The following is a 54,779-nucleotide window of genomic DNA, read 5'->3' as shown; positions in this document are numbered from 1 at the left end:
CGACCGTGCCGGGAATGCCCGCCGACAGGCCGCTGGTGACGCCCTCCTCGAACGGGATGCCTTCTAACGTGGTCGAGGTCATGGCCTGCGGGGCGGTCTCACGGCCGTCGATCGTGAAGACCTTGCGCTGCCTGGCGTCGTAGTACACCATGAAGCCGCCGCCGGCCAGGCCCGCGGAGTACGGCTCCGTGACGCCCAGCACCGCGCCCGCGGCGACGGCGGCGTCGACGGCGTTGCCTCCCCTCCTGAGCACGGCGATGGCGGCCTTGCTCGCGTCGAGGTCGACGGTGGCGACGGCGCCGCCGTACCCCTCCGCGACCGGGACCTTCTGCTGTGGCCCGGCCAGCGCGGGCGGGGCCGACACGAGCGTGATGAGGACTGCTGCTGCGGGGACGATCACTCGGCGCATGGTCCCTACGATGGCCCACGTACGCCCGTCGCGGTAGGGCCCCCTCACACGCTGGGATGATGCGCAGGTCAGAGCGCTGATCTAGCGTAGGGGTCGTGCGAGGAAAGTTCGGATTCGATCCTTATCTCGCCCTCATCGTGGCGGCCGCCCAGTTCGTCATCGCCAAGGGGGCGTCCTGGGGGCAGCGGTTTCTCAGGGAGCCGCTCGACCCTTACGCGTACGGGCTGCTGCTGATCGGGCCGCTGGCGATCCTGCTGCACCGCCGTTTCCCGCTGCTCACCACCGCCGCCGCGCTCGGCGCGTGCGATCTCTACCTGGCCGGCGGGTACGCCTACGGCCCCAGCTTCATCAGCCCCGCGATCCTGCTGTTCCTGCTGGTCACGCGGGGCAAGCGGGCGATGGCCTGGTTCATGGCGGGGATGACGGTGCTGTCGTTCCTCACCTACGCCTGGCTGATCGGCAACCGCGACCTCTTCCACAGCGTGTGGATCCTCACGTTCATCATGCTGCTCATGGTCGTGGCCGAGCTGGTCAGGATCGTCAGGGAGCGCCGGGCCGAGCGTGAGCGCGTCGCCGAGGAGGAGGCCAGGCGGCAGGCCAGCGAGGAGCGGCTGACCATGGCGCAGGAGCTGCACGACGTGCTCGCGCACAACATCTCGCTCATCCACGTGCAGGCGTCCACCGCGCTGCACCTCATCGACGACAACCCCGACCACGCCAAGACCGCTCTGGCCACCATCAAGACGGCGTCCAAGGAGGTTCTGGGCGAGATGCGCTCGGTCCTGAACGTCCTTCGCGAAGGGGCGCCCCGTTCCCCCACGGCCGGGCTCGACCGCCTCGACGACCTGATCGAGCGCTCGGGCATGGACGTGACGCTCAAACGCGCCGGCTCGCGGCCGTTGCCGCCGCAGGTGGAGCGGGCCGCGTACCGGATCGTGCAGGAGTCGCTGACCAACGCCGCCAGGTACGCGCCCGGCTCGTCGGTGAGCGTGCGCCTGGAGTACGGCGAGCACGAGCTGGCCATCCACGTCACGGACTCCGGCGCGACGACCGCCCCCGTGCTGTCCGAGGCGGGCAGCGGCAACGGCATCCCCGGCATGCGCGAGCGGGCCTCCGCGCTGGGCGGCACGCTGGTCGCCGGGCCGTCCGGCACGGGGTTCCAGGTCGAGGCCCGGCTGCCACTACCCGAGGAGACCTCATGATCAAGGTGCTGCTGGCCGACGACCAGGCGCTGGTCCGGGCGGGCTTCAAGGCGCTGCTCGACGCCCAGCCGGACATGACCGTGGTGGCCGAGGCCTCCGACGGCGCCGAAGCGGTCCGGCTGGCGGGCGAGCACCAGCCGGACGTGGTGCTGATGGACATCCGCATGCCCGGCATGGACGGCCTGACCGCCACCCGGCAGATGCCGCAGGGGCCGCACATCATCATCCTGACGACGTTCGAGCTGGACGAGTACGTCTTCGAGGCGCTGCGCGGCGGGGCCAGCGGCTTCCTGGTCAAGGACACCGAGCCGGCCGAGCTGATCCAGGCCGTCCGGGTGGTGGCGGCGGGGGAGGCGCTGCTGTCGCCGAGCGTGACGCGCCGGCTGATCGCCGAGTACGCCTCCCGGGCCAAGGAGCCCGTCGCCGCCGACGGCCTCGACCAGCTCACCGAGCGCGAACGCGAGGTGCTCGGCCTGGTCGGGACCGGCATGACGAACGACGAGATCGCGGCCAAGCTGTTCATGTCACCGGCGACGGCCAAGACGCACGTGAGCCGCGCCATGATGAAGCTGCACGCCCGCGACCGCGCCCAGCTCGTGGTGATCGCCTACGAATCGGGCCTGGTCAAGCCGGGGTGGCTGTGAGCCCGAACCACTCCTGGGCCGCTTCGGCGAGCCCGTCGGTGCCCGCCCAGGCGACGTAGCCGTCGGGGCGGATCAGCAGCGCGTCGGCGGGCGGGTCGTCGGCGCGGGCCCTGACCACGTCGATCCAGTCGTCGTCCAGCGTCGCGCCGCCGCCCAGGTCGAGCAGCACGGGCCGGCCCTCGCGCATGAGCTCGGCCACCCGCCGCCCGCCGGACAGCGCCAGATCCGGGACGAACCGGCCCACCAGCGGGTGCGCCGCCGGGCCGTACCGGACGCCGGAGTCGTGCAGCAGCCCGGCCACGTGCCGCAGCGGCTCCTCGAAGGCGAACACCTCGGTGAGCAGCTCCCGCAGCGCCGCCCCGTCCTCACCCTCCAGCCGGTCGAGCACCGCCTGTGCCCGCGTCTGCATGAGGGCGCGCTCGGCGACCGGCCGCCGCTCGGACTCGTACGTGTCCAGGAGCCCGTCGGAGGCCCGCCCCAGGAGCGCGGCGGCCAGCTTCCAGCCGAGGTTGGCCGCGTCCGTCATGCCGACGTTGAGCGCCGAGCCGCCCGCGGGGAACAGGTGCGCGGCGTCCCCGGCCAGGAACACCCGCCCCGCCCGGTACCGCTCGGCCAGCCGCGCCTGCGCGACCGTGCTGGACAGCCAGATCGGCTCGCCCAACGGCAGGTCCCGGCCCAGCACGCGGCGCACGGCCGCCCGGAAGTCCTCCGGTGTCACGGGGCCGTCGCCGGGAGCCCCCTTCTCGCGCACGCCGGCGATCAGCACGCCGTGCTGGAGCGAGGTGAGCAGCAGGCGGCCGTTCGGGGTGCGGTTCCAGCCGGGCGCCAGGCCGTCGGTCTCCAGTGCCTCGAAGACGCCCGTGTCCGCGCCGGTCGCGAAGTGCCCGAGGCGCAGCACCTCGTCGTCGGTCGTGCCGGGGAAGCCGATCCCGGCCTCCCGCCGTACGCTGCTGCGCCCGCCGTCGCAGCCCACGACGTAGCGGGCCCGCATCCGCGTGCCGTCCGTGCGCTCCAGTGTCACCCCCTCCTCGTCCTGGGCCAGGGAGAGCACCTCGCACCCCCGCCTGATCTCGGCTCCGAGCTCCTTGGCGCGCTCGGCGAGCAGTTGCTCCATCCGCGGCTGCTGGATCATCAGCAGCCGTAACGGCAGGTCGGCCGCCCCCACGAAGCGCAGCGGCACCGAGCCGAACGGGAACCCGGGCGGCCGCCCGGCGAACGGGCTGCCCGCGCTGAAGCGCTCCAGCAGGCCGCGGTGGTCGAGCAGGTCGACGATCTGCCCGCCCAGACCGTTGGCCCTGGGCAGCTCGCTCGGTTCCGGCCTCTTGTCCAGCACGATCGGGCGGACTCCCGCCAGGCCCAGCTCGCACGCGAGCATGAGCCCCACGGGTCCCGCCCCCACGATCAACACGTCATCCATGCCTGTCAGGCTAGATTGACAAATCGACGGCTGTCAATCTAGCCTGACAGGGTGGACGTAACAGAGCTCTCCGAACGGATCAGGTCGAACGACCCGGCCTTGGGCCTGCGGGCGGTGGGCGCGCTGCACCGGCTGGCCGAGCAGGTCGAGGCGGTGTCGGTGGCGCTGGCCAGGGAGCAGGGCTGGACCTGGGAGCAGATCGGCGACGCGCTCGGCATGTCACGGCAGTCGGTGCACGCCAAATACGGGAAGTGAGGGGTTCGCGATGTTCGGCTTTGAGAAGAGCCGGTTCGGCGTGATCGTCAAGGCCGCGTTCGACGAGGCCAGGCAGCGGGGCGACCGGCGGCTGGGCACCGAGCACCTGCTGCTCGGCGTCCTGCACGACGCGGACCTCGCCCGCGCTCTCGGCGTGGACGTGGCGGGCGCGCGGGCTGCGCTCGACGAGCTCGACCGGGCGGCGCTGCGGATGCTCGGCCTGGAGGTCGGGGACCTGCTGCCGCGGACGCCGCGCAAGCACCCGCAGGTGCCCGGCACCGCGCTGACGTCGAGCGCCCGCGCCACCATCAACCAGGCCATCAAGGCCACGACGATGAAGACCAGGGCGGTCGAGGCGCCCCGGCAGTTGGTGTTCGCCCTGCTGGCGCAGGGGCGGCCCGACCCGGTCGCGGGGCTGATCGACCACCTCGGCATCGACCGCGCGGCGGTACGCGGCCGCTGCGCATGATGCGGAGCGTATGACGAAATTTGGTTGAACGTCCGGCGGGGCCGCTGACAAGGTCGAAGAATGAGCCGTACGTACGACGACCTCGTCCAGGAGGCCGCCACGGTCTCCGTGGACGGCTGGGACTTCTCCTGGCTCGACGGCCGGGCCAGCGAGGAGCGGCCCTCCTGGGGGTACGCCAGGCTGCTCGGCGAGCGGATGGCCGGGGCCGAGGCCGCGCTCGACGTTCAGACCGGCGGGGGCGAGATCCTGGCCGGCGTGCCCACGCTGCCGGCGGTGACCGTGGCCACCGAGTCCTGGCCGCCCAACCTCAAGCTGGCCGCCTCGCGGCTGCGCCCGCGCGGGGCGTGGGTGGTGGCCGACGACGACGATCCGCGCCTGCCGTTCCGGGACGGCGTCTTCGACCTGGTCACCAGCCGCCATCCGGTGGAGACCTGGTGGGAGGAGATCGCCCGCGTGCTGCGCCCCGGCGGCGCCTACTTCTCGCAGCAGGTCGGGCCGTGGAGCGTCGCGGAGCTGACGCACTACTTCATGGGCCCCCACGACGGCTCCTCCCGCGACCCCGACCAGGCCAGGGCCGCGTCCGAGTCGGCCGGGCTCGAGGTCGTGGACCTGCGGTTCGAGCGGCTGCGGATGGAGTTCTGCGACGTGGGGGCGGTGATCTACTTCCTGCGGAAGGTCATCTGGATCGTGCCGGGCTTCTCGGTCGAGCGGTACGCGGACCGGCTGCGCGAGCTGCACGACCGGATCGAGGCGGAGGGTCCGTTCGTGGCGCATTCCTCCAGGTTCCTCATCGAGGCGAGGAAGCCCGGTGGCCCGGCTGCGTGACGTGGTGGTCGACTGTCGCCACCCGGCGTCGCTGGCCAGGTTCTGGGCGGCGGCGCTCGACGGTTACGCCGTGGCGCCGTACGACGAGGCCGAGTTGGCGCGGCTGCGCGGCGAGGGCATCGAGGACCCCGAGGACGACCCCACGGTGCTGGTCGAGGGCGGGCCGCCACGACTGTGGTTCCAGCACGTGCCCGAACGCAAGGTCGTCAAGAACCGGCTCCACCTCGACCTGAGCGCCGACGACCTCGACGCCGAGATCGACCGGCTGCGCGGGCTGGGCGCCACGCTGCTGGCCACGTACGACGACTGGGTGACGCTGGCCGACCCGGAGGGCAACGAGTTCTGCGTGTTTCCTCAGTAGATGAGCTCGTACGCGCTGGGTTTGACCCTTCTGGTGCGCGCCCAGTACTCGAAGGTGAAGCCCGGCCAGATCGTCCGGTTCACTCCGTGCTCGTCCAGATACCAGGAGTCGCAGCCGCCCGCGTTCCAGACGAGGGGGTCGAGCCGTTCGCGCAGGCGGCGGGCGAACGCCCGCTGCGCGCCCGGCTTGACGTCCACGGCCCTGGCCTGCGTCCTCGACAGCAGGCGCAGGCAGTCGATGATGTAGCGAACCTGCGACTCGATCATGAACACGACCGAGTTGTGCCCGAGGCCCGTGTTGGGGCCGAGCAGGAAGAACAGGTTCGGGAAGCCGGACGTGGCGATGCCGTAGTAGGTCTCGATGCCGTCCTGCCAGGCGTCCTGGAGCTTGCGGCCGCCCTTGCCGACGATGTGCTGCTCCTGCAGCGCGTCCACGACCTTGAAGCCGGTGCCGTAGACGATCGCGTCGACCTCGTGCTCGGCGCCGGAGGAGTCCACGATCGAGCGCGGCCTGATCTCGGTGACGCCGTCGGTCACCAGCTCGACGTTGTCCCTGGTGAGGGCGGGATAGTAGTCGCTGGAGATGAGGATGCGCTTGCAGCCGATCAGGTAGCCGGGGGTGAGCCTGCGGCGCAGGTCCGGGTCGGGGACCTGGGCTTCGAGATGCCTGAGGGCCAGCTTCTCGTGGGCCTTCATCAGGCGCGGGTCGACGGTGAAGCCGAGCGCCCGCGTCTCCAGGGCCCAGTAGATGGCGTTGCGCATGGTCCTGGCCAGGCCGGGCAGGCCGAGGATCCGGCGGGTGGCGGGGGTGATGGCGAAGTCCGGCTTGGGGTGGATCCATGGGGGAGTGCGCTGGAAGACCGTCAGGTGGCTCGCGGCAGGCGCGATCTGGGGGACGAACTGGATGGCGGAGGCGCCGGTGCCGATGACGGCCACGCGCTTGCCGGTCAGGTCGATCGAGTGGTCCCACTCGGCGGAGTGGAAGGCGGGGCCGGCGAAGGACTCACGCCCCGAAATTTCGGGAAATTTCGGTATATGCAGGGCGCCGATGGCCGACACGACCGCGTTCACCCGCAACGTCGCCCCGTCGTCCGTGGTGACCGACCAATCGCGCCGGCCGTCGTCGTACTCGAGCGCGACGACGCGCTTGCCGTACCGGATGTGCGGGGTCACGCCGTACTTGTCGGCGCACGAGCGCATGTAGTCCCAGATCTCCTCCTGCGGGGAGAACATGCGGGACCAGCCCGGGTTCAGCTCGTACGAGTAGGAGTACATGTGCGAGGGGACGTCGCACGCGCAGCCGGGGTAGGTGTTGTCCCGCCAGGTGCCGCCCAGGTCGGCGGCCTTCTCCAGGATGACGAAGTCGTGATACCCCGCCTCTTTGAGCTTGATGGCCATGCCGATCCCGGCGAACCCGGACCCGATGATCGCTAACCCTGGCATCTGACCTCCCGGGGTGGCGCTTATTGGACGCTCAATCCAATGTAATAACCCGCCTCACCGAGGTCCAGAGTGACCCCCCTCACCCCCTCCGCCCCTCACCCCGCTATCCGGCCCCGCCCCGGCCCCGCGCACTCCCGGCCCCCGCGCCCGCTCGGCTCCGCTCGCGTGCCCCACCGCTCGTGCGCCCGCTCTGACCCTTGCCGCTATCCCGCCCCCTGGGCGTCTCCAGCCTCACCGCCCTCAAGCGGCCGTTCGCTTGTTCGGTGGCCGTGGCGCGTTCCTGCGCGGGCGGGGCACGTGGCGTGGCAGCTCTTGCCTGTGGGGTGCCGCGCCTCGGCAGAGGTCCTTGGGAGGCATTCGCCTCGCGGGCCGGAGCGGCGTCGGCAGGGGAGGCAGGGTGGCCGAGGGCCCGCGCGTCGTTGGGCGGGCCGAAGGGATGATTGCGTGAACGGCGAGAAACCGCCACGGCCCCCGCGGCGGTTCGATCAGATCTGGGGTTACTTCAGCAGGAGGAAGGCGGCAACGCCGACGATCACGATCGCGACGACGACCGCGATGATCGGTACGACGGGGGACTTCTTGGGGGTGGCGGCGGCTTCCTGCTCGCGGCGCTGAGCGAAAGCCTTGAACTGCTGAGTGCTGCCCGAAGGGTCGATATGCTGGTCAGACATGGCCAGCAGCCTAGCGTGAGCGCCTGTGTCGTTTGCACTGTTTGTTGGTATCGGTAGGCATGGGCTGATTAGGGGACCACCCCACCCGGCGGATAGCTTTGAAACATGCTGCGGACCCTGTTCTCCCCCCGTCTCATGGGGTTGCACCTGCTCACGATCGGGGTCCTCGTCGCGTTCATCCTGCTCGGGCGCTGGCAGCTCGGCGTTTTCCAGGATTCGGGAAAGCCGCACGCCTCCACCGATCCCGGGCCCGTCGCGGTCGGCACGCTCGCCCAGGTGGGCCCGCAGCTGAGCGGTGAGCTCGTGGGCCGCAAGGTCACGGCGGAGGGGGTCTACGAGGCCGGCCGCCAGCTCCTGGTCGCCGACCGGCGGGCCGACGTCGACGCCCCCGGCGGCAACGTCTCGCGTGACCGCGGCTACTGGGTGCTCACGCCGCTCCGGCTCGACGACGGCACGCTGATGCCGGTGGTACGGGGCTGGACGGCCAAGGCGGACGACCCGGCGGTCTTCGCGGTGCCGCAGGGCAAGGTCACGGTGGCCGGGCGGCTGCGGCCGCAGCAGGGCACCGACAGCGTGCAGCGGCGCGCGGAGGGTCTGCCCGCCGGTCAGGTGCAGACGGTGTCCACGGGCGAGCTGGTCAACCTGTGGAGCGGTCAGCAGGTACGCGCCGGCTTCGTCGTCGCGCAGCCGCCGTCCGGCTCGCTGGCGCAGGTCGAGATCCAGCCGCCGGTGGTGGGTGGCACGCTGACCTGGCGTAACCTGGCATATGCCGCCAACTGGTGGATCTTCGCAGGATTCGCCGTATTCATGTGGTTCCACTTCGTACGCGATGCCGTACGAACCGATCGGGACCGTGCCAAGTCCCCTGAAATGGCTCTGGAAGGTTAATCGTGGAATCGGCTCTGAAGCCCTTCCGGGTGCTCGCGTACGTGGTCGGCTGCATGCTGCTCGTGCTCTGCGTGGCCATGGTGGTGCGTTACGGCTTCGGCGACCCGACGCTGTCGAAGGTCATCGCGCCCATCCACGGCGGGCTCTACATGCTCTACCTGGTCGCGGTCATGAACCTGGGCATGAAGGCGCGCTGGACGTGGCAGTACATGCTCGGCGTCATGGTCGGGGGCACGGTGCCGTTCCTGTCGTTCTACATCGAGCGCCGGGTGACCCAGCGCGTGCAGACGGAGCAGGCGGCGGCGACGGCGGAGGCCTGAGCGCGCGGCGGGGGCCGTGTCACGGCCCCCGCCGCGCGGAGTTCAGTGGCCGATGCCGCGCCTGCGGGCCCTCTTGAGCCGCTCGCGCTGCGAAGGGTCGAGCATCAGGTAACCGACCACGGGAGCGGCGATCACGCCGAGGACGACCAGCAGGGTGATCCATCCGGTCCCGAAGATGATCAGCGAGAGCAGAACCGCGGCGCCTGCGCCAATGGCGTACTTCTGGATTGGCGACATACTCAACTTCCTCCGAGCTGCTTCGGAACACGGAGCGCGTGCCCCGCCTCTCCTACATTCTGCGTCGCCTGTCCAACGAGTGAGCCCATCGCTTGGTTCCAATCGCGATGTATCTCAACGGGTGCGTCGTACCAACCGGAGGTCGCGGCGGAGTTCGTCCGGAGTGGGACGTTCCAACGGATTACCTGACAAAAGACGGAACAACACCTGAGCCAGCGCCCCCGCTCTGGTCAGCGGCGCGCCGGGCGAGGGCGGCACGCCCTCGACGGCGGTGAAGAGCGTGGCGCCCAGGGACCACAGGTCGGCGGCCAGGGTGGCGGAGGCCTCCGGGGCCGTGTAGGCCGGGAGCGTTCCCGACCTCAGCAGCGGGGTCAGGTGGGCCCGGCCCCGGTCGTCGATGAGGACGTTGCCGGGCTGGATCCCGCCGTGGAACGCCTCCCCGGCCTGGAGCTGCTCGATCAGCGCGAGCCCCATCGCGGCCACCACGGGGATCGGCAGCGGCCCGAACAGCCCGATGATCACGTCCAGCGGGCGGCTCACGGCCAGGAGCTCCAGGGTCTCGCGGATCACGTCCGTCGCCGGCGCCCCCGCCGGGTGGAGCATGGCTCTGATCAGCGTCCTGAGCGGGTCCGCGCCCTCCGCGGGCACCTGCCCCGGCGGGCGGCCCTCCACCGCGAAGTGCAGCGTGGCGGCCAGGGCCCACAGGTCCGCGGAGGGCAGCATGCTGAGGCTGGGGAAGCCGAAGCCGGTGAGCACCGCCCGGCCCGTCGGGGTGAGCAGGACGTTGCCGGGCTCAACGCGCCCGTGCACGATCCCCGCCTCGTGCGCCGTCGTCAGGGCGGACAGGACGCAGACGCCGACCCTGGCCGCCTGCGCGACCGGCAGCGGGCGGCGGGCGCGTACGGTCTGCTCCAGCGACGCCCCCGACACGAACTCCATGACCAGCCACGGCGTCTGGTCCTCGATCACCACGTCGAGCACCCGCACGATCGAGGCGTGCCGGAGCCCGGACGCCCGGCGGGCCTCCTCCAGGGCGGCGTCGCGCAGCTCGGCCGGGACCCGCAGCTCCCTGACCGTGACATCGCGGTGCTCCGACTCGTCGAAGGCCAGCCGGACAGAGCCCGCGGCCAGGGGATTCAGCAGCCGGTAGCGACCGGCCAGCTTCCGGGTCTCACCCATGTCGAGGTGCACGATAGCGCAAGGCTGTCACGTCGCGTCACTGGCCAGCCAGGCCTCATGCGCCTCGTACAGTCTGCGCCAGAGCTTCTCCTTCTCCGGCCCGCTCACGTCCGTGAGCGGGAGCAGGAAGATGTCCGCCAGCGCCGCGTAGTAGTCGCGGGCGTTGTCCAAGGTCACCGAGAGCGTCCGGCCGCCGATGCGCTTCAGCTGGAGCCCGCGCAGGCTGTCCACGCCGTACGCGTCCCGTCGCTGGACGGTCGCGATGCGCACGAACCCGGACGTCGGCGACGTCGTCAAATGCCGGTGCATATCGACGAACGCCGACATGTCCGTCGGGGCCGGGCCGAAGTCCATGCCCTCGAACGAGCCGCTCGGATCGTGCTCGAACCGCCAGCCGCCCGGCGCGACCTCCGACGGGCGCAGGACGTACGTGAACGGCCCCTGCTCGTACGTGCCCTCGACCAGCGGCAGCGGCTCGTGGAACCCGTCCCCGAGCCCGAGGTCGGTCAGCCACTCACCGCCCGGATTGTCCTGCGACGGCAGGCCGCGCACGGTGAGCACCAGGTGGTTGGCGGTGATGCCGGGTTCGTCGCCGCGGTTCTGGACCCCGCCGACGTGCCTGGTCACGTCGTACCCCAGCGACCTGATCAGCTCGGAGAACGCGCCGTTGAGGTGGTAGCAGTAGCCGCCGCGCCCTCCGATGATGCGCTCGGCGGACTCGACGGGATCGACGGTGGTGGGGCGATCGAGCCAGATCTCCAGCGCCTCGTACGGCACCTTCTCGAGGTGCGCGGCGTGGAGCGCCCGCAGGTTGTCTGCGCTGGTGGGGGCGTTGAGGAGGCTGGGCAGGCCGATGCGGCGGAGGTATCCGGCTGTGTTCACCAGCCAAGTCTGCACTGTATGTGCACAAATTTAGGAGTGTCGTCTGCACAGGCCGCTTCTAGGCTTTCGTACGTGGCAGAGCAGCGACGCATCCTCGTGGTCGAGGACGATCAGACGATCGCGCTGGCCGTACGGAACCGGCTGGCCGCCGAGGGCTTCGACGTCAGGGTGGCCGGCGACGGGCAGGATGCCCTGATCCAGTACGGCAAGGCGGAACCGGACCTGGTGATCCTCGACCGGCTGTTGCCGGGGCTCGACGGGCTGGAGGTGTGCCGCCGGATGCAGGCGGCCAGGCCGGTGCCGGTGCTCATGCTGACCGCGCTCGGCGAGGAGACCGACGTCCTGGTCGGGCTCGGCGTGGGGGCGGACGACTACCTGGCCAAGCCGTTCAGCATGCGCGAGCTCGTGGCCAGGATCCACGCGCTGCTGCGCAGGGTCGAGCGGGCGGCCCAGCTCGCGGCCGAGGACACGGTGATCAGGGTCGGCGAGGTCGAGATCGACACCGCGGCCCGCCGGGTGTTCGTCGGGGGCGCGGAGGCGCAGCTCACCAGGACGGAGTTCGACCTGCTGCGCCGGTTGGCGGAGCGCCCCGGGCAGGTGTTCGAGCGGGACCGGCTGCTGTCGGACGTGTGGGGCTTCTCGGAGGCGGCGGCGACCAGGACCGTGGACAGCCACGTCCGGGCGCTGCGCCGCAAGCTGGGCTCCGACGTGGTGCGCACGGTGCACGGCGTCGGCTACGCCCTGGTGCGGCGATGAGGCCGCTCGACTTCCTCGGCCGCATCAAGGTCAAGCTCGGCATCGTGATCGTGCTGGCCGTGGGGACCGCGTTCGTGGTGAACGAGGTCGGGCTCAACTCGGGCCTGTCCCGCGAGTTACGCATCGCGGTCGCCGTGGTCCTGGCGCTGATCATGGTGCAGCTGCTGGCCACGGGGATGACCAAGCCGCTGCGCCAGATGGCCAGCGCCGCACAGACGATCGCCAAGGGCCTGTACGGGCTGCGCGTGACCGCCACGTCGCGTGACGAGGTCGGGGAGCTGGCCAGGGCGTTCAACGCGATGGCCGCCGACCTCGGCGAGGTGGACCGGCAGCGGCGCGAGCTCATCGCGAACGTCAGCCACGAGCTCCGCACCCCCATCACTGGCCTGCGCGCGGTCCTGGAGAACGTCGTGGACGGCGTCTCCGCCCCCGACCCCGTCACCATGCGGACCGCGCTCGCCCAGACCGAACGCCTCGGCCGCCTCGTGGCCCAGCTCCTGGACCTGTCGCGGCTGGACTCCGGCGTACGCCTGATCGAGCCCGAGGCCGTCGAACTGGCGCCGCTGGTCGAGCAGGCGGTGCGCGAGGGGGCGCTGGCCCGCGACGACGTCGCGATCCGGGCGTCGGTCCCCGCCGACCTGGTGGTGCGCGCCGACCCCGACCTGCTCGCGCAGGTCCTGGCGAACCTCCTCGACAACGCGGTACGGCACAGCCCCTCGGACGGGGTGGTGACCGTGACCGTCGCGGCGAAGGGGGCCGGGGTGCTGCTGGCCGTCGCCGACCAGGGGCCGGGGATCCCGGTCGCGGCCAGGGGACGCGTGTTCGAGCGCTTCTCCCGGCTCGACGCCGGGCGGGCGGCCGACTCCGGGGGCGCCGGGCTGGGGCTGGCCATCGTGAAGGAGATCGTCGAGCTGCACGGGGGCTCCATTTGCATCGACGACTGTGCGGGATGCCGCATGGTGGTCGATTTACCAGGGAGGACGACGATGGCGGATGTGCCGCTGGAGGGCGGTGAGCGGGGCACGGGGACCGAGCAGTTGCCGGAGGCTCTGGACGCCGCTGCCCCGACGACGACGGGTCCCGAGACCCGCGATTGCGCCAAGGAGTTGGTGGTCACCGCCTCGGCTGGGGACGGCGCCGAGGTGGTGGGCCCGGCGGCTGACGCAGTCGAGGGCGGTGCGGCTTCGGGTGAAGGGTCCCGTGACGCCGCCGGAGTCGCGGCTCTCGTAGCCCTGGCCACGGTCGGTACGCCCGGCCGCCCCGCCGCCGAGAGCGAGACGGACGCCGTCGTCACGCCTGGGCCGGCGGCAGGGGTGGGAGGGCCCTCAGGGCTCGCAACCGGGGCGGGCGTGTCCGCGGGGGGCACTGGGCGTGGTGCCGGGGTGCCGGCGGGCAGCGCGTTCGTCAGGATGATCGGGGGTGCGGTCATCGGTGTGCTGGTCGGGTTCCTGACCGGCCTGTTCGCCGCCGTGCTCGTCAGTGTGACCGTCAGCGACGGGATGGCCCTCGTCACGCTCGTCATGTGCACCGCGCTCATGGGCGCGGTCGGCGCGGGGATGGGGGCCGGGTCCGGACGCCGGGCGGCCGTGGCGGCCTACCAGTCGGCGCAGGTCGCGGCGTACCAGTCGGCGGCCCAAGCGGCGGCGGGCCAGGGGAGCCCGCAGGTTGCGGCGCCGCACCGGAATCAGGGAGGGCCGCCGCCGCCCTACGTGCCGCCGCCCCTCTTCCCCAGGCCCGAGCTGCCCGACTCGCCCCGCTGGCTGCTGCCCGCGGGCGCCGGGGCCGGGGTGTTCGCGGCGGTGGCGTTGCCCGAGGCGCAGGTCGGGCTGGGGATCGTGCTGGTCGCCATGGTTCTGGGCGCGGCCGCGCTGCCTGCCGTGTTGCGGCGGATGACGCCGTGGACGGTGGCGTTCGGGCTGACGGCGTACTTCCTGATCTCGATGGCGGCGGTGCGCGACGCCGACTGGCTGGTCGCGATCCTGCTCGTGGCGGGGGCCGGTCTGGGCGCGCTGGCCGTGTCGGGAGCCGGGGCCGGGTGGCTCGGCGTGATCCGGGGCGGCGTGTCCGTGATGCTGGCGCTCGGCCCGGTGCCGTGGTTCCTGGCCCAGCCACTGAAGAAGCTGACCGCCAGGCGGCGCTTCATGCCGATGCTGGCCGCCCTGGGCATCACGGCGGTGCTGCTCCTGGTGTTCGGGCTGCTGTTCGCCTCGGCGGACGCGGTGTTCGCCTCCTTCCTGGAACGGCTGACGACCGCGCCGGACTGGGCGGATTCGGCGCCGGTGCGGATCTTCCTGTTCGGGCTGTTCGCCGTGCTGCTGGCCGCCGTGGTGCTGGTCGCGCTCAGGCCGGTGGTGGACCCCGTGGGGCCGGAGCCGAAGTTCACGGTGAGCAGGAGCGTCTGGATCGTGCCTCTCACGGCGGTGAACCTGCTGTTCGCCTCGTTCGTGGCGGTGCAGATCACGGCGCTGTTCGGCGGCAACACCTGGGTGCTGAAGACGGCCGGGCTCACCTATGCCGAGTACGCCAGGCAGGGGTTCTTCCAGCTCGTGGTGGTCAGCGTGTTCGTGCTGGGCATCGTGGCGGTCGCCAGCGGGATGCTCAAGGTCGAGCGGCGCGAACGCTGGCTGCTGGCCGTGCTGCTCGGCGTGCTGTGCGGGCTGACCATGGTGGTGCTGGCCTCCGCCCTGCACCGCATGAGCCTCTACACCGAGGCGTACGGCCTGTCCAGGTTGCGCCTGTCCGTGCAGGCCACGGTGTGGTGGCTGGGAACGCTGTTCGCGCTGGTGCTGCTGGCGGGGGCGGCTCGGCTCCTGGGCCGCGGCTCCGGCTGGCTGCCGCGTACGGTCGTGCTGGTCACCGGGCTGGGCCTGGGCGCGTTCGCCATCGTGAACCCCGATCTCCAGGTCGCCCACACGCAGGTCGAGGTGCGCGGCGTGACCAAGCTGGACTCCGACTACCTGGGCGACCTCGGCGCGGAGGCCGTACCGGCGCTGGACAAGCTGCCGGAGCCGCAGCGCAGCTGCGTGCTGGCCGACGTGGTCGCGGCCAACGGCCTGTCCCGCCCCGACCCCTGGAACGGCTGGAACCTCGACCGGGCCCGGGCTCGCGCCGTGCTGGCCGCCCGGCCGATCGTCAAGTCCGTGGAATGCCCTCCGGCGTATTCGCGCGGCTCTGATTGAATCTTGGTGTGAGGTTCGACGTAGTCATCAACGGCGGCCGGGTGCTCGACGGGACGGGCGCTCCGCCGTACCGGGCGGACGTCGCGGTCGCGGACGGCAAGATCGCGGCGATCGGGAGGCTGGGCGGCGCCGGGGCGGAGACCGTGATCGACGCGACGGGGCGCTTCGTCGCGCCCGGCTTCGTCGACTGTCACGCCCACGGCGACGCGGCCGTGTTCGACCCGGCGGTCCAGCGGGCGGCGCTGCGGCAGGGGGTGACCACGTTCGTGCTGGGGCAGGACGGCCTGTCCTTCGCCCCGGGCTCGGCCGCCACCGTCGCCTACGCCTCCCGCTACTTCGCCGCCGTCAACGGGCCGCTCGACGGCCCGCTCGCCGCCGATGGGCCGCTGACCGTCGGTGAGCTGCTCGGCGGCTACGACCGCGCCGTGGCGCTGAACACCGCGTACCTCCTCCCGCACGGCACCATCCGCTACGACGTCATGGGGCCCTCGCCCGAGCCGCCCTCCCGCGACCACCTGGCGGCCATGCTGCGGCACGTCGAGCGGGGCCTGTCGGAGGGGGCGGTGGGCCTGTCGACCGGCCTCGAATACCTCCCCGGCCGCTACGCCACCGCCGAGGAGCTGGCCGCCCTGTGCGCCCCGCTCGGCGGCCTCCCGTACGTCACCCACATGCGCGCGTACGGCCCTCAGGCCGGCGTGGGCATGACCGAGGTCATCGACATCGCCGAGCGCTCCGGCGCCGCCGTGCACGTCTCCCACCTGCACGGCCCCGCGGACGTGCTGCTGCCGCTGGTCGAGGAGGCGCTCGGCAAGGGCGTGGACCTCACCTTCGACACCTACCCCTACCTGCGCGGCAACACGATCCTGGCCATGGTCGTGCTGCCCGGCTCCGTGCCGGGCGCCGAGACCGACCGGGCGCTGGAGATGATCGCGTCCGACGAGCTGGACGGCTGGTGGCCGACGCTCGACGCCGTCTGGCCACGGCTGACCGTCTCGCACGCCCCGGGGATGGAGTGGGCCGAGGGCCTGACCATCGTGGCGGCGGCCGAACGGGACGGGTCGGCGCCCGCCGAGTTCTGCCGCCGTCTCCTGACGGAGACGCGGCTGGAGGCGGGTGTCGTGTCCGCCCGCCCCGACGAGGGCCCGGAAGGGGAGGAGTCGGTACGCAGGATGCTCCGGCACCCCTCGCACACCGGCGGCTCCGACGGCATCTATGTGGGCGGTCATCCGCATCCGCGGGGTTTCGGGGCGTTCGCCCGGTTTCTCGGCCGGCACGTGCGGGAGCTGGCCGACTGGACCTGGGAGCAGGCCGTGGTGCACCTGGCCTCCCACCCGGCCAGGCGCTTCGGGCTGACGGACCGGGGGCTGGTGCGGAGCGGGTTCGCCGCCGACGTGGTGGTGTTCGACCCGGCGGCGGTGGGCGACCGGGCGACCTACGAGGCGCCGCGCACGCTCGCGGCCGGGGTCGACGACGTGCTCGTGTCGGGGGTACGCGTACTGGCGGGGGGAGAGCTGACCGGCGCCACTCCGGGGCGTGCGCTCCGTCCATGATTGCAGCGAAGGTCTGAGATAGGGTCGGACGCGGACGAAAGGGGCATTGTGCTCGGGCAGCAGGTCTTCGCGGGTGGACTCGAACTCCCCCTCATGGTCGTGCACCGGGACGCGCTGGAGCACAACATCGAGACGATGGCGGCCTTCGTCCGCGATCACGGCATGGAGCTGGCGCCGCACGCCAAGACGCACATGTCCGCTGAGATCGCCGCGCTTCAGCTCGAAGCGGGCGCCTGGGGGCTCACCGTCGCGACGCCGCGCCAGGCGCGGGTGGTCCGCGGGTTCGGGGTGGGCCGGATCCTGGTGGCCAACCAGCTCGTGGACCCGGCGGGGCTCGACTGGGCCGCGGGCGAGCTGGAGCGGGATCCCGCGTTCGAGCTCCTGAGCTTCGTGGACTCCGAGGCCGGGGTGGACATTCTCGCCCGGCATGCCGCGTCCCGGCCGTTCCGGGTGCTGGTGGAGCTGGGGCACGAAGGCGGACGAGCCGGGTGCCGGTCCCTGGAGCAGCTGCTGAGCCTGGTGTCGTACGTGCAGGGGGTCCCAGGCGTCGAGCTGGCCGGGGTCGCCGGGTACGAGGGCGCGCTGAAGACCGCCGACGATGTCCGGAAATATCTTTACTTGCTGCAGGACGCCGTCGAGTACGTCCGCCTCAAGAACCCGATCCTGACCGTGGGCGGCAGCCAATGGTTCGACGTGATCGGCCGCGAGCTCGTCACCACCCAGGCCAGGATCCTGCTGCGCAGCGGCGCGTACGTCACCCACGACGACGGCTACTACCGCGAGCGCACCCCGTTCAACCGCATCGAAGGGGAGCTGCGCCCGGCGCTGGAGGTCTGGGCGCACGTGCTGTCCACGCCCGAGCCCGGGCTGGCGATCGTGGGCATGGGCAAGCGCGACGCGCCCTACGACGAGGGGCTGCCCATCCCGCGCCGCGACGGCGTCACGATCGTGAAGATGCAGGACCAGCAGACGGTCGTGCGCGCCGACGGGCTCAAGCCCGGTGACCTGCTGGCCTTCGGCATCTCCCATCCCTGCACCGCGTTCGACAAGTGGCGCGTGCTGCCCCTGGTGGACCAGGACTACCGTGTCGTTGGCCAGATAACCACCAATTTCTAGGGAGACACGGTGAAAAAGGAGCTCAGGACCACCGAAGGCGCCGCCCCGATCGGCGCCTACTCGCAGGGTCTCGTGGTGGGGGACTTCGTCTACACCTCCGGCATGGGCCCGCTCGACCCGCAGACCGGTGAGATCGTCGGCGACGACGTGGCCACCCAGACGCACCAGGTCATGCGCAACCTCGGCGCCATCCTGGCCGCCCACGGCCTCGGCTTCGACGACGTGATCAAGTCCACGGTCCACCTGCAGCACCTCGAGCGCGACTTCGCCGCCTACAACGAGGTTTACAAGTCCTATTTCAGCCAGCCGTTCCCCGTGCGCACCACCGTAGGATCCCAGCTGTTGGGCATCCTGGTGGAGATCGACTTCGTCGCTCACAAGAGCGCTTAAGGTCTGCTTGTGGACAGTTCGGTGTACGTCTTCGTCGAGGACCTGCGCGGCGAGGGCGTCGAGCGGGTGCTCGACAGGATCAGCGCGTACGGCGTGAGCGGCATCACCGTCGGCGCCGTCCACCACGCCTCCCGCGACGTCACCCCGCACGGACTGTCCCGGCTGACCATCCGCCACGACGGGGCGCACTTCCCCCCGCCGTCCGATCTGTTCGCCGGGCTCCGCCTGTCTCCCGTGCCCGGCTACCTGAACGCCCTCGACGGTCTTCGCGAGGCTTGTGCGAAGCGGTCCATGAAGCTCCACGGATGGACGGTCTTCCTGCGCAACGCCACGCTCGGCACGAAGCATCCGGACGTGACCGTACGCGACTGCTTCGGCGACCGCGGCTCGCTCACCGACCTGTGCCCCGCCCACCCCGACGTGCGCGAATACGCGGTCGCGCTGGCCCGGGCGGTGGCCAGGCTCGGGGTCGACAGCGTGGTGGCGGAGTCGCTGCACTTCAGGCCGCTCAAGCCGCAGCGCTCGTTCGTGCCGCTGGGGCCGATGGACGCGTACCTGTTCGCGCTCTGCTTCTGCGACTACTGCATGCGCCGCGCCACCGACCTGGGCGTGAACGCCGAGGTGGCGCGCGACGAGTGCGCCAGGATCGTGGGCGGCGTGTTCGACGGCGACCCGCCCGCGCAGGGGGAGGTGACCCGGGCCGCGCTCACCGCGTACGCGGGGCCCGACGTCGTGGCCTACGCGCGGGCCCGGTCCGAGACCGTCACCACACTGGTGTCCGAGGTGGCCTCGGCGGTGGCCGACGAGGGCTCCAAGCTGGTGTTCATCGACTCGACCGGCGCGGTCAAGGGCTACACGGACGGGCTGCCCACACCCGGGCTCGCGGCGCACGACGCCTGGCAGCTCGGGGTCGACCTGGTGGCGCTGGGTGACCTCGTCCCGGCCTTCGGGGTGCTGGCGTACGCGCGGGACGCGGCTCGGGTGGCCGACGACGTGGGCGCCTACCTGCGGTCGGTGGGCAAGGACCGGGAGGTGCGGGCGGTGCTGCGGCCCGGCTACCCGGACAGCGACTCGACGGACCGGCTGGTGGCCAAGGCCCGGGGCGCGAAGGCGGCGGGCGCGCTCGCCGTGGACTTCTACGCGTACGGGCTGGTGCCCCACCCCGTGCTGGACCGCATCCCGGCCGCGCTCTCAGAAGCGTTGTAGCCCGTCCAGGAGGGCCGAGACGGTCGCCGTGGGGAAGTCCTCGGCGACCGGCAGGCCCCGGAAGACCGCCCGCATCCACACGGCCCCGGCCAGCAGGTCGACGATCAGCATCGGGTCCACCGTCCCCTTCAGCTCGCCCCGCCGTACCGCACGCTCGAAGATCTCCCGCTCCCGCGCGAAGCGGTCGGCGAAGAAGCGGCGCGCGTCCAGCTCGGGATGGCGGACGGCGGCGGCCAGCGCGGCTACGGCGATGTCGCTGGACGGCGGCTCGGTGAGCAGCCGCCGCACCCCCTCGACCAGCGCGACCAGGTCACCGCGCAGGCTCCCCGTGTCCGGCGCCTCGAACCCCAGCACGTCGGCCTCCACCAGCGCCGCCCCCAGCAGCGCGGCCTTGGACGGCCACCAGCGGTAGATCGTCGTCTTGTTGACGCCCGAGTGCTCGGCGACCCCCTCGACGGTCAGCCCGTCGTAGCCCTTCTCCGCCACCAGCCGCAACGTCGCATCGAAGATCTCCTGCTGTTTCCTCGGCGCCATAGGGTCATTTTCTCCCGGCGAAGGCCGTGGCCACTCCCAGTCCCAGGTAGACGAAGCCGCTGACGTACCGGAGGGTCCTGGCCCGGGTGGTGAGCCGGGTGCCGAGGGCGCCGGCGGTGCAGGCGTACACGACGTCGGAGATCAGCCCCAGGAGCAGCAGCGTCAGGCCGAACAGCACCACCTGGAGCGCGGGCGAGCCCGCCTCCGGGCGCACGAACTGCGGCAGGAACGCCAGGAAGAACAGCGCCACCTTGGGGTTCAGCACGTTGACCAGCACGCCTTCGAGGAAGACCTTGCGCAGCGGCTGGGGCGGCGGCGCCACGCCCTCCGTCTCCTTGCCGGTGAACGCGCGGATGCCGAGATAGACGAGGTACGCGACGCCGGCCCACTTGACGACCGCGAACAGCGTCGCCGACTGCGAGATCACGTACGACAGGCCCGCGGCGGCGGCCGCGATGTGCACGAGCGTGCCGGTCTCCACGCCGAACGCGCTGGCCAGGCCCGCCGCCCTGCCCTGGGCGAGGCCCCTGGCGGTGATGTAGAGGTGGTTCGGGCCGGGGATGAGCACCAGGGCGAGCGAGGCCGTGATGAAGAGGGCGAAAGTCGTTGGCTGAATCACGAAACAGCAGCGTAAAATGCCTTTGGTATGCAGATGAGGGCCAATCTTGCTTGGGTTTCCTGGACCAATAAGTTGTCGGCACGGCGTGGCATAGTTTCTGGCGTGAACGGTCTTCTCGTCGGGCGCTCTACAGAGTTGTCCGGACTTGTGCGGGTGCTGCAGTCGGCAGCCGAGGGCACGGCCGGGGTGGCGCTCGTCGGCGGAGACGCGGGCATCGGCAAGACCCGGCTGATCTCGGAGCTGGTGTCCGAGGCCCGCGAGCGCGGTTTCCACGTGCTGGTCGGCCAGTGCGCCGAGCTGGGCGACGCGCTGCCCTACCTGCCGCTGGCCGACGCGCTGCGCGGCGCTGAGCCGGCCGTGCGCGAGGCCGCCGCCGCCCATCCCATGCTGGGCCAGCTGCTGCCGGGTGTGGAGAGCGCCCCTTCGGCGGGGCTCACGCAGCAGCGGCTGTTCGGCTCGCTGCTGGGGCTGCTGGCCGACGTGCAGCCGGTGCTGTTCGTGATCGAGGACCTGCACTGGGCCGACCGGTCCACCCGTGACCTGCTGGTCTTCCTCAGCCGCATGGTGCAGAGCGAGCGGGTCTGCGTGGTCGGCACCTACCGCACCGACGACCTCCACCGCCGCCACCCGCTCCGGTCCGTACTGGCCGAGCTGCGGCGGCTGCCCACGGTGATGGGCGTCGAGCTGGGGCCGCTGGGCTCCGGTGACATGTCCGACTATGTCACCACTATGGGTGAGGTGGGCGCTCAGGAGCTCGGCCTCATCGTGGCCCGCGCCGACGGCAACCCGTTCTACGCCGAGGAGCTGTTCGCGGCGATGGCCGAGGGCGACAGCCTGCCCGACGGGCTGGCCAGCCTGCTGATGTCCAGGGTCGAGCTGCTGTCGGAGGCCGGGCAGCGGGTGCTGCGGGCCGCCGCCGTGGCGGGCCGTCGGGTGGAGGACGAGCTGCTGCGGGAGGTTTCGGGGCTGCCGCTGGCGGAGTTCGAGGAGGCGGTCAGGGAGATCGTCTCGCGCGGGCTGCTCAGGGTCGACGGCTACGGCTACACCTTCCGCCACGCCCTGCTGCAGGAGGTGGTCTACACCGATCTGCTGCCCGGCGAGCGCACGCGGCTGCACGCCGCCTTCGCCAAGCTGCTGACCTCACCCGCCGAGCTGGCCCACCACTACCTCGCCGGTCATGACCTGGCAGGGGCGCTGGCGGCATCCGCCGAGGCGGGGCGCCTGGCCGAGCGGCTCGGGGCTCCGGCCGAGGCGCACAGCCACTACGACCAGGTGCTCGGCCTGTGGGAACGGGTCGAGGGCGCGGCGGAGCTGGCCGGGGAGGGCCGGTTCGCGCTGGCGCTGCGCAGCGCCGTGTCGGCGGCCGACAGCGGCGACAAGCATCGTGCGATCACCCAGCTCAAGGCCCTGCCGCAGACGTCCGAGGTCAGCGAACGCCTGGCCTACTACCTCTACGAAGCCGACGACCAGCCGGGCGCCATCGCGACGGCGGAGCGCGCGGTGGAGAGCGCCGAGGATCAGCCCGCGCTCGCCCGCGCCCTGGCCACCTATGCCCGCACCCTGCTGTGGAGCACCCGCCACCGCGAGGTCGAGGCCCTGACCGCGCGGGCGCTGGAGACCGCGCGCGCGTCCGGTGCCAGGGACGCCGAGGTGGGCGCCCTCCTCACGCTGGCCGCCTACGTGGAGCACCAGGGCGACGTGGCCAGGGCTCACGAGCTGGTCGAGAGCGCCTCCGCCGAGGGCTCCGGCGACCTGGCGATGGACCTGCGCGCCCATTTCCAGCACGCCCGCATCCACTACGAGCAGGGACTGCTGGCCAAGGCCGCCGAGGTGGCCGACGCCGGCGTCCGCGTGGCGACCGAGACCGGGCTCAGGTGGAGCACCTACGGCACCGACCTGCGCTTCCTGCGGTTCCTGATCCACTACGTGGCCGGTGAGTGGGACCAGGCCGAGGCGGTCGCGTCCGGCTTCGGCACCCGGGTGGGCACGCTGCCGGAGGCGACGCTGTCGTCGTTCGCGCTGTTCATCGAGGTGGCGCGGGATCTGCCCGCGGTCGAGGCGCGGCTGAGCTGGGTGCGGCCGTTCTGGTACGACGAGCTGGCCGGATACATCTCCCGTGGCCTGGCCGCCGAGCACGCGCTCTGGCACGGCGACCCCGCGGCGGCGCTCGACCACGTGCGGGCGGTCCTGGCGCCGATGGTCGACGGCTACGCGTGGATCCTGCGGCTGGCCGCCATCGGGCTGTGGGCGCTGGCCGAGCTCGGCACCACCGAGGGCGCCGACGAGCTGCGCGCCCGCGCCCGCCTCGTCGTCGAGTCCGGGCCCACCGGCGAGCCCGGCCACCTGGGGCCCGAGGGGCTGGCCTGGGCGGTGCGGGTGGAGGCCGAGTGGCATCGCGTGCACGGGCGGCTCGACGTGGAGCTGTGGCGCCGGGTCGTGGAGGCGTTCGACTTCGGGTTCGTCTACGAGGTGGCGCGGGCCCGCTGGCGGCTGGCCGAGGCGCTGCTGGCGGCCGGCGACCGGGAGGCGGCGCAGGCGGAGTGGGCCCTGGCGCGGGAGACGGCGGAGCGGCTGCGGGCCACGCCGCTGGCCAACGCGCTGCAGGAGTTCGGGCGGCGGGCCCGGTTCGTGCCCGCCGGCGGGCACGGCGGCGGCCAGGGCGACGGCGGGCTGACGGCCCGGGAGACGGAGGTGCTGCGGCTGGTCGCCGAGGGCCTGACCAACCGGGAGATCGGGGAACGGCTGTTCATCGCGCAGAAGACGGTCAGCGTGCACGTGTCCAACATCCTGGGGAAGCTGGAGGTCTCCACCCGCACGCAGGCGGCCGCGGCCGGACGGCGGCTGGGGCTGCTGGCTTAGCGCGGGGTCAGGCGGGCCGGGTGAGGTGCTCGATGAGCAGGTCGATCCTGGCTTCCTGATGCTCGGCCGGGATCCGCCGGTCGTGGGCCAGGGTGGCCAGGCCGTGCAGGGAGGCCCACACCACCTCGGCGAAGACGCCGGGATGGTGCTCACCGGCCACCGGCTCCAGTGCGAGCACGAACTCCCCGAACGCCGCCCGCAGCTCCTCCGGCGTCTCGTCGGTGGCGAAGGGGATGGCGACGGGCATGACGAACATGGCCTCGTACAGGGCGCTGTGGGTGCGGGCGAAGCCGAGGTAGGCCGTCGCCACCCGGCGCAGCACCGCCTGGGGGTCGCCGCCCGCCGTTCGCGCCGCCCGGAGCTTGTTCGCCAGCTCCACGAACCCCTCGATCGCCACCTCCCGCACGATGGCGTCCTTGCCCTTGAAGTGGCTGTAGAGCACCGGCTGGCTGTATTCGACGCGCTCCGACAGGCGCCGGGTCGTCACGGCGTCCCATCCCTCGGACTCGGCCAGTTCGCGGGCGGCGGTGATGATCAGCTGGTGGCGCTGCGCGCGTTCGCGTGCTCGGCGGGCGGCTATCGACATACCTCGCACGCTAGCATGACTAGCAGTCCTAGCGTTGCTCCAGTCAGCTGGTGATGGTCAGGTCGCGGAAGAGGAAGTAGCTCGCGATGTCGCTCTGCAGGTACTGGTGGTAGTACGTGGCCATGGGCTTGGCGGCCTTGTCCGCGGTGAGGACCGTGATGACCACGTACTTCTTGGACGCGCCCGAGCGCATCTTGCCGTAGGCGTAGCTCTTGAGCGTCCTGTCCGTGCGCCACTTGACCGCGTCCGAGGTGAGCGACGCCAGGCGCGTGGCCATGGTCTTGGCGGCACCCTCGCTGGGGAAGGACAGCAGGAGCTGGACCGCCTTGATGTGCCCGCCGTTCGCCGAGTACGCGAGCTGGACGGCGCGCTGACAGTTGTTCTTGGCCAGCACGCCCTGGCCGTCCACCGGGTCGCAGCTGTCGTACGTCCAGCCGGCGACCTTCTTGGCCTGGAGCTTCACGTCTCCCAGCTTGAAGTCCCAGTCCTCGAACTCGTCGTCGGTGAGCGGCGAGCCGGGATCCACCCGCTTCGAGGTGCTGGAGCTGGTGTCGCTGGGGGCCGGGGTGGGCTCGGCGGGCTCGGAGGTGGGCGGGTCCGACGGGGCGGCCGACGGCGGGTCGGACTGCGGTGCCGTCGTGGTCGTGGGGACCGGGTCGGCGGTCGGCAGCGCGACGGGCGATTTCTGGCCGGAGTCGCGCATGTAGAGGAACGCGACGACCCCGCCGCCGAGCAGGAGGACCGAGACCAGGCCCACGACCAGGCCGATGACCAGGGCGTTGGTGCCCTTCTGCGGCGGAGCCGGGGGCAGTGGCGGGCCCGGGACGGGGCCTGGGGCCGGGAGCAGCAGCGTGCCTTGGGGCCCGGTCGGGTTGCCGTACGGCGGCCCGCCCGATCCCGGCGGCTGCCCCTGCCCGGCCCCGTAGCCACCTTGCCCACTCGGCGGCCCGTACCCGGGCGGCGGGACCCCCTGCCCACTCGGCGGCCCGTACCCGGGCGGCGGGACCCCCTGCCCACTCGGCGGGCCGTACCCGGGCTGCGAGGCCCCCTGCCCAGGAGTGGGCCCGTATCCGGGTGGCGGGGCGCCCTGCCCGGGTGGGGCCGGGTAGCCGGGTTGGCCGTATCCCGGTTGGCTCTGGCCGTAGCCGGGCTGCGGAGGGCCGCCTTGGCCGGGTGGCGGGCCGTACCCCTGCGGCGCTCCTTGCGCGCCCCACGGGCCTTCCGGCTGGGGCTGGGGCGGGGGAGGCTGCGGAGGGTATGCCATTGCTCCATTGTGGGGTAGCTGATCCCCATCTGCCCCAGCCACCCCCCAAATCTCAGGAGGCCGTACGCGCCTCTTCGCCCACCTGGCGGCGGTATTTCCCGGGCGCCAGCCCGTGCTGCCGCTTGAACGCGTTCCCGAACGCGAACTCCGACCCGTACCCGACCCGCTGCGCCACCTCCGCCACCGAGACGTCGGACTCGCGCAGGATGCGGGCCGCCGTGGCCAGGCGCCACCACGTGAGGTATGCCAGCGGCGGCTGCCCGACGAGGGAGGTGAAGCGGCGGGCGAAGCCGGCGCGCGAGAGCCCGGCGTGGGCGCCGAGCGACTCGACCGTCCAGTGGTGGGCGGGGGCGCGGTGGATGGCGTCCAGCGCGCGGCCGATGGCCGGGTCGGCCAGCGCGGCGGCCCAGCCCGACTCCCTGCACGCGTCGGATTCCAGGTCGAACCAGGCGCGCAGGATGTAGAGCTGGAGGACGTCGAGCAGGGATGTGACGACGGTGTCGGCGCCCGGCCGGGGGTTGTCGATCTCGCCGGCGAGCAGTTCGACGGCGGCCCGGAGCTCGGGGTGGTGGCCGAGCGTGGTCGGCAGGTGGATCACGTCGGGCAGCGCGTTCAGGATCGGGTGGGTCCTGGTGGGGTCGAGCTGGTAGCCGCAGCAGAGGGTGACCGTCTCGGCCCCGTCGCCGCCCTCGATGGTCGAGGCGAACAGCTCGGCCTCCAGGTACGGGTCGCAGACCGGCGCGGCGAGCGGCGTACCGGGAGTGTCGGCCAGGCCGTACCCGTCGCCGTGCGGGAAGAAGACCACGTCGCCCACGCTCAGCGGCATGGGCTCGCCGCCGGGCGGGATGAGCCAGCAGGACCCGCGCAGCACTATCTGGAAGCCGGCGGACCCCGGCACCTTCGGGAACTCCTTGCCCCAGGGGGCCCGCCAGGAGATGCGCACGGAGGTCGGGCGGCCGGTACGCATGAGGGCGACGACGTCGCTCAGCACATCCATGTCACTAGTCTAAGGCCGGAGACTCTCGCGTATAAAAAGTAGTGTTTGAAGCATTGGATATCTCAATCTCGGCTCCTACTGTTGGTCAGGCATTTCCTGACTCGCTGAGAGGACCGATTGACATGATCAAGGTTGGCATCATCATGGGGAGCACCCGCCCCGGCCGCAACGCCGAGGCGGTGGCGCAGTGGGTCCACGAGCTGGCGGCCAAGCGCGGCGACGCCGAGTACGAGCTGGTGGACCTGAAGGACTACGCCCTGGGCAACCTGGACGAGCCGCAGCACCCCGCCGCGGGGAACTACGCGCACGAGCACACCAAGCAGTGGGCGGCGAAGATCGCATCCTTCGACCCGTTCGTCTTCGTGACGCCCGAGTACAACCACTCGATCCCGGGCTCGCTGAAGAACGCCATCGACTTCCTGTATGCGGAGTGGACCAACAAGGCGGCCGGTTTCGTGGGTTGCGGGGTGGGCGGCGCGGTCCAGGCCGTCGGGCACCTGCGCGACGTCCTCTCCAATGTCGGCGTGGCCACTGTGCAGCAGCAGGTCGCGCTCTCGATCTTCACGGACTTCGAGAACATGACCGCGTTCAAGCCCGCCGCCGTGCACGAGGACAAGCTCGGCGTCATGCTCGACCAGGTCCTCGCCTGGGGCGGCGCCCTCCGCCCGCTGCGGGCGGCCTGACCACGCATCCGCGATCGCGCCCGGCTCTCGGTGGTACGGCTACGGCCCGGCGAACTCGCCGACCACCGACGAGCCACCGCACCCCGGCACTCGCGGTTCGAGAGGGCTGGGGTGGCGGGGTGGGCCAAGTGCCGGGAGCCGCCCCCGGCGCTACGCCGGAAGCCGACTCGGGGGATGGCGGCGTAGGGGCGGCGCCATGGGGATGGCTGCGCCGGGGGCGATGGCGGTGTCGGGGTGATGGTGCGGATGGCGGCGCGGGAGTGACGGTGTCGCGGAGTGGTAGCGGGGATGGCGGCGGCGCCGGGGCATGGTATGGCTGGGCGCCTGGCTTCGCGGTCCCCGAGGGGGCGGGGAGGCGCTGGTCGCCGCGCTCGGGGAGGGCCACGGCACGGTGCGGCGGGCTGCGGCGACCGGGCTAAGGGAGCTGGCGGAGGTGCTGCGCCAACCCTCGCTGGGCGTGGCCCTGACGGGGTGCCTGACCGGCGCGGACGCGGTCGTCCGGGCCGCCGCGCTCGACGTGCTGCGGCTCGGCGGCCAGGCGGCGTTTGGGCCATCGCGCTCGACGTGCTGCGCGCGCTGCCGCTCGGCGACCGGGAGGCGTTCGGGCTATTGCGCTTGACGTGCTGTGCGCGCCGCGGCTCGGCGGCCGGGAGGCGTTCGCGGCGGGGATCGGCGACCCCGACCGCCGGGTGCGCATCGAGGCGATCCGCGGGCTGGTCTCGCTCGACGAGGCCGCCTTGGTGGCCACGGCCGTCGCCGACCCGTCGCGCGAGGTGCGCGTATGGGTGGCGAAGGGCCTCGGCCTCATCGGCAGATCGACAGGGTCGCTGGCGGTGCTCGCGGACGATGCCGACCCGCTGGTCAGGGCCGCCGCGCTGGAGGCGTCCGGCGCCGCGGGCGCCCCGCTGGAGTCACGGGCCGTCAAGGGGCTGGAGGACCCCGACTGGCAGGTACGCGTGGGCGCGGCCCGCTGCCTGGCCGCCGCCGACCCGGCCACGGCGATCGAAGCGCTGGTCGCGGCCCTCTCCGACGCCAACCAGGACGTACGCAAGGCCTCCGTGCTCGCCCTCACCCCCTGGGCGACCACCTCCGAAGCGGCCGCCGGACTGCGCACCGTCATTGACGATCCGGACGCCGACGTACGGGCTTACACACGAAGAGCGCTCCATGACTTGACTCGATCTTGAAACTCATAAATCCTTAACCCTACTTGGATAGTAGGAAAGATAGGGAAAGGGGCGGTTGTGCGAGCGCTCATCCTGCTCGGGCTGGTCGGTTTCGCGGCCCAGCTCGTCGACGGAAGCCTGGGCATGGCCTACGGCGTCACGTCGACCACGCTTCTGCTGGCCATCGGCACCAATGCGGCGGCCGCCTCGGCGACCGTCCACCTCGCGGAAATCGGCACCACGCTCGCCTCGGGCATCTCCCACTGGCGCTTCGGCAACGTCGACTGGAAGGTCGTCGCCAAGATCGGCATCCCGGGAGCGATCGGCGCCTTCGCCGGCGCGACGTTCCTGTCCAGTCTCTCGACCGAGGTAGCCGCCCCGGTCATGTCGCTCATCCTGCTCACGCTGGGCGTCTACATCCTCATCCGCTTCACCGCCTTCGGGCTGCCGCGCGGCAACCTGGGCAAGCCGCTGCGCAGGCGCTTCCTCGCCCCCCTCGGCCTGGTGGCCGGCTTCGTGGACGCCACCGGCGGTGGCGGCTGGGGCCCCGTCGGCACCCCCGCCATCCTGGCCAGCGGCCGCCTGGCCCCGCGCAAGGTGGTCGGCTCGGTCGACGCGAGCGAGTTCCTCGTCGCCATCGCCGCCAGCCTCGGCTTCTTCGTCGGCATCGGCTCCGAGAACATCGACTTCGCCTGGGTGGCCGTGCTGCTGCTCGGCGGCGTCATCGCCGCGCCGATCGCCGCCTGGCTCGTCCGGCACATCCCGCCGCGCATCCTCGGCTCGGCCGTGGGCGGCGTCATCGTGCTGACCAACGTCCGCAGCCTGCTGCGCAGTGACTGGATCAAGGCCTCCGGCGGCGTCCAGGCGGTCGCGTACATCGTCATCGCCGTCATCTGGGTGGCCGCCATCGCCTGGTCGGTCCGCGAGTACCGCCGCGACAAGGCCAACGAGTCGGTCGAGGCGGTCGAGTCCGAGCTGCAGGCCCGTGCGACGGCAGAGGAGGAGACGGCCTCCGCCTGAGGCCCGCGCGCGCAGGCTCGGCTTCCCGTGGGGGAGCCGAGCCCGACGCATTGATGCCTATGAGAATCTCTGCCCGTACCCAGTACGCGCTCGGCGCCATGCTCGCCCTGGCCGTGGCGGACGGCCCGGTGCACGCGGAATGGATCGCCGCCAGCCAGGAAATCCCGCGCCGCTTCTGCGACAACATCCTGCTCCAGCTCCGCAGGGCCGGCCTCATCAACAGCCAGCGCGGCCCCGACGGGGGCTACTGGCTCGCCCGCCCGGCCAAGGAGATCGCCCTGGCCGACATCATCCGCGTCACCGAAGGGGTGGAGCAGGCGACCCGTCCCTTCCCGAAGGCCGCCGCGCCGCTGGCCGCGATCTGGGCCCAGCTGCGCAGCCACGAGGACGCGCTGCTGGGCGAGATCACCCTCGCCGACGTCGTGGACCCCGCCGAGCCCGCATAGCACTCCTGAGGCGGGCATGCCCGGGTGCGTTATCTCTATTTCCTGCTTTATAGGTAGGTTATAGTGGTTTACGCCGATGGCTCCCGTACAACGAAGGGCAGATCTCCCATGTCATCCTCCAGACTGCGCACCACAGCCGTGGCGAGCACCGCGATGCTCGCCGTCGTGGGGCTTCTCGGCGCCTGTGGCGGTGGCGGAGCTGCCCAGACGGCGAAGAGCGGCGGGCAGCCCGTCTTCGGCGGCACGCTCACCTACCTCGAGCACCAGCCCCCGACCTGCCTCTACCTGCCGGCGGCCGGGTTCTATCCCAACGGCGGCATCCTCAACCAGATCACCGACAAGCTCACCTGGCAGAACCCGAAGACGCTCGAGATCGAGCCGTGGATCGCCAGCAAGTGGGAGGTCGACAAGGACGCCACCGAATACACGTTCCACCTGCGCGACGGCGTGACGTTCAGCGACGGCAGCCCGCTGGACGCCTCCGCCGTGGCGGCCAACTTCGACGTGTACGGCCTGGGCGACGAGAAGCTCAAGCTGCCCGTCGCCGAGTTCGTCAACAACTACCAGCGCAGCGAGGTCGTCGACCCGCTGACCGTGCGCTTCCACTTCGACAAGCCGTCGCCCGGCTTCCTCCAGGGCACCTCGGTCATCGGCGCCGGGCTGGTGTCCAAGAAGACGATCTCGCTGCCGTACGAGCAGCAGTGCCAGCTCAAGAACATCGTCGGCTCCGGCCCCTTCACGCTGAAGAACCAGGTCGTCGACAAGGAGGTGGACCTGGTCGCGCGCAAGGACTACAACTGGGCGCCGCCGTCGTCGAAGCACCAGGGCCGCGCGTACCTGGACGAAATCAAGATCATCGTGACGCCCGAGGACAACGTGCGCGTCGGCGCCCTCACCTCCGGCCAGGCCGACTTCGTCAGGTACGTCCAGGCGTACGACGAGAAGACCGTCAAGGACGCGGGCTTCCAGATCTACGCCGAGCCCACGCGAGGCGTCAACAACGGCCTCTACCTGCGGCCGCGCAACAGCATCCTGAAAGACGTCAAGGTCCGCAAGGCGCTCCAGGCCGGCACGAACGCCAAGGAGGTCGTCGACACCCTCTTCACCGCGAGCTACCCGCCGGCCACCTCGGTGCTCAGCCACCTGGCGCAGGGCTACGTGGACCTGTCGAAGGACCTCGCCTACGACCCCGACAAGGCCAACCGGCTCCTCGACGAGGCGGGCTGGGCCAGAGGCGCCGACGGCACCCGGGCGAAGGACGGAGTGCCGCTGCAACTCGGCGTGTTCGTCTCCGGCCCGCAGCCGCTGTCGAAGCAGACGCTCGAACTCGTCGGCCAGCAGTGGGCCAAGCTCGGCGTGAAGCTGGAGATCCGCCCCGCCGACGCGGGCACCCAGGCCGTGGACATCAAGAACGCCGAGAAGACCGCCGTCCAGCACGGCATGGTCGGGCGCGCCGACCAGGACGTGATCAAGAGCCACTTCCACAGCAAGAACCGCGACGTCATCCTGTCCGACGACGCCAAGCTGGACAAGCTGCTGGAGGAGGAGTCGGCCGAGCCCGACGTCGCCAAGCGCAACGCCAAGGTCGCCGAGATCCAGCGATACGTGCTCGACCAGGGCTACGCGATCCCGCTCTTCGAGGAGCCGCAGGTCTACGGCGGGGCGCCGTACGTCCAGGGGGTGGCCTTCGAGGCGGTCGCCAGGCCGTGGTTCTACTCGGTGTGGAAGTCGCAGCAGTGACCAGGTACCTGCTCGGCCGGGTCGGGCAGGCGGCGCTCGTGCTCTGGATCGCCTTCACGGCGAGCTACGTGCTGCTGCAGCTGCTGCCCGGCGACTCGATCCTGATCAAGTTCCAGAACCCCGAGCTGGGCCTGTCACCGCAGCAGATCGCCGAGATCCGGGCCTATTACGGCGCCGGCGACCCGCCGCTCCTCGACTACCTGAACACCCTGCTCGGCTTCCTGCGCGGCTCGTTCGGCTACTCGATCGACACCGGCACGCCGGTCGTCGAGCGGCTGGGGGAGGCGCTGCCGGAGACGGCGAAGCTGGCCTCGGCCGCGTTCGCGCTGGCGGTGCTGATCGCCGTGCTGATCGCGTTCGCGGCCGGCTACAGCAGGACCTCCTGGATCAGGAACGCGCTGCTGTCGGTGCCGTCGGTGTTCGTGTCCGTCCCGGCGTTCTGGCTGGGCATCCTGCTCATCCAGGTGTTCTCGTTCCGGCTCAGGCTGGTGCCGGTCATCGGCGGCGGGCCGGTGCAGCAACTCATCTTGCCGGTGCTCACGCTGGCCGTGCCCATCTCCGCGCCGATCGCCCAGGTGCTGGCGCGCAGCATGGACCAGGTCTCCACGCAGGCGTTCGTGCCCGTGGTGGCGGCCAAGGGCGCCTCGCGGTGGTGGATCCTGTGGCGGCACGTGGCCCGCAACGCCGTGCTGCCGACCCTGACCGTGGCGGGGCTGACGCTGGGCGAGCTGATCGCCGGGTCGGTCGTGACCGAGACGGTCTTCGGGCGCGGCGGCATCGGACGGCTCACCGAGCAGGCCGTCAACGCGCAGGACACGCCGGTGATGCTGGCCGTCGTGGTGCTCGCGGCGGCCGTGTTCGTGCTGGTCAACCTGGTGGTGGACGTGCTGTTCCCGGTGCTGGACCCGCGGCTCAAGGCGGCCTCGTGAAGCGCAGGGGCGGGCCGGCGCTGGCGTGGGCGGTGATCGGCCTGGCCCTGTTCTGGGCCGTGGTGCCGGGCCTGTTCACCGGGTACGACCCGATCGCGGGCGTCCCGGCCGAGAAGCTGCAGGCGCCGAGCGCGTACCACCTGTTCGGCACCGACGCGGTCGGACGCGACCTGTTCGCGCGGGTGGTGCACGGGTCCGTGCACTCGCTGTCGGGCGCGTTCGTGGCCGTGGCGGTGGGCCTGGTGCTGGGCACGCTGCTCGGGCTGCTGGCCGGGTCCGTCGGCGGGGTGCCGGACGAGGCCGTCATGCGGATCGTGGACGTGCTGCTGTCGGTGCCCGGCCTGCTCCTGGCCCTGACCGTGATCATCCTGCTCGGGCCCGGCACCGTGAACGTGGCCATCGCGGTCGGCGTCGGCTCGGTCGCGGCCTTCGCCAGGCTGTCGCGCTCGGAGGTGGTCCGGGTGCGGCGCACCGACTACGTGGAGGCCGCGTTCGGCAGCGGCGGCCGGTTCCCGGCCGTGCTGTGGCGGCACGTGCTGCCCAACTCGCTCGGCCCGGTCATCGCGCTCGCGGCGCTGCAGTTCGGGATGGCCATCCTGGCCATCTCGACGCTCGGCTTCCTCGGGTACGGCGCCGAGCCGCCCACTCCCGAGTGGGGCCTGCTCATCTCCGAGGGACGCAACTACCTGGCGACGTCATGGTGGCTGACCACGCTGCCGGGCGCCGTCGTGGTCGCGGTGGTGCTCGCCGCCGGCCGCATCAGCCGTTCGATCGGGAGGCACGAGTGAGCCTGCTGGAGGTCCGCGACCTGGCCGTCTCCTACGACGGCAGGCGCGCGGTCGAGGGCGTCTCCTTCACCGTGGAGCCCGGCGAGGTCGTCGCCGTCGTCGGCGAGTCGGGATCGGGCAAGTCCACCACCGCGCACGCCGTCATCGGCCTGCTCCCCTCGAACGGCGCCGTGGACGCGGGCCGGATCCTGCTGGGCGACGCCGACCTGGCGTCCTGGTCGTCGAAGCGCATGGAGTCGGTACGCGGCGCGCAGATCGGCCTGATCCCCCAGGACCCGTCCAGCTCGCTGGACCCGGTCAAGACCGTCGGGGCGCAGATCGCCGAGGTGCTGCGCATCCACAGGCGCGGCGACCGGCGGGCGATCCGGAGCCGGGTCGTCGACCTGCTGGCCCGCGTGGGCCTGCCGGACCCCGAGGCGCGGGCCCGCCAGTACCCGCACGAGCTGTCCGGCGGCATGCGCCAGCGCGTGCTCATCGCCATCGCGATCGCGCTCGAACCCCGCCTGATCATCGCCGACGAGCCCACCAGCGCCCTGGACGTCACCGTGCAGCGGCGCATCCTGGACCTCATCGACGACCTGCGCGCGGAGTCCGGCACCGCGCTGCTGCTGGTGACCCACGACCTGGGCGTGGCCGCCGCCCGCTCCGACCGGCTGGTCGTCATGAAGGGCGGCCGGATCGAGGAGCAGGGCCGGACGCCGGAGGTGCTGGCCTCCCCGGCGGCCGACTACACGAAACGCCTGCTGAACGACGCTCCGTCGCTGTCGGCGTCCCCGTTCCGCGACCCCCCTCCCGGGAGCGAGCCCGCGATCGTGGTGCGCGACCTGGTCAAGGAGTTCAAGGGGTTCAGGGCGGTGGACGGGGTCTCGTTCGAGGTGGCCCGCGGCACCACGCACGCGCTCGTGGGCGAGTCCGGCTCGGGCAAGACGACCACGGCCCGGATGGTGGTGCGGTTCGCCGAGCCCACCTCGGGAACGGTCACCATCGCCGGGGCGGGGGAGGGCCGCGGGTTCCGCCGGCACGTGCAACTCGTCCACCAGAACCCGTACGGGTCGCTCGACCCCCGGCAGCCGATCGGCGACATCGTGGAGGAGCCGTTGCGCAACTTCCGGCTGGGGGACCGGGCCGAGCGGCGCGCCCGCGTGCTCGACCTGCTCGACCGGGTCGCGCTGCCGCGGGACGTGCTCACCCGCAGGCCGCGCGAGCTGTCCGGCGGGCAGCGGCAGCGGGTGGCCGTCGCCCGCGCGCTGGCGGCCGGGCCCGAGGTCGTCGTGCTCGACGAGGCCGTCTCCGCCCTCGACGTCACCGTGCAGGCGCAGATCCTCGACCTGCTCGAACAGCTCCAGCGCGACCTGGGGCTGACCTATCTCTTCATCTCGCACGACCTGGCCGTGGTGCGGCAGATCTCGCACACCGTCTCCGTCATGAACAAGGGAAGAATCGTGGAATCAGGAACGACCCGGCAGGTCTTCACCGACCCCCGGCACGAATACACGCGCGAGCTCCTGGCCGCCATCCCGGAGCCCGCGATATGAGGCTCGGCTTCTTCACCCGGCTGCTGGACGACGTTCCCGCGGGCGAGCGCTACCGGCTGGCCACCGAGCAGATCGCGCACGCCGAGGCGTACGGGTTCGACACGGCCTGGGTCGCGCAGCACCACTTCGACGGCGCGGAGGGCGGCCTGCCCGCGCCGCTGGTGTTCCTCGCCCACGTGGCCGCCCGGACCAGCCGCATCAGGCTCGGCACCGGGATCATCACACTCCCGCTGGAGCAGCCGGTGCGGGTGGCCGAGGACACCGCCGTGCTCGACCTGCTCACCGGCGGGCGGCTGGAGGTCGGCGTGGGCAGCGGCGGGACGCCCGCGTCGTTCGCGCCGTTCGGGCACGACAGCGCGGAGCGCTCGGCCGTCTACGCCGAGCACCTGGCGGTGCTGCTCAACGCCTGGTCCGGGGGCGACCTCGGCGGCGGCAACCGGCTCTACCCGCCCGCGCCGAGGCTGCTGGAGGCGGTCTGGCAGGCGACGTTCTCGGTCGGCGGCGGCGTACGCGCCGGGCAGGCGGGCCACGGGCTCATGCTCTCGCGCACGCAGCCCCGCCCGGCCGACGACCCGCAGGCCACGCTGGCCCAGATCCAGCGGCCCATCGTGGACGCCTACCTCGAACACCTGCCGGCCGGCGCGGCCCCGCGGATCATGGCCTCCCGCACCGCGTTCGTGGCCGACAGCCGGGCGGAGGCGCTGCGCTACGCCGAACTCGGGCTCGGGCAGGGGCGGCTGCCGTTCGAGCTGCCGGACAGCGACCTCGACCGGCGCATCGCCGCGTTCGACGTGCACGTGGGCACGCCGCAGGACGTCATCGAGAGCCTCAAGGCCGACCCGACCCTCGAACGGGTCACCGACCTGGTCCTCCAGGTGCACTCGGTGGACCCGCCGCACCCGCTCGTCCTCCGCTCGATCGAGCTGCTGGCGACCGAGGTCGCGCCCGCGCTCGGCTGGGTCCCCTCCACAGAATTGAGCACCACATGATCGCCGATGTCATCGACCACCTGGCGGGCATCCAGCCCGGCTCGTCGCTCGACCGGCTGCGCGCCCGCCGGCCCGCCGCCCGCGAGCACGCCCAGCGCAGCTACGACGCGCTGTTCAGCCCCGAGACGGAGGAGGAGATCACACTCGTCGAGCGGGACGCGGTCGCCGCCTTCGTGGCCGGGCTGCACGACGACCCCGGCATCGCCCGCTTCTACGCCGACCGGCTGGCCGAGCTCTCGCCCGGGCTGCTCGCGGCGGTCGAGTCGGAGGTCTCGGCCGGGGCCACGACCGGGCCGTACGGGGTCTACCCGGGCGAGGGCCCGCTGTCGGTGGAGAGCGACGAGGGGCTGCGCTACCGGGCGCGGCGCCCCGGGGACCTCGGCGTACGGCTCGCCGCCGCGTTCGAGCACGCCCACCTGCTCGTGTTCCGCCCCAGAGAGGCGGGGCGGGAGTCCCTGGACGCGCTGGCCCGGGCGGGCTGGAGCGCCACGGGCGTCGTGACGCTGTCGCAGCTCGTCGCCTTCCTCACCTTCCAGATCCGCGTGGTGGCCGGGCTGCGTCACCTGCAGAACGGAGCGACCTCATGACTCAATTGGCGTTCACGCGGGATCAGCTCGGGTGGGAGCCCTGGCTGACGCCCCTGGAGACGGACGAGCTGACCGACGAGCACTACGAGGCGCTGGTCGACAAGGCCCGCGCGAAGTCGCCGTACTTCCTGCTCCTGGCCAGGGACCCGGCGATCCTGCAGGCCAGGACGAGGACCGACAACGACATCTTCTACAACGCCGACGGCGGGCTGCCGCGGGCCGGGCGCGAGCTGGCCGCGACGGCGACCTCGCGCCGCAACGGGTGCGTGTTCTGCGCCTCGGTGCACGCCCGCTTCGCCGCCCACTACTCCAAGCGGGCCGACGACGTGCAGCGGCTGCTCGACGAAGGGGTCAACGCGCCCCAGGACGGTGAGTGGCAGGCGATCATCGACGCCTCGGTGGCCCTGGCCGCCACCCCGGCCGAGTTCGGCGCGAACCACGTCGAGGCGCTGCGCGCGGCCGGGCTCGACGACCTGGCGATCAGCGACGTCATCCACGCGGCCGCGTTCTTCAACTGGGCCAACCGTCTCATGCTCTCGCTCGGCGAGCCCGTCGAGGAGCCCGCGTCATGACGGCGGAGCTCGACCACCTCGTCTACGCGGTGCCCGACCTGGCCGCGGGTGTCATCGCGTTCGCCGAGGCCGCCGGCGTGACTCCGGCGCCGGGCGGCAGCCACCCGGGCGGAACCGCCAACTACCTGGTCGGCCTGGGCCCCACCGCGTACCTGGAGATCATCGGCCCGGATCCGGCGGCGCCGGGCGCGCGGCCACGCGCGTTCGGCCTGGAGACCCTCACCGCGCCCCGGCTCGCCGGGTGGGCGGTGCGGCCCGACGACATCGACGAGACGGTACGGCGGGCCCGCGCGCTCGGCGTCGACCCCGGCGAGGTCCAGCCGCTCTCGCGCCGCACGCCCGCGGGCACGCTGCTGGAGTGGCGCCTGACCAGGTGGGCCGACCCGGCGGCGATCAACCCGGTGCCGTTCCTCATCGACTGGGGCCGGACGGCGCACCCGGCCGCCTCCGGGCTGCCGCAACTGCGGCTGGCCTCCTTCACCGCCACCCACCCCGACCCCGACGCGCTGCGCCGCGAGCTGGCCGCGATCGACGCGGAGCTGGAGGTCTCGAAGGGGCCGGAAGCGGCGTTGCGGGCGGTGCTGGACACCCCCCGCGGCCTCGTGACCCTGAGCTGACGATCACCCGTGCCCGTCCCCGCGCGGACGGGCACGGGTCCTCCCACGGCTCAGGGCGCCTTGTACTCGGCGGCCTTGCCGCAGTAGCTGATCCCGACCGGGGTGCTGCTGAACCGGCACACCTGCACGACCACACGATCGATGGCCGTGACCCCCGCCGGGTCGGACAGCGCGAAGGCGATCGCGACCTTGGCGTCGTCCGCTTTGACGGCCTCGGAGTCGACGAGGGTGGTGCCCTTGTAGGCGGAGAAGGTGGCCTGCGAGTACATCCCGTCAGGGGCGCACGACGAGATCGGCGCGTCGTCGGCCAGGAAGCCGTCCACCTTGACGAGAGGCGCTTCGGCCCATTCCAGGGTCCCCTCCGTGACCCCGCGCAGGCACTGGTCACCGGAGTCGGCGTGGAAGGGGACCGCGGCCTGGGCCGCGATCGCGGGTTGAGCCGTCAGCAGGCCGGCGGCGAGCACCGCCCCTGACGCGAGCCAAGCACGTAATCGCATGGCGTCGACCTTTCGGGTGATGGATGGTGGTGCCGGGTCAGGCGCCCACGAGAGTGACCAGGACGCGCGAGGGGTCACTCCCGGCGAGGGGGACGGCGAAGACCGCCGTGCGCTCGCGGGCCCCGAAGACGACGAACCGCAGGCCGTCCTCGTCCCAGGTGTCCTGGACGTCGGAGGTGATCTGCGCGGACGCCGAGCAGTACGCGGGGCTTCGGTAGAGCACGTGCAGCGAGGCGCCCAGCGGGACGTGCTCCGACAGTGGCGCGGCGAGCGGGCCGCGCAGCCGTACGCGCAGCTGCCGCAAGGGGGTCAGCCAGTAGCGGTCCAGCTCCGCCGAAAGGGCCATCAGGGCCACGGCCTCCGCCAGGCCGAGCGCCACCAGCGGCGGGCCCGGGTCCGCCGGGACGGCCAGCAGGCTCGCGGCCAGCAGGAGCCCCGCGCGGGCGAAGGCCCGCACGTCCACCGGCTTGGAGTGGGCGCCGAGGCAGCCGCAGGACGCGGCGGGCGCGGCCACGTACGAATAGGTGAGATACGCCAGGAACCCGGCGGAGAGCAGCGCGGCCATCGCGCCCTCCCAGGGCGAGACGGGCGGCAGCAGCAGGACGGCGGCCACCGCGAGCTCGGCCACCCCGACGATCCGGAGCGCCGGGACCGCGCGCGCCGCGCCGACCAGCCGGGCCAGGGCGGTCTGCCCCGCCTGTACCCGCATCCGCCGGCTGAACAGCTTCATCAGGCCTGCCCAGGCGAGGAACAGGGCGATCACGTACGGCTGCGTCGCGGCGATCCCGTGCATGCTCAATGCTCCTTCCTAGTGCGGGGAGAAGACGGTGGCGATGTCGACCTCGTTCGTGTCGGGCCGCCAGGCGCCGAGGATCTGCACGTGCTGGGCGACCCTCAGCATCGACAGGTCCGAGGTGGCCGGCGACTCGGAGTGGATCGCGACCGACTTGCCGGCCACGACGTGGCACAGCACCTCTTTGCCGTTGTGGTCGAGGTGGATGGTCTTGTCGGTGATGTTCTTGATGTGGCCCTTGATGTTGACGATGTTGAGCCAGACCGACTCGGCGGCGAGGGTGCCGTCCGGCATCCGCACGCCGCGGGCGTACAGGCCGTCGCCGGGCTTGGCCGCGTCGAACGCCACGGGGCCGAGTTTCCACAGGCTCGTGCCGTCCACGACCTTGATGTTGTGGATGACCATGTTCGAGCCGAGGACGAGCAGCGTGTTGTCCTTGATCGAACGGATCCGGCCCTCGGCGAAGTTGGGGTCGGGGGCGCCCGGGTCGACGTCGAGCGCGGTGTTGGCGAAGGCCGCCTCGGGGCCGAGCGAGCCCATCGCGCTCGCGGCCACGACCGTGGCGCCGCCGCCGAGCAGGGCGGACCTGAGCATGTCTCTTCTGGTGGTCATCGTCGCCCCCTCACGCCGCGTCGATCGAGCAGGGACGCAGGCCGGTGGAGAGGCTGGCGATCTTGCTGTACGCCGCCGGCGTGAGGTCGATGATCCGGTCGGTGGCGCAGGTCGAGCCGCAGCAGCTGCGCTCGCCGCAGAACAGGTCGGTCTGCGGGCCGCAGTCGGCGATGGAGGTGACGACGCTGACGCCGCTGCACAGGTTGGTGGTGCGGTGCTGGAAACCGCAGGTCCGGCGGGAGAGGTTGAAGCCGCAGGTGTCGGGGTGGGTGATGGCCCAGCAGGCGTCGGAGGTGTTGGGCCAGGCGTGCTGGAGGCTGCCGGAGTTGCAGGTGCCACAGGCGCCCTTGCCTGTGGTGCTGCACGGTCCCCAGGCGGTCCCGCAGCAGAACCAGGAGACCTCTCCTTGGACGGCGGCGTATAAGTCGATGGGGGTCTCGGGGGGCTGGGTGCGCGCCATGCGCGTCCTCCTCGGGTGAGCTCTGGACGGTCTCGGTGGGGGGTCCTGAAACTTTCCGACTCGATCTATGAGTACCATGTAAGGATTTTTCGTCAATGCCCCTATTTTTGGCGCTTTATGGGGTCACGGGATCGTCCCATGATCTACTGAGCCAATGAATACGACGGGCGTGGCAAAGGTCGACGGCATCCGGTTGCACTACACGCGAGCCGGCGACGGGCCGCTGGTGGTGCTGCTGCACGGCTGGCCGCAGACCGGCCACTGCTGGCGGCACATCGTCGAGCCGCTGGCCGCCGAGTTCACGGTGGTGGCCCCCGACCTGCGGGGGTACGGGCTGAGTGACAAGCCGGCCGGCGGCTACGACAAGCGGCGGATGGCCGCGGACATGGCGGAGCTGGTGGACGCGCTCGGGTTCGGGCGGGCCGCGGTCGTCGGGCACGATCGCGGCGCGCGGGTGGCCCACCGCTGGGGGCTCGACCGTCCCGACCAGGTCGGCAAGGTCGCGGTGCTGGACATCGTCCCCACGCGCGAGATGTTCCGCCGCCTGGACGCGACCGTGGCCGCGGGCTACTGGCACTGGCTCTTCCACCTGCAGCCCGACCTGCCCGAACGCCTGGTGGGGCACGACGTCCGGGGCTATCTGGAGTACTTCTTCGAGCGCTGGACGTACAACCGGCACGGCCTGCCCGCCGAGGTGGTCGACGTCTACGTCCAGGCGTTCGGCCGTCCGGGGGCCCTGCGCGCCGGGTTCGACGACTACCGGGCGCACGAGCGCGACCTCGCGCTCGACGACGAGGACGCCGCCGCGGGCCGCCGCCTGACCATGCCCGTGCTGGCCCTGTGGGGGTCGGTGGGGCTGCCGGCGCGGTTGCCGTCGGAGGAGATCTGGCGGGAGTACGCCGCCGACGTCACCGCCGCCGAGATCCCCGAGTGCGGGCACTTCATCGCCGAGGAACGCCCGGAGGCCCTGCTCGCCCACCTGCGGGAGTTCCTGCGCCGCTGACCGGGACGCGGGCCCGGCGTGGCGTTCGCGATCGTGATGGGTTAGGTTAGCCTCACCTAATGGTTGCGGCGGGAGGCTGGCGCTGGTGGAGCCCTATCGCATGTTCGACGTGCGTGTGGCCAGGTTGGAACGGTTGAGCCCATCGTTCCTCCGGGTCACCTTCACAGGGGAGGACCTGGGCATATTCGCCGACAACGGCTACGACCAGCGGATCAAGCTCATCCTCCCCCTCCCCGGCCACGGGCTCGCCCACCTGCCCACCGGCTCCGACTGGTTCCCGCGGTGGCGCGAGCTGGACGAGGACAGGCGCAACCCCATCCGCACGTACACGGCCAGGCTGGTCAGGCAGGCCGAGCGCGAGGTGGACGTCGACGTGGTGATGCACCCCGGCGGCGGCGGGCCGGTGGCGCGGTGGGCGCAGGAGGTGCGGCCCGATGATGTCGCGGTGCTGTTCGGCGGCGACGCGCGGCACCCCGAAGCGCACGGGAACGTGGTGTTCCAGCCGCCGGCCGGCACCGGCACGGTGCTGATCGCCGGCGACGAGACGGCGGTCCCCGCGATCTGCTCCATCCTCGAAAGGCTCCCCGACGGCTTCACGGGCACCGCGCTCATGGAGGTGCCCTGCGAGCAGGACTTCCTGGAGATCCGGACCGCCAGCCAGGTGAAGATCGAGTGGCTGGCCAGGGGCGACGCCGAGCGCGGCGCGCTGCTGGAGCCGGCCCTGCGGTCGGCCGCCGGCGGGCTGCTGCCGCCGCTGCCCGTGCCCGACACGTTCGACGACGTGGACGTCGACGTGGAGGAGCTGTGGGAAGTGCCGGAGGAGGAGAGCACGGAGCCGCTGTACGCCTGGCTGGCCGGCGAGGCGGCGGTGATCAGGTCCCTGCGGCGATACCTGGTCGCCGAGCGCGGCATGGACCGGCGCGCGGTGGCCTTCATGGGCTACTGGCGTCAGGGCCGCGCCGAGCACAACGAGTGAGGAGCGTTCCATGACCCGCACACTCGCCCTCGTGGCACTCGTCCTGATCACCATCGCGGGCTGCGGCTCGACGGCCCCCGCCGCTCAGCAGGGACCCGCCGCCGCCTCCTCTTCCGCCGCCGCCGTCAAGATGGCGCACAAGTACGGCGAGACCACCGTCCCCGCCGCCCCCAAGCGCATCGTCACCGTCGGCCTGCTCGAACAGGACGCCCTGCTGGCCCTCGGCGTCACCCCGGTCGGGGCCACGACGTGGATCGGCGACTATCCGGGCGCGATCGGCCCCTGGGCCAAGGACGAGCTGGGCGCCGCGCCCCTCCCGCAGGTCCTCAAGGACACCGGCAGCGGCCCCCAGTTCGAGAAGATCGCGGCACTCAAGCCCGACCTGATCCTGGCCCTCTACTCGGGGCTCACCCAGGAGCAGTACACGACGCTGTCGAAGATCGCGCCGACCGTGGCCCAGCCCAAGGAGTACATCGACTACGGCATCCCCTGGCAGGAGCTCACCAGGAAGGTCGGCGTCGCCGTCGGCCGCGCCACCGAGGCGGACACGCTGGTCAAGCAGGTCGAGGACCGGTTCGCGCAGGTGCGGAAGGAGCATCCGGAGTTCCAGGGCAAGACCGCGCTGATGGCCACCGTCTACGAGGGCTACTTCGTCTTCGGCAGCCAGGACCCGCGCTCCCGCCTGCTCGCCTCGCTCGGGTTCAAGCTGCCCGACGGCCTCGACCAGGCGATCGGCGACAAGTTCGGCGCGAACATCAGCCGCGAGCGCCTCGACCTGGTCGACACCGGCGTGATCGTCTGGAGCTCCGCCGACGTCGCCAAGGACCAGGGCACGCTGCACGCCGACAGCGTCTACAAGGGGCTCGGCGTGGTGAAGGAGGGCCGGGAGGTCTTCCTGCAGGAGAACACCGACCAGGGCAACGCCGTCTCCTTCGTGACCGTGCTGAGCCTGCCGTACATGCTCGACGGCCTGGTGCCGCGGCTCGCCGCGGCCGCCGACGGCGACCCGGCGACCAAGGCGTGAGACCCCTCGCACTGTCGGCCGGCGCGCTCGTCCTGGTCTGCCTGCTGTCGCTCTCGCTGGGCGCCCGCCAGATCCCGCCCGACCAGGTGGTGGGCGCGCTGGCGGGAACCGTGACCGACCGCGACGTCCTCGACGTGATCTGGTCGGTACGGGTGCCGCGCACGCTGGTCGGCGTGCTGGTGGGGGCGGCGCTCGGCCTGTCGGGCGCCCTCATGCAGGCGCTGACCCGCAACCCGCTCGCGGACCCGGGCGTGCTCGGCGTCAGCGCCGGGGCCGCGTTCGCGGTCGTCGTGTCCATCGGCGTGCTGGGCGTCTCGGCGCTGGCCGGATTCGTCTGGTTCGCCTTCGCGGGGGCGCTGGTCGCGAGCGTTCTCGTCTACGCGCTGGCCGGGCTGGGCCGCGACGGGAGCACGCCGGTCAAGCTGGCCCTCGCCGGGGTCGCGGTGACGTTCCTGCTGAGCTCGGTGACCAGCGCGTTCGTGCTCGTGGACCCGGAGTCGCTGGGCCGGTACCGGTTCTGGTCGGCGGGGTCGCTGTCCGGCGCGGGCGCGGACGTGCTGCCGCAGCTCCTGCCGTTCGTGCTCGCCGGGTCGGCGCTCGCCCTGGCCTGCGGGCCCGCGCTCAACAGCCTCGCGCTGGGCGACGACGTGGCCAGAGGGCTGGGCCGCCGGGTGGGCCTGGTCCGGGTACGGGCGGCGGCGGCCGTGATGCTGCTCACCGGGGCCGCCGTGGCGGCCATCGGGCCCGTGGTCTTCGTCGGGCTCGTCGTGCCGCATCTGGCCCGGCTCGTCGCGCGGCCGGGCGGCTCCGAGACCGACCACCGGCTGCTGCTGCCGATGGCCGCGCTGCTCGGGCCCTGCCTGCTGATCGCGGCCGACGTGGTGGGCCGGGTGGTGGCGCCGCCGATCGAGGTGCAGGCCGGGCTGCTCGTGGCGTTCATCGGCGGGCCGTTCTTCGTCGTCCTGGCCCGGCGTAAGCACCTGGCGGAGCTATGACCCAGCTGACCTTCAGGTTGTCCGTGCCGCCCGTCTCCGGGGTGCTGCGCCCGCGCGTCATCGTGGTCTGCCTGGCCCTGGCCGGGGCCGCGTTCCTGGCCTTCTGCCTGGGCATCGGGCTCGGCGAGGTCCCGCTCGGCCTCGGCGAGGTGATCCAGGCGCTCGTCGGCGCGGGCGACCAGGGCACCGCGTTCGTGGTGGGAGAGCTGCGCCTGCCCAGGGCGCTGACCGGGCTGCTGGCGGGCGCCGCCTTCGGGGTGTCGGGCGCGCTGTTCCAGACGATGACGCGCAACCCGCTCGCCAGCCCCGACATGATCGGTGTCACGCAGGGGGCGGGCCTGGCCGTGGTCGCGGGGATCGTCATGGGTGCCGGCGGGCTCCAGGTGCTGGGCTTCGCGGGCGCGGTGGTCGTGGCGCTGCTGACGTACCTGCTGGCCTGGCGGCGCGGCGCGAGCGGCTACCGGATCGTGCTCGTCGGGGTGGGCGTGTCGTGGATGTGCACGAGCGCCACCGAATACCTCATGGTCACCACCGGGACCTTCCAGGCGCAGCAGGCGCTGGGCTGGCTGTTCGGCAACCTGAACGGGCGCGACTGGGGCCACGTGGCGCCGCTCGCGCTCGCCCTGGCCGTCCTCGTGCCCGCCGCGCTCCTCCTCGGCCGCTGGACGCGGGCGCTGCAGCTCGGTGACGAGGTGGCCGTCGTGCTCGGGGCCCCGGTGCAGGCGGCGCGGCTGACGCTGCTGCTGACCGGGGTGGCGCTGGTCGCGTTCGGCACCGCGGCGGCCGGTCCCGTGGCGTTCGTGGCGCTGGCCGCGCCGCAGATCGCGCAGCGGCTGGCCCGCACCGCCTGGCCGCCGCCGCTGGCCGCCGGGCTCGCCGGATCGTTCATCGTGCTGGCCGCCGACGTCGTCGCGCGGCTGCTGATCCCGGACGTCGAACTGCCGGTCGGCGTGGTCACCGGCGTGCTGGGGGCGCCCCTCCTGCTGTGGCTCCTGGCCCGCTCCCGCCGCCGTTAGATCGCTACCGCAGCGGGGTTAGCAGTACGTGACCATCAAGACACTCTACGGATTGTGTCAGCCTGACTACGTTCAGTGGTGAATGCCTCACGGACATCTGCTGTCACAGGCGAGCGATTGCGAGGGAACATGTCGACGGAGCCTCGGTTGAGCTTGGACACCCGGGCCGCGCGCAACCTGGCCACCACCACCAAGACGCGCCCGCAGATGCAGGCCATCACCTCCCGCTGGCTCCTGCGCAGGCTGCCGTGGGTCGACGTGCGCGGCGGCACCTACCGGGTCAACCGCCGGCTGACGCACCACATCGGGCGCGGCCGGGTGAGCGTGGTGCTCAACGGGGCGGACGACGTGCTCATCGTCCCGCAGACGCTCCAGGAGATCCCCCTGCTGCGCGGTTTCGACGACCTCGACGCGCTGGCGGCGATCGCCTCGACGTTCGCGCCGCGGGAGTTCCAGGCGGGGGAGGTCATCGCCGCGGCGGGCACGCCGGTCACCGACACGTACGTGATCGCCCACGGCCGGCTCGAACGGCTGGCCGCCGGGGCGTACGGCGACGCGCAGGCCCTCGGCGTCATCACCGACGGCGCGCACCTGGGCGACGACGCGCTCGTGCAGGAGAGCCCCCGATGGCCGTTCACGGTCAGGGCCGTCACCTCCGGCACGATCCTGGTGGCACCGCGCCACGAGATCCAGCAGTTGCTCGGCGACACCCCCGCCCTGCGCGAGCACGTCGTCCGCTACCTGGAGGAGACGCGCAAGCCGGTCAACCGCCGCGGCGAGGCGGCCGTCGCGCTCGCCTCGGGGCACGTGGGCGAGCCGGTCATCGACGGCACGTTCGTCGACTACGACATCCGGCCCCGCGAGTACGAGCTCAGCGTCACGCAGACCATCCTGCGGGTCCACACCCGCGTGGCCGACCTCTTCAACGACCCCATGAGCCAGCTCGAACAGCAGCTGCGCCTGACGGTCCACGAGATCCGCGAGCGCGAGGAGTGGGAGCTGGTCAACAACCGCGAGTTCGGCCTGCTGCACAACACCGACTACGACCAGCGGATCAGCACCTGGTCCGGCCCGCCGACCCCCGATGACCTGGACGACCTGATCAGCATGCGGCGCAAGACCAAGATGCTGCTCGCCCACCCCAAGGCGATCGCCGCGTTCTTCAGGGAGTGCAACAAGCGCGGGCTGGTGCCGGGCAGCGCCGACGTGGACGGCCACGAGATCCCGGCCTGGCGCGGCATCCCGATCTTCCCCTGCGGCAAGATCCCGATCTCCGAGCACCAGACCACCTCCATCCTGGCCCTGCGCACGGGGGAGGAGGACCAGGGGGTCGTCGGCCTCTACCAGACCGGCCTCCCGGAGGAGCACGAGCCGGGGCTCAACGCCCGCTTCATGGGCATCAACTCCCAGGCCGTGATGTCGTACCTGGTCAGCGCCTACTACTCGGCGGCGATCCTGGTGCCCGACGCCATCGGCATCCTCGAGAACGTCGACGTCTCCGCGCCGCGCTCCTGACCGCCCGACTCCGGCTCGACTCCAGGAAGGGGCGCGTCATGCCCGAGATCGCAGCAGGTCCCACCGGTCTGGGCACCTCCGCGCTGCGCCTGCCGCTCTTCGACCGCCATCTCGTGCCACGGCCCGACGAAAGGGACGGGCACGAGCAGCCCAGGCCCGCTCCGATGGATCCCGCGCAGGCGGCGCGCAGCGCCGCCTACCGCCACAGTCTCGCCCCGCTGCCCTACCGGGAACGGCAGTGGGGCGACGGGACCTATCCGCCGCTCTACTGCCCCGAGCTCGTCAGGAACGACCAGGAGCTGGGCGACGAGGTGGACCGGCGGCTGGTGGCGTGGGCGGAGCGGATCGGCCTGCACGAGGGGCGCATGGAGGAGTTCGGCGCGACCGGCTACGGGCGGCTGGCCATGCTCGCCCACCCCGACGCCGACGACCCCGACCTGCTGCTGATCGCGGCGCAGACGAACGCCGCCTGGTGGGCGGCCGACGACTACTACGCCGACGAGACCGAGCTGGGCGCCACGCCGACGGAGCTGCCGCCGCGGCTCGCCCTCGTGACCTCGGCCATGGACCCGCCTCCGCCCGCGGGCGACTACACGCGCCAGCTCGAGGAGGCGATCGAGGCCGACCCCGTGCTGGTCTCCCTGCGGGCGTCCGTCAGCCACATCACCCGCCACGCCACCCCGTCGCAGGTCATGCGGATCTGCAACATCACTTCCCAGATGTACGTAAGCTGGGCCGCCTACGCCGCCTGGCGTTACCTGGAGACGCCGCCGCCCGTGTGGCGCTACCTCGCGGCCCGCCAGCACGACAGCTTCTACACGTCCATGACGCTCATCGACATCGTGGGCGCGTACGAACTCCCCGCCAATCTCTTCTTCGACAGGAGGTTCCACACTGCGCTCATGCAGGCGGGCACCGCCAGCGTCCTCGTCAACGACCTGCACTCCGTCGCCAGGGAGGCGGCCGACGAGCTCCCCGACTCCAACGTGATCCTGCTGATCGCCGCCGAGGAGGGCTGCCCCATCCGTGAGGCGACCGAACGCGCCGTGTCCATGCACAACGACTTCGTCAGAGGTTTCGAGGCCAGCCGGCTCGCGCTCGACGCCGTACCGTCCGTCGAGCTGAAGCGGTTCCTGCGCGGGGCGCAGGGCTGGATGGCCGGCTGCGTCGAATGGCACGACACCACCAGCCGCTACAAGTCCTAGAGAGAGGAGCATTGCCGATGACGGCCAGTCCCGTACTCAGCACCTACTACCAGCACTCCGTCGCCGACTACTGGAACACCGAGAAGAACCCGGTCAACCTCCGACTGGGTGAGGTCGACGGGATCTACCACCACCACTATGGCATCGGCGAGGTGGACTGGTCGGTCCTTGAAGGCCCGGAAGACACCCGCGAGAAACGCATCATCGAGGAGCTTCACCGGCTCGAGCACGCGCAGGCCGACCTCCTCATCGGCCAGCTCGGCGCTCTGCGGCCCGAGCACCGGGCCATGGACGCCGGCTGCGGCCGTGGCGGCTCCAGCCTCCTGGTCAACCGCAGGTACGGCTGCCAGGTCGACGGTGTGTCCATCTCCGAGTCCCAGGTGGCCTTCGCCAACGAACAGGCGGAGAAGCGCGGTGTGTCCGACAAGGTGCGCTTCCATTTCCGCAACATGCTCGACACCGGCTTCGAACCTGGAACGTTCCAGGCGATCTGGAACAACGAGAGCACGATGTACGTCGAGCTGTCGCTGCTGTTCGCCGCGCACGCCCGCCTCCTGAGCCGGGGCGGCCGGTACGTGTGCATCACCGGCTGCTACAACGACGCCTACGGCCTGCCCTCGCGTGCCGTGAGCCAGATCAACGCCCACTACATCTGCGACATCCACCCCCGCAGCACCTACTTCAAGGAGATGGCGGCCAACCGCCTCGTCCCCATCGACGTCATCGACCTCACCGCCGCGACCATCCCCTATTGGGAGCTGCGCGCCAAGACCCACCTCGCGACGGGGATCGAGCAGGCGTTCCTCGACGCGTACAAGGACGGCAGCTTCCAGTACCTGCTCATCGCCGCCGACCGCATCTGACGGTGATTCCCCCTCCATTCAACAAATCCACCGCCAAGTCCGTCTGAGGGGAGACCGATCACGGAAAGGCGATGGTAAGTGGAAGACGACCCCCGGTTCGCGGAGTTCGTCGCCGAACGCGCCAACGCGCTGCTGCGCTACGGCTACGCCCTGAGCGGCAATCCGCACGACGCGGCGGATCTGACGCAGGAGGCGCTGGTCAGGTTGCATCGGGCGTGGGCGCGCGTGCGCAGGAAGGAGGATCCGGAGCGCTACACCAAGGCGATCATGGCCAGGCTGCACATCAGCGCCTGGCGGCGCCGCCGCCGTGAGCAGCTCGCCTGGGCTCTCCCGGAGACGCCGATCGAGGACGTGCTGCCCTCCGACGCCGACCAGGAGCTCTGGCAGGCGCTCGAAGGGCTGCCACGCAAGCAGCGCGCCGTCCTCGTCCTGCGCTTCTACGAGCAGCTCCACGACTCGGAGATCGCCGGCGTTCTCGGCATCTCCCAGGGGACCGTACGCAGCCACGCGTCGCTCGGTCTGGCCAAGCTCCGTTCCGCGATCGCCCACCGTACGCCCGCGAGGAGGAGCGCCCCATGAGCACGGATCTGGAAGACGACCTGAGCCGGGTGCTCGGCCGTGCCGCCGAGGGGGCGCCGCAGGCCCCGACCGGCTTCCCCGGCCGGATCGCGGCGCGCTCCCGCCGCCGCAGGACGCGTACGCAGGCGCTGGTGGCGGCGGTCGCCATGGTGATCGTCGGCGTGACGGTACGCGGCATCGACGGGGCGCAGGTGGCGCAGACCAGGCTGCCCGAACCCGTCGAGACAGTCTGGCCCGGCGCGGTCTGGAAGATTCCCCGGCAGCTTCCGAACCTTCCGGACTTCCGCCCGCTGATCTTCATCGACGACCGCACGGTGCTCCTGTGGACGGAAAAGAGCGGCGAGCGGGCCGACGCCATCTACGCCTACGACCTCGGCACCGGCCGGACCCGGAAGATCGCGGACGTCCCCTCCGCGTACGCCTTCACGGTCGGCGCGGGCCGGATCGTCTGGCAGACGATCGACAGGAACGACCACACGCGGTTCTGGTCGGTGCCGGTCTCCGGCGGGAAGCCGGCCGCCATCGACACCGGCGGCCCGGTCAAGGGGCGCGGTGAGAAGCTCACGGTGGTCGGGGACCGGGTGGCGGTCTCACTCGTCGATGGCGGAGTCTTCACGTTCCCTTTGAGGGGCGGGCGCGTGACCTCCGTCGCCGGCGCGGAACGGCACCACATCCTGCGCTGGCCGTGGCTGGCGACCCCGAGCGAGTCCACGCAGGACCGCGAGCCCAGCTTCCGGGAGCTGCTCAACGCCGAGACCGGGCAGGTGAGCAACGCGGTCGTCCGGCCGGGGGAGAGGTACGTCAGGTGCGGCGTGACGACGTGCGTCGGCATGAGGCCCGACGACACGCGCTTCTACCGGCTGCGCGACGGCTCGCGGGAACGGGACCTGCCCGGCTCCCCGGTGCTCGGGCTGGGCGACGACCGGTTCCTGGCCGCCGATCCGCCCGGTGCCGCGGGCGGCCAGGTGCTGCTCGACCTGGCCACCGGCAGGCAGGGGGACCTGGGCCTGCGGCCGAGCGCCGAGGGCCGGATGACCGGGGTGGAGCCGGGGATCCTCGACGGCGGCCTGGTGTCCTATCAGCTCAAGGACCAGTACATGATCATCGACCTGGCCAGGATCCGCTGATCTCCGCCTCAGGCGAGGGCGAGAGCGGTCTCGCCCTCGCGGCTACTACCCGGCGGCCTTTCCGGGCAGGACCAGGCTGTGCCGGGGCCCGCTGGCGAAGTCGGCCAGGCGTCGAGCCTTCCCGGTTTCGATGTTGACCGCATACGTGCCGGAAATCTTGCCGTCGCCGAGGATCACGACCTCGGACGGGCTCTGCCAGATGGTGGCGCCGTGGAAGCCGCCGCCCTTCGGCAGGCCGCGGATCGGCACCTTCCGCACGATCCGCCCGGTCTTGGCATCGAGGACGGTGAGAGCCGGCTCCTTGTCCTTGAAGTCGCGGGCGACCACCGTGCGGCCGTCCGGAGCGACCTCGCTGAAGAGGATGAACGTGCCGTCGAAGCGCACCGGCTTGCCGCCGCCGGTGACGGGCATCAGCCACATGTCGGTCTTGACGTAGCGGAGCAGCTCGGCGACGCCGCCCTTGATGCTGATGATCTCGAACTTGTCGGGGACCCGCACCGTCTTGCCGGTGCGCACGTCGATCAGCAGCCCGGTGTCCTTCTTGCTCCCCACGCGCGGATCGAAACCCACGTACCGGCCGTCGTCGGAGACGACGAGCTGGGTGCCGATCTGGATCTGCTCCTCCTTCACCTTGAAGGGGGAGGTCGACACGGCGCCGGTCGTCAGGTCGCGGACCACGTGGGCCTGGGCCTCGCGGTTGTAGTAGGCGAGCATGCGCCCGTCCCGGCTGATCGCGATGGGGCTGTAACCGCCCTTGCGGGTCGTTACCAGCGCCTGCGGCACCCGGTACGTCGTGCCGGCGCGGGTGACCACCCGCCACTCCTGGACGCGGCAGTCGGTGACCTGAAGATCGTCGGACACGTCGCAGGGCGTCTGGTACCCGTACTCGATCGCCCCCACCTTCCCGTCGGGCAGGTCGGCCACCGTGTCGGCACTTTGCGGGGCGGCCGGATAGGCGTCACGGGGCCAGACCACCGTCACCACCGCCGCCGACGCCACCAGCGCCGCGACGGTCGCGACGGTGGTCGCCGCCATTGTGGTGCGCCGCCTGCGCCGGTGGCCGGCGATGGCCGCGTCGGCCAGGCTCACCAGCGGTGCCTCCTCCGCGAGACCGCTCAGCGCCTCGCGCAGCCTGGTCATCGAACTACCTCCTGCAGGTACGGGTCAGCCAGCTCGGGCGCGAGCGCGCGCAGGCGGGCGAGGGCGTGATGGGTCTGGCTCTTGACGGTGCCGATCGAGCAGCCGAGCGCTTCGGCCGTCTGCGCCTCGGTGAGGTCCTCCCAGTAGCGCAGCACGATCACCGCCCGCTGCTTGCGGGTCAGCTTGGCCAGCGCCTGGCGCAGGACGATCCGGTCGAGCGTGGCGTTGTCATGGGAGGCGGCCTGTTCCGGCGGTGCGGCGCTCAGCACCTCGGGCCGGGGGCGGCGGCGCCAGGCCAGGTACTGGTTGACCAGGGCCTTGCGCGTGTATGCCTCGGGATTGCCCTCCTTGGCCAGCTTGGGCCAGTGCTTCACAATCTTGGTCAAGACGCTCTGCAGCAGGTCCTCGGCGAGGTGGGCGTCCCCCACGAGCAGGTACGCGGTCCGCATCAGCGCCTGCTGGCGAGCGAGCACGAACTCGCGGAAGCCGTCGTGACGATCCAATGTGGTATCTCCTCTCGCCCCTTACCAATGCGGTCCTGGGACGAAAGGTTGCACATCCGTCTCTGCTTTCACATGGTGAGGGGATCCCGCTCTGGGACCCCCTCGCATCTGATCGGTCGCGTCTACGCGGGTGCGTACACGCGGTGGACGAACTCGGCGAGCTTGTTGTCCGGCAGCTCCTTCGCCAGATCGGCCTCGGTGACCATGCCCACGATCCGGTGGTTCTCGATCACGGGCAGCCGCTTGATCTGGTGCTGCGTCATCTTCTGCAGCGCCTCCTCGACGCTGCTGCGGGCGTCGACCCAGACCAGCCCGTGGGCGAGCTCGCTCGCGGTGGTCTGGTCGATGTCCTTGCCCTCGGCGCAACACTTGATCACGATGTCGCGGTCGGTGATGATCCCTTTGAGCCGGTCGTCGTCCCCGCAGATCGGCAACGCGCCGACCGAAAGATCACGCATCATCTGCGCGGCCGTGCGGAGGCTGTCGTGTTCGCCGACGCACTGCGCTCCGCGGTGCATCACGTCCTGGACTGTTTTTCCGACTCCCGATGTGCCCATTTCTACCTCCTCCGAGAGAGGTCGAAGGAATCTTCAATCTGAGCCCTACCCCGCCTGCGGGAGATCGCACGAGGTTTGGCGAGGGCCCTGGGCGGTATGCTCCCATCAGGGGACATATGAAAAAGATCGCCGCTGTCGCAGGACTCGTGGTCATGGCCACGTCCGGCGTGACCGCCGCCTTCGGAGACGGTACCGCCCAACACGAAGTGAGTCAGCAGCAGTACGACACCCTCATCTCCCAGTGCCGCTATGCCGACCAGGGCAAGGCGAAGTGCCGTGAGGCGGTCAAGGAGATGTACCGCATCGGCAAATACGACAAGACGCTCGACTGTCGCACGTATTCCGGCGTGACCGTATGCGGCACGCTCAAGCTCAGTAAGGCCGAACGCCAGTGCGTTCGCGAATCCGTCTCCGCGGGGCTGACGTACCGCCGCGCCGAGGTGGAGTGCTACGCCTTCACCTGAGGAGCCAGTTCCATGATCATCGTCGGCGTTGACGGCTCGAGAACCGGGTTGGACGCCGCCGGCTGGGCGGCCACAGAGGCGGCGCTGAGACAGGTGCCGCTTACCGTGGCGCACGCCGTTCCGAAGTGGGTGTGCGAGGAGACCGACGGACACTACGCCGAGGTCGGCCGGTGGCTGCGCGAGGGCGCGAAATCGGTGCTGATCTCCGCGCGGGACCGCGCGCTGCGGGAGCGGCCGGAGATCACGGTGGAGACCGTCCTGCTGCCCGGCGACCCCCGCTCCGCCCTGGTCAAGGTCTCGGAGAACGCCGAACTGCTGGTCGCGGGCAGCCGGGGCGTCGGCGGCGTGCGCGGGCTGCTGGTGGGGTCCGTCGCGTACGGCATCGCCGCGCACGCGGTCACGGACGTCGTCCTGGTACGCGCCCGCCCCTCGACCCCGCGCGGCGAGATCGTGGTGGGGGTCGACGGGTCTCCCGGGGGCGTACGGGCGCTGGGCTTCGCGTTCGCCGAGGCCGAATTGCGCGGTACGAAGCTGCGCGCCGTACACGCGTGGGCCTGGCCGCATCCGAGCGGGTTCGAGCCGGCCGACCGTGACGGCGAGCTGGACCAGTCGCGCGAGCTGGACGCGCTCCTGGCGGGGCACCGGGAGCGGCATCCGGGGGTGGAGGTGGTGCCGGAGATCGTGCACGGCCACCCCGTCGAGGTGCTGCGGGAGGCGGCGGCCGAGGCGGACCTGCTGGTGGTCGGCACGCACGGGCGCAGCCAGTTCGCCGGGATGCTCATGGGCTCGATCAGCCAGGCCATGCTCCACCACGCCCCCTGCCCGCTCGCCGTGGTCCGCAGGGAGCGGCTCTGAAAGTTACACGCCGATCCCGGCGTTCGCGCAGGTCGCCGCCTCGCGCAGGGCTCGCCGCCTTCCCGTCGTACCGGCGCCGTCCTTACGATCTGCGCAGTCTACGACGGGAGAGCAGACGATGCGCAGGACCAGCACCTTGCTGGCGGCGATGCTGGCGTTCGCCGCGGCGGTGTTATTCGCGACGACCACGCAGGCCAGCGGTGCCGCCGCCACCCGGATCATGCCCCTGGGTGACTCGATCACCGGCTCTCCGGGCTGCTGGCGGGCCCTGCTCTGGAACCGGCTCCAGAGCACCGGCTACACCAACATCGACTTCGTCGGCACCCTCCCGCCGCAGGGCTGCGGCGTCTCGTACGACGGTGACAACGAGGGCCACGGCGGCTACCTGGCCACCAACATCGCCAACCAGAGCCAGCTGCCCGGCTGGCTCTCGGCGACCAAGCCCGACATCGTGCTGATGCACCTCGGCACGAACGACGTGTGGAGCAACATCGCGCCGGCGACGATCCTCAGCGCGTTCACCACGCTCGTGAACCAGATGCGGGCCAGCAACCCCAACATGAAGATCCTCGTCGCCAAGATCATCCCCATGAACCCGTCCACCTGCGCCGACTGCGGCCAGCGCGCCGTGAACTTCAACAACGCCATCCCCGCCTGGGCGGCCGCGACCACCACGCAGCAGTCGCCGATCACGGTGGTGGACCAGTGGACGGGGTTCAGCACGAGCACGGACACCTACGACGGCGTGCACCCGAACTCGACCGGTGACCAGAAGATGTCCGACAAGTGGTACCCGCCCCTGGTGAGCGCCCTGTCGGGGATCACCCCCACCTCGACGCCCACCGTCACCCCCACTCCCACCCCCACTCCCGGTGGCGGGTGCACGGCGACGTACAAGAACGCCAACCAGTGGCAGGACGGCTTCCAGGGCGAGGTCACCGTCAAGAACACCGGCGCCTCGGCCATGAGCGCGTGGACGGTGCAGTGGACGTTCGCGAACGGGCAGCGGATCAGCCAGCTCTGGAACGGCACGCTGAGTGCGAACGGCTCCGCGGTGACCGTGCGCAACGTGGCGTGGAACGGCTCGCTCGCGCCGGGGGCCTCGACCACGTTCGGCTTCATCGCCTCGTGGAGCGGCACGAACACCGCCCCCACGCCCACCTGCTCCTAGACGAGTAAGTCCGAAGTTCTTGGGCGGTAGCCACCAATGGGGAAGGGCCTCGTTGATCGTTTTGTGACGAACGACATCGAGACCCTTCTTACTGC

Annotated in this window: 60 protein-coding genes (1 of these 60 running past the window's edge); 41 read left to right on the top strand and 19 right to left on the bottom strand. The window is 71.6% G+C overall.

Features of this window, described 5'->3' with window-relative positions:
• A protein-coding gene (ggt, locus tag ACWDRB_RS14240) for a gamma-glutamyltransferase (RefSeq protein ID WP_449893838.1) crosses the window boundary here: on the bottom strand, positions 1–409 show its start. It extends 1,313 nt beyond the left edge of the window; 409 of the gene's 1,722 nt are visible here — the first part of the coding sequence; its start codon is at positions 407–409; its stop codon lies beyond the left edge, outside the window.
• Positions 410–504: 95 nt separating this feature from the next.
• On the opposite strand from ggt, the gene ACWDRB_RS14235 reads away from it, so the two are divergent.
• The gene (locus ACWDRB_RS14235; RefSeq protein WP_449893836.1) at positions 505–1,611 is read left to right on the top strand and encodes a sensor histidine kinase; all 1,107 of its coding nucleotides are present in this window, start codon (positions 505–507) and stop codon (positions 1,609–1,611) included.
• The gene (locus ACWDRB_RS14230) at positions 1,608–2,255 is read left to right on the top strand and encodes a response regulator transcription factor (protein ID WP_350728509.1); all 648 of its coding nucleotides are present in this window, start codon (positions 1,608–1,610) and stop codon (positions 2,253–2,255) included. The genes ACWDRB_RS14235 and ACWDRB_RS14230 overlap by 4 nt, the downstream gene beginning before the upstream one ends.
• Here the strand turns inward: ACWDRB_RS14230 and ACWDRB_RS14225 are convergent.
• Positions 2,236–3,672 carry an FAD-dependent oxidoreductase gene (locus ACWDRB_RS14225; protein WP_449893833.1) on the bottom strand — a complete coding sequence of 479 codons (1,437 nt, stop codon included), beginning with the start codon at positions 3,670–3,672 and terminating at the stop codon, positions 2,236–2,238. The genes ACWDRB_RS14230 and ACWDRB_RS14225 overlap by 20 nt on opposite strands.
• 51 nt (positions 3,673–3,723) lie before the next feature.
• Between ACWDRB_RS14225 and ACWDRB_RS14220 the strand changes: the two genes are divergently transcribed.
• The 4 genes from ACWDRB_RS14220 to ACWDRB_RS14205 are packed head-to-tail and all read left to right on the top strand — an operon-like array spanning position 3,724 to position 5,582.
• Entirely contained in the window at positions 3,724–3,927 is a 204-nt protein-coding gene (locus tag ACWDRB_RS14220) for a helix-turn-helix domain-containing protein (RefSeq protein WP_185071099.1), read from the top strand.
• A gap of 10 nt (positions 3,928–3,937) precedes the next feature.
• The gene (locus ACWDRB_RS14215) at positions 3,938–4,396 is read left to right on the top strand and encodes a Clp protease N-terminal domain-containing protein (protein ID WP_350728511.1); all 459 of its coding nucleotides are present in this window, start codon (positions 3,938–3,940) and stop codon (positions 4,394–4,396) included.
• Between the two features lie 60 nt (positions 4,397–4,456).
• Complete coding sequence (locus tag ACWDRB_RS14210) at positions 4,457–5,221, top strand: class I SAM-dependent methyltransferase (protein WP_350728512.1); 765 nt, start codon at positions 4,457–4,459, stop codon at positions 5,219–5,221.
• The gene (locus ACWDRB_RS14205) at positions 5,205–5,582 is read left to right on the top strand and encodes a VOC family protein (RefSeq protein WP_350728513.1); all 378 of its coding nucleotides are present in this window, start codon (positions 5,205–5,207) and stop codon (positions 5,580–5,582) included. The genes ACWDRB_RS14210 and ACWDRB_RS14205 overlap by 17 nt, the downstream gene beginning before the upstream one ends.
• On the opposite strand, the gene ACWDRB_RS14200 is transcribed toward ACWDRB_RS14205, so the two are convergent.
• Together ACWDRB_RS14200 and ACWDRB_RS14195 are read right to left on the bottom strand one after the other, a co-directional pair.
• A complete protein-coding gene (locus ACWDRB_RS14200) occupies positions 5,576–7,024 on the bottom strand; it encodes a flavin-containing monooxygenase (protein ID WP_449893829.1) in 1,449 nt (482 codons plus the stop codon). The genes ACWDRB_RS14205 and ACWDRB_RS14200 overlap by 7 nt on opposite strands.
• Positions 7,025–7,521: 497 nt before the next feature.
• A complete protein-coding gene (locus ACWDRB_RS14195) occupies positions 7,522–7,695 on the bottom strand; it encodes a hypothetical protein (protein ID WP_192790321.1) in 174 nt (57 codons plus the stop codon).
• A 105-nt stretch (positions 7,696–7,800) separates the two neighbouring features.
• Here ACWDRB_RS14195 and ACWDRB_RS14190 point away from each other — a divergent pair, with 105 nt between their 5' ends.
• Positions 7,801–8,583 carry an SURF1 family protein gene (locus ACWDRB_RS14190; protein ID WP_449893826.1) on the top strand — a complete coding sequence of 261 codons (783 nt, stop codon included), beginning with the start codon at positions 7,801–7,803 and terminating at the stop codon, positions 8,581–8,583.
• A 2-nt stretch (positions 8,584–8,585) separates the two neighbouring features.
• Entirely contained in the window at positions 8,586–8,903 is a 318-nt protein-coding gene (locus tag ACWDRB_RS14185; RefSeq protein WP_350728517.1) for a DUF3817 domain-containing protein, read from the top strand.
• 42 nt (positions 8,904–8,945) lie between these two features.
• On the opposite strand, the gene ACWDRB_RS14180 is transcribed toward ACWDRB_RS14185, so the two are convergent.
• The 3 genes from ACWDRB_RS14180 to ACWDRB_RS14170 all read right to left on the bottom strand — a co-directional run bounded on the left by ACWDRB_RS14180 (position 8,946) and on the right by ACWDRB_RS14170 (position 11,201).
• Entirely contained in the window at positions 8,946–9,140 is a 195-nt protein-coding gene (locus ACWDRB_RS14180; RefSeq protein ID WP_397368185.1) for a hypothetical protein, read from the bottom strand.
• Positions 9,141–9,254: 114 nt separating this feature from the next.
• The gene (locus ACWDRB_RS14175; protein WP_449893822.1) at positions 9,255–10,319 is read right to left on the bottom strand and encodes a protein kinase domain-containing protein; all 1,065 of its coding nucleotides are present in this window, start codon (positions 10,317–10,319) and stop codon (positions 9,255–9,257) included.
• 27 nt (positions 10,320–10,346) lie between these two features.
• Entirely contained in the window at positions 10,347–11,201 is an 855-nt protein-coding gene (locus tag ACWDRB_RS14170) for an arylamine N-acetyltransferase family protein (protein WP_449893820.1), read from the bottom strand.
• Between the two features lie 72 nt (positions 11,202–11,273).
• On the opposite strand from ACWDRB_RS14170, the gene ACWDRB_RS14165 reads away from it, so the two are divergent.
• From ACWDRB_RS14165 to ACWDRB_RS14140, 6 genes are read left to right on the top strand one after another with little or no spacing between them, the layout of a single operon-like run.
• The gene (locus ACWDRB_RS14165) at positions 11,274–11,957 is read left to right on the top strand and encodes a response regulator transcription factor (protein WP_313044633.1); all 684 of its coding nucleotides are present in this window, start codon (positions 11,274–11,276) and stop codon (positions 11,955–11,957) included.
• On the top strand, positions 11,954–15,136 hold the full coding sequence (locus ACWDRB_RS14160; protein WP_449893817.1) for a DUF4153 domain-containing protein: 3,183 nt from the start codon (positions 11,954–11,956) through the stop codon (positions 15,134–15,136). Before ACWDRB_RS14165 ends, ACWDRB_RS14160 begins: the two co-directional genes overlap by 4 nt.
• 8 nt (positions 15,137–15,144) lie before the next feature.
• Positions 15,145–16,686 (top strand): N-acyl-D-amino-acid deacylase family protein, encoded by a 1,542-nt coding sequence (locus ACWDRB_RS14155; protein WP_363962579.1) that lies wholly within the window; start codon positions 15,145–15,147, stop codon positions 16,684–16,686.
• 48 nt (positions 16,687–16,734) lie between these two features.
• On the top strand, positions 16,735–17,802 hold the full coding sequence (locus tag ACWDRB_RS14150) for an alanine racemase (RefSeq protein ID WP_449893814.1): 1,068 nt from the start codon (positions 16,735–16,737) through the stop codon (positions 17,800–17,802).
• A gap of 9 nt (positions 17,803–17,811) precedes the next feature.
• Positions 17,812–18,192, top strand: coding sequence for a RidA family protein (locus ACWDRB_RS14145; RefSeq protein ID WP_185071114.1), 381 nt, complete (start codon positions 17,812–17,814; stop codon positions 18,190–18,192).
• Positions 18,193–18,201: 9 nt separating this feature from the next.
• Entirely contained in the window at positions 18,202–19,398 is a 1,197-nt protein-coding gene (locus tag ACWDRB_RS14140) for a hypothetical protein (RefSeq protein ID WP_350728524.1), read from the top strand.
• On the opposite strand, the gene ACWDRB_RS14135 is transcribed toward ACWDRB_RS14140, so the two are convergent.
• A complete protein-coding gene (locus ACWDRB_RS14135) occupies positions 19,384–19,932 on the bottom strand; it encodes a TetR/AcrR family transcriptional regulator (RefSeq protein ID WP_449893812.1) in 549 nt (182 codons plus the stop codon). The genes ACWDRB_RS14140 and ACWDRB_RS14135 overlap by 15 nt on opposite strands.
• A 4-nt stretch (positions 19,933–19,936) precedes the next feature.
• Entirely contained in the window at positions 19,937–20,551 is a 615-nt protein-coding gene (locus ACWDRB_RS14130) for a LysE family translocator (protein ID WP_364244133.1), read from the bottom strand.
• Positions 20,552–20,653: 102 nt separating this feature from the next.
• Between ACWDRB_RS14130 and ACWDRB_RS14125 the strand changes: the two genes are divergently transcribed.
• The gene (locus ACWDRB_RS14125; protein ID WP_449893809.1) at positions 20,654–23,410 is read left to right on the top strand and encodes an ATP-binding protein; all 2,757 of its coding nucleotides are present in this window, start codon (positions 20,654–20,656) and stop codon (positions 23,408–23,410) included.
• Positions 23,411–23,417: 7 nt separating this feature from the next.
• Here the strand turns inward: ACWDRB_RS14125 and ACWDRB_RS14120 are convergent, their stop codons facing one another.
• Genes ACWDRB_RS14120 through ACWDRB_RS14110 form a run of 3 tightly spaced genes read right to left on the bottom strand, consistent with a single transcriptional unit; the run spans position 23,418 to position 26,257 of the window.
• Positions 23,418–23,996 (bottom strand): TetR/AcrR family transcriptional regulator, encoded by a 579-nt coding sequence (locus tag ACWDRB_RS14120; protein WP_449893807.1) that lies wholly within the window; start codon positions 23,994–23,996, stop codon positions 23,418–23,420.
• A gap of 43 nt (positions 23,997–24,039) precedes the next feature.
• Positions 24,040–25,260: a hypothetical protein gene (locus tag ACWDRB_RS14115; RefSeq protein ID WP_449893805.1), complete on the bottom strand. Its 1,221-nt coding sequence runs from the start codon at positions 25,258–25,260 to the stop codon at positions 24,040–24,042.
• 52 nt (positions 25,261–25,312) lie between these two features.
• The gene (locus tag ACWDRB_RS14110) at positions 25,313–26,257 is read right to left on the bottom strand and encodes an AraC family transcriptional regulator (protein WP_449893803.1); all 945 of its coding nucleotides are present in this window, start codon (positions 26,255–26,257) and stop codon (positions 25,313–25,315) included.
• Between the two features lie 122 nt (positions 26,258–26,379).
• On the opposite strand from ACWDRB_RS14110, the gene ACWDRB_RS14105 reads away from it, so the two are divergent.
• The 13 genes from ACWDRB_RS14105 to ACWDRB_RS14045 all read left to right on the top strand — a co-directional run bounded on the left by ACWDRB_RS14105 (position 26,380) and on the right by ACWDRB_RS14045 (position 37,329).
• The gene (locus tag ACWDRB_RS14105; protein ID WP_449893801.1) at positions 26,380–26,940 is read left to right on the top strand and encodes an NADPH-dependent FMN reductase; all 561 of its coding nucleotides are present in this window, start codon (positions 26,380–26,382) and stop codon (positions 26,938–26,940) included.
• A 307-nt stretch (positions 26,941–27,247) separates the two neighbouring features.
• Positions 27,248–27,559 carry a hypothetical protein gene (locus tag ACWDRB_RS14100; protein WP_449893799.1) on the top strand — a complete coding sequence of 104 codons (312 nt, stop codon included), beginning with the start codon at positions 27,248–27,250 and terminating at the stop codon, positions 27,557–27,559.
• A 1-nt stretch (position 27,560) separates the two neighbouring features.
• Complete coding sequence (locus ACWDRB_RS14095; protein WP_449893797.1) at positions 27,561–28,127, top strand: HEAT repeat domain-containing protein; 567 nt, start codon at positions 27,561–27,563, stop codon at positions 28,125–28,127.
• Positions 28,128–28,184: 57 nt separating this feature from the next.
• On the top strand, positions 28,185–29,126 hold the full coding sequence (locus tag ACWDRB_RS14090; RefSeq protein ID WP_449893795.1) for a sulfite exporter TauE/SafE family protein: 942 nt from the start codon (positions 28,185–28,187) through the stop codon (positions 29,124–29,126).
• 59 nt (positions 29,127–29,185) lie between these two features.
• Positions 29,186–29,572 (top strand): RrF2 family transcriptional regulator, encoded by a 387-nt coding sequence (locus tag ACWDRB_RS14085; RefSeq protein ID WP_364244150.1) that lies wholly within the window; start codon positions 29,186–29,188, stop codon positions 29,570–29,572.
• 108 nt (positions 29,573–29,680) lie between these two features.
• A complete protein-coding gene (locus ACWDRB_RS14080) occupies positions 29,681–31,312 on the top strand; it encodes a TIGR04028 family ABC transporter substrate-binding protein (RefSeq protein ID WP_449893792.1) in 1,632 nt (543 codons plus the stop codon).
• A complete protein-coding gene (locus ACWDRB_RS14075) occupies positions 31,294–32,241 on the top strand; it encodes an ABC transporter permease (RefSeq protein ID WP_449893790.1) in 948 nt (315 codons plus the stop codon). Before ACWDRB_RS14080 ends, ACWDRB_RS14075 begins: the two co-directional genes overlap by 19 nt.
• Complete coding sequence (locus ACWDRB_RS14070; RefSeq protein WP_449893787.1) at positions 32,238–33,029, top strand: ABC transporter permease; 792 nt, start codon at positions 32,238–32,240, stop codon at positions 33,027–33,029. Before ACWDRB_RS14075 ends, ACWDRB_RS14070 begins: the two co-directional genes overlap by 4 nt.
• Positions 33,026–34,564, top strand: coding sequence for a dipeptide ABC transporter ATP-binding protein (locus tag ACWDRB_RS14065; RefSeq protein WP_449893785.1), 1,539 nt, complete (start codon positions 33,026–33,028; stop codon positions 34,562–34,564). The genes ACWDRB_RS14070 and ACWDRB_RS14065 overlap by 4 nt, the downstream gene beginning before the upstream one ends.
• Positions 34,561–35,553, top strand: a complete 993-nt coding sequence (locus tag ACWDRB_RS14060; protein ID WP_449893783.1) for a putative FMN-dependent luciferase-like monooxygenase — start codon at positions 34,561–34,563, stop codon at positions 35,551–35,553. Before ACWDRB_RS14065 ends, ACWDRB_RS14060 begins: the two co-directional genes overlap by 4 nt.
• Complete coding sequence (locus ACWDRB_RS14055; protein WP_449893781.1) at positions 35,550–36,140, top strand: CMD domain protein; 591 nt, start codon at positions 35,550–35,552, stop codon at positions 36,138–36,140. The genes ACWDRB_RS14060 and ACWDRB_RS14055 overlap by 4 nt, the downstream gene beginning before the upstream one ends.
• Positions 36,137–36,712 carry an alkylhydroperoxidase domain protein gene (locus tag ACWDRB_RS14050; protein ID WP_350728545.1) on the top strand — a complete coding sequence of 192 codons (576 nt, stop codon included), beginning with the start codon at positions 36,137–36,139 and terminating at the stop codon, positions 36,710–36,712. The genes ACWDRB_RS14055 and ACWDRB_RS14050 overlap by 4 nt, the downstream gene beginning before the upstream one ends.
• Positions 36,709–37,329: a VOC family protein gene (locus ACWDRB_RS14045; protein WP_449893779.1), complete on the top strand. Its 621-nt coding sequence runs from the start codon at positions 36,709–36,711 to the stop codon at positions 37,327–37,329. The genes ACWDRB_RS14050 and ACWDRB_RS14045 overlap by 4 nt, the downstream gene beginning before the upstream one ends.
• A 50-nt stretch (positions 37,330–37,379) precedes the next feature.
• Here the strand turns inward: ACWDRB_RS14045 and ACWDRB_RS14040 are convergent, their stop codons facing one another.
• The 4 genes from ACWDRB_RS14040 to ACWDRB_RS14025 are packed head-to-tail and all read right to left on the bottom strand — an operon-like array spanning position 37,380 to position 39,691.
• The gene (locus tag ACWDRB_RS14040; protein ID WP_449893777.1) at positions 37,380–37,826 is read right to left on the bottom strand and encodes a hypothetical protein; all 447 of its coding nucleotides are present in this window, start codon (positions 37,824–37,826) and stop codon (positions 37,380–37,382) included.
• 37 nt (positions 37,827–37,863) lie between these two features.
• Complete coding sequence (locus ACWDRB_RS14035) at positions 37,864–38,619, bottom strand: MauE/DoxX family redox-associated membrane protein (protein ID WP_449893775.1); 756 nt, start codon at positions 38,617–38,619, stop codon at positions 37,864–37,866.
• A gap of 15 nt (positions 38,620–38,634) precedes the next feature.
• The gene (locus ACWDRB_RS14030) at positions 38,635–39,231 is read right to left on the bottom strand and encodes a cell wall protein (protein WP_350728549.1); all 597 of its coding nucleotides are present in this window, start codon (positions 39,229–39,231) and stop codon (positions 38,635–38,637) included.
• A 10-nt stretch (positions 39,232–39,241) separates the two neighbouring features.
• Positions 39,242–39,691 (bottom strand): RlpA-like double-psi beta-barrel domain-containing protein, encoded by a 450-nt coding sequence (locus ACWDRB_RS14025; RefSeq protein ID WP_192790359.1) that lies wholly within the window; start codon positions 39,689–39,691, stop codon positions 39,242–39,244.
• Positions 39,692–39,845: 154 nt separating this feature from the next.
• On the opposite strand from ACWDRB_RS14025, the gene ACWDRB_RS14020 reads away from it, so the two are divergent.
• The 10 genes from ACWDRB_RS14020 to ACWDRB_RS13975 all read left to right on the top strand — a co-directional run bounded on the left by ACWDRB_RS14020 (position 39,846) and on the right by ACWDRB_RS13975 (position 49,994).
• On the top strand, positions 39,846–40,694 hold the full coding sequence (locus tag ACWDRB_RS14020; protein WP_449893772.1) for an alpha/beta fold hydrolase: 849 nt from the start codon (positions 39,846–39,848) through the stop codon (positions 40,692–40,694).
• A 100-nt stretch (positions 40,695–40,794) separates the two neighbouring features.
• On the top strand, positions 40,795–41,670 hold the full coding sequence (locus ACWDRB_RS14015; RefSeq protein ID WP_449893769.1) for a siderophore-interacting protein: 876 nt from the start codon (positions 40,795–40,797) through the stop codon (positions 41,668–41,670).
• Between the two features lie 10 nt (positions 41,671–41,680).
• Positions 41,681–42,694, top strand: a complete 1,014-nt coding sequence (locus tag ACWDRB_RS14010; protein WP_449893767.1) for an iron-siderophore ABC transporter substrate-binding protein — start codon at positions 41,681–41,683, stop codon at positions 42,692–42,694.
• Positions 42,691–43,689: a FecCD family ABC transporter permease gene (locus ACWDRB_RS14005; RefSeq protein WP_449893765.1), complete on the top strand. Its 999-nt coding sequence runs from the start codon at positions 42,691–42,693 to the stop codon at positions 43,687–43,689. Before ACWDRB_RS14010 ends, ACWDRB_RS14005 begins: the two co-directional genes overlap by 4 nt.
• Positions 43,686–44,705 carry a FecCD family ABC transporter permease gene (locus tag ACWDRB_RS14000; protein ID WP_449893763.1) on the top strand — a complete coding sequence of 340 codons (1,020 nt, stop codon included), beginning with the start codon at positions 43,686–43,688 and terminating at the stop codon, positions 44,703–44,705. Before ACWDRB_RS14005 ends, ACWDRB_RS14000 begins: the two co-directional genes overlap by 4 nt.
• Positions 44,706–44,834: 129 nt before the next feature.
• Positions 44,835–46,220 carry a family 2B encapsulin nanocompartment shell protein gene (locus tag ACWDRB_RS13995; protein ID WP_449893761.1) on the top strand — a complete coding sequence of 462 codons (1,386 nt, stop codon included), beginning with the start codon at positions 44,835–44,837 and terminating at the stop codon, positions 46,218–46,220.
• Between the two features lie 38 nt (positions 46,221–46,258).
• Positions 46,259–47,425: a family 2 encapsulin nanocompartment cargo protein terpene cyclase gene (locus ACWDRB_RS13990; RefSeq protein ID WP_449893759.1), complete on the top strand. Its 1,167-nt coding sequence runs from the start codon at positions 46,259–46,261 to the stop codon at positions 47,423–47,425.
• 17 nt (positions 47,426–47,442) lie between these two features.
• Positions 47,443–48,288, top strand: a complete 846-nt coding sequence (locus ACWDRB_RS13985) for a geranyl diphosphate 2-C-methyltransferase (protein WP_350728557.1) — start codon at positions 47,443–47,445, stop codon at positions 48,286–48,288.
• 78 nt (positions 48,289–48,366) lie between these two features.
• Positions 48,367–48,867: a SigE family RNA polymerase sigma factor gene (locus ACWDRB_RS13980; protein ID WP_350728558.1), complete on the top strand. Its 501-nt coding sequence runs from the start codon at positions 48,367–48,369 to the stop codon at positions 48,865–48,867.
• Positions 48,864–49,994 (top strand): hypothetical protein, encoded by a 1,131-nt coding sequence (locus tag ACWDRB_RS13975; RefSeq protein WP_449893756.1) that lies wholly within the window; start codon positions 48,864–48,866, stop codon positions 49,992–49,994. Before ACWDRB_RS13980 ends, ACWDRB_RS13975 begins: the two co-directional genes overlap by 4 nt.
• Positions 49,995–50,039: 45 nt before the next feature.
• Here ACWDRB_RS13975 and ACWDRB_RS13970 read toward each other — a convergent pair whose 3' ends face one another.
• The 3 genes from ACWDRB_RS13970 to ACWDRB_RS13960 form a co-directional block, all read right to left on the bottom strand.
• On the bottom strand, positions 50,040–51,134 hold the full coding sequence (locus ACWDRB_RS13970) for a hypothetical protein (RefSeq protein ID WP_449893754.1): 1,095 nt from the start codon (positions 51,132–51,134) through the stop codon (positions 50,040–50,042).
• A complete protein-coding gene (locus ACWDRB_RS13965) occupies positions 51,131–51,637 on the bottom strand; it encodes a SigE family RNA polymerase sigma factor (RefSeq protein ID WP_449893751.1) in 507 nt (168 codons plus the stop codon). Before ACWDRB_RS13965 ends, ACWDRB_RS13970 begins: the two co-directional genes overlap by 4 nt.
• Positions 51,638–51,759: 122 nt before the next feature.
• A complete protein-coding gene (locus ACWDRB_RS13960; RefSeq protein WP_449893749.1) occupies positions 51,760–52,194 on the bottom strand; it encodes a CBS domain-containing protein in 435 nt (144 codons plus the stop codon).
• A gap of 116 nt (positions 52,195–52,310) precedes the next feature.
• On the opposite strand from ACWDRB_RS13960, the gene ACWDRB_RS13955 reads away from it, so the two are divergent.
• The 3 genes from ACWDRB_RS13955 to ACWDRB_RS13945 all read left to right on the top strand — a co-directional run bounded on the left by ACWDRB_RS13955 (position 52,311) and on the right by ACWDRB_RS13945 (position 54,684).
• Positions 52,311–52,658, top strand: a complete 348-nt coding sequence (locus tag ACWDRB_RS13955; RefSeq protein ID WP_225963971.1) for a hypothetical protein — start codon at positions 52,311–52,313, stop codon at positions 52,656–52,658.
• Between the two features lie 12 nt (positions 52,659–52,670).
• Entirely contained in the window at positions 52,671–53,513 is an 843-nt protein-coding gene (locus ACWDRB_RS13950; protein WP_449893746.1) for a universal stress protein, read from the top strand.
• 118 nt (positions 53,514–53,631) lie between these two features.
• Entirely contained in the window at positions 53,632–54,684 is a 1,053-nt protein-coding gene (locus ACWDRB_RS13945) for a cellulose binding domain-containing protein (RefSeq protein WP_449893744.1), read from the top strand.
• Positions 54,685–54,779 lie beyond the last annotated feature (95 nt).

It is taken from the genome of Nonomuraea sp. NPDC003707, from assembly GCF_053587055.1.
This window is presented reverse-complemented; position numbering and strand designations above follow the sequence as displayed.

Coding starts and splice junctions, on each gene's coding strand:
- ACWDRB_RS14115 (WP_449893805.1), bottom strand. CDS start 25,260: ATGGCATACCCTCCGCAGCCTCCCCCGCCCCAGCCCCAGCCGGAAGGC.
- ACWDRB_RS14000 (WP_449893763.1), top strand. CDS start 43,686: ATGACCCAGCTGACCTTCAGGTTGTCCGTGCCGCCCGTCTCCGGGGTG.
- ACWDRB_RS14120 (WP_449893807.1), bottom strand. CDS start 23,996: ATGTCGATAGCCGCCCGCCGAGCACGCGAACGCGCGCAGCGCCACCAG.
- ACWDRB_RS14200 (WP_449893829.1), bottom strand. CDS start 7,024: ATGCCAGGGTTAGCGATCATCGGGTCCGGGTTCGCCGGGATCGGCATG.
- ACWDRB_RS14010 (WP_449893767.1), top strand. CDS start 41,681: ATGACCCGCACACTCGCCCTCGTGGCACTCGTCCTGATCACCATCGCG.
- ACWDRB_RS14105 (WP_449893801.1), top strand. CDS start 26,380: ATGATCAAGGTTGGCATCATCATGGGGAGCACCCGCCCCGGCCGCAAC.
- ACWDRB_RS13970 (WP_449893754.1), bottom strand. CDS start 51,134: ATGACCAGGCTGCGCGAGGCGCTGAGCGGTCTCGCGGAGGAGGCACCG.
- ACWDRB_RS14060 (WP_449893783.1), top strand. CDS start 34,561: ATGAGGCTCGGCTTCTTCACCCGGCTGCTGGACGACGTTCCCGCGGGC.
- ACWDRB_RS14035 (WP_449893775.1), bottom strand. CDS start 38,619: ATGCACGGGATCGCCGCGACGCAGCCGTACGTGATCGCCCTGTTCCTC.
- ACWDRB_RS14085 (WP_364244150.1), top strand. CDS start 29,186: ATGAGAATCTCTGCCCGTACCCAGTACGCGCTCGGCGCCATGCTCGCC.
- ACWDRB_RS14195 (WP_192790321.1), bottom strand. CDS start 7,695: ATGTCTGACCAGCATATCGACCCTTCGGGCAGCACTCAGCAGTTCAAG.
- ACWDRB_RS14080 (WP_449893792.1), top strand. CDS start 29,681: ATGTCATCCTCCAGACTGCGCACCACAGCCGTGGCGAGCACCGCGATG.
- ACWDRB_RS14055 (WP_449893781.1), top strand. CDS start 35,550: ATGATCGCCGATGTCATCGACCACCTGGCGGGCATCCAGCCCGGCTCG.
- ACWDRB_RS13950 (WP_449893746.1), top strand. CDS start 52,671: ATGATCATCGTCGGCGTTGACGGCTCGAGAACCGGGTTGGACGCCGCC.
- ACWDRB_RS13955 (WP_225963971.1), top strand. CDS start 52,311: ATGAAAAAGATCGCCGCTGTCGCAGGACTCGTGGTCATGGCCACGTCC.
- ACWDRB_RS14110 (WP_449893803.1), bottom strand. CDS start 26,257: ATGGATGTGCTGAGCGACGTCGTCGCCCTCATGCGTACCGGCCGCCCG.
- ACWDRB_RS14190 (WP_449893826.1), top strand. CDS start 7,801: ATGCTGCGGACCCTGTTCTCCCCCCGTCTCATGGGGTTGCACCTGCTC.
- ACWDRB_RS13985 (WP_350728557.1), top strand. CDS start 47,443: ATGACGGCCAGTCCCGTACTCAGCACCTACTACCAGCACTCCGTCGCC.
- ACWDRB_RS13960 (WP_449893749.1), bottom strand. CDS start 52,194: ATGGGCACATCGGGAGTCGGAAAAACAGTCCAGGACGTGATGCACCGC.
- ACWDRB_RS14015 (WP_449893769.1), top strand. CDS start 40,795: ATGTTCGACGTGCGTGTGGCCAGGTTGGAACGGTTGAGCCCATCGTTC.
- ACWDRB_RS14175 (WP_449893822.1), bottom strand. CDS start 10,319: ATGGGTGAGACCCGGAAGCTGGCCGGTCGCTACCGGCTGCTGAATCCC.
- ACWDRB_RS14225 (WP_449893833.1), bottom strand. CDS start 3,672: ATGGATGACGTGTTGATCGTGGGGGCGGGACCCGTGGGGCTCATGCTC.
- ACWDRB_RS14215 (WP_350728511.1), top strand. CDS start 3,938: ATGTTCGGCTTTGAGAAGAGCCGGTTCGGCGTGATCGTCAAGGCCGCG.
- ACWDRB_RS14030 (WP_350728549.1), bottom strand. CDS start 39,231: ATGACCACCAGAAGAGACATGCTCAGGTCCGCCCTGCTCGGCGGCGGC.
- ACWDRB_RS14040 (WP_449893777.1), bottom strand. CDS start 37,826: ATGCGATTACGTGCTTGGCTCGCGTCAGGGGCGGTGCTCGCCGCCGGC.
- ACWDRB_RS14160 (WP_449893817.1), top strand. CDS start 11,954: ATGAGGCCGCTCGACTTCCTCGGCCGCATCAAGGTCAAGCTCGGCATC.
- ACWDRB_RS14230 (WP_350728509.1), top strand. CDS start 1,608: ATGATCAAGGTGCTGCTGGCCGACGACCAGGCGCTGGTCCGGGCGGGC.
- ACWDRB_RS14025 (WP_192790359.1), bottom strand. CDS start 39,691: ATGGCGCGCACCCAGCCCCCCGAGACCCCCATCGACTTATACGCCGCC.
- ACWDRB_RS13990 (WP_449893759.1), top strand. CDS start 46,259: ATGCCCGAGATCGCAGCAGGTCCCACCGGTCTGGGCACCTCCGCGCTG.
- ACWDRB_RS14020 (WP_449893772.1), top strand. CDS start 39,846: ATGAATACGACGGGCGTGGCAAAGGTCGACGGCATCCGGTTGCACTAC.
- ACWDRB_RS13945 (WP_449893744.1), top strand. CDS start 53,632: ATGCGCAGGACCAGCACCTTGCTGGCGGCGATGCTGGCGTTCGCCGCG.
- ACWDRB_RS14180 (WP_397368185.1), bottom strand. CDS start 9,140: ATGTCGCCAATCCAGAAGTACGCCATTGGCGCAGGCGCCGCGGTTCTG.
- ACWDRB_RS13975 (WP_449893756.1), top strand. CDS start 48,864: ATGAGCACGGATCTGGAAGACGACCTGAGCCGGGTGCTCGGCCGTGCC.
- ACWDRB_RS14050 (WP_350728545.1), top strand. CDS start 36,137: ATGACTCAATTGGCGTTCACGCGGGATCAGCTCGGGTGGGAGCCCTGG.
- ACWDRB_RS14210 (WP_350728512.1), top strand. CDS start 4,457: ATGAGCCGTACGTACGACGACCTCGTCCAGGAGGCCGCCACGGTCTCC.
- ACWDRB_RS14100 (WP_449893799.1), top strand. CDS start 27,248: ATGGTATGGCTGGGCGCCTGGCTTCGCGGTCCCCGAGGGGGCGGGGAG.
- ACWDRB_RS14135 (WP_449893812.1), bottom strand. CDS start 19,932: ATGGCGCCGAGGAAACAGCAGGAGATCTTCGATGCGACGTTGCGGCTG.
- ACWDRB_RS14045 (WP_449893779.1), top strand. CDS start 36,709: ATGACGGCGGAGCTCGACCACCTCGTCTACGCGGTGCCCGACCTGGCC.
- ACWDRB_RS13995 (WP_449893761.1), top strand. CDS start 44,835: ATGTCGACGGAGCCTCGGTTGAGCTTGGACACCCGGGCCGCGCGCAAC.